The following is a 56,895-nucleotide window of genomic DNA, read 5'->3' as shown; positions in this document are numbered from 1 at the left end:
GATTCCTTCAACGGCGCGCTGGCGGCGCGTCTGGCCGCCGGGGAGCCGCTGGAACAGGCGGCGCTGTTCGCCTCGGCTTACGCTTCGGTATGCGTTGAGCGCGCCGGGGCGGCGAACTCCATGCCACGTTACGACGACGCGGTGATACGTATGCAGCGATACCCGGAACTGGCAATCAGCGAACTGAATCTTTCCGCCGCCGCCACTTCGTAGAACCTGGTTTTAAGCGCAGTACCCTATACAAACAATAACGGAGCACACAATGCAAAAAATAGCAGCAGTTCTTATCTCCCTCGCCCTTAGCGGGCATGCGCTGGCGGCCGAACCGTTGAAGATGGGCGTGGTGGTTAAGGTGGGCGGCAACGCCTGGTTTAACTCCATGGAAGAAGGCATTAAAAAAGAAGCGGCGAAAGAAGGCATCAATGCCTGGCAGGTAGGGCCGACAGCGCAGGACCCGGCCCAACAGGTGAAAGCCATTGAAGATCTGATCGCGCAGAAGGTGGATATCATTGGGGTAGTGCCGGTCGATCCAGCGGCGCTCGAGCCGGTTTTGAAAAAAGCCAAAGACGCGGGCATCAAAGTGATCGTGCATGAATCCCCGGAGCAGAAATATGCCGACTGGGACTTCGAACTGGTAGATGCCAAAACCTTCGGTGAAAGACATATGCAGTTAATGGCCGAATGCATGAAAGAACAGGGCCAGTATTCGATTATTGTCGGCAGCCTGACCATTCCGCTGCATCGCCAGTGGGCACAGTCGGCGATTGATTACCAGAAAGCGCACTACCCGAAAATGCAGCAGGTTGGCGATCTGTTTGGCACCGGTGAGTCGGTGGATGACTCCATGCGGGTGACTAACGAAATGATGAGCAAGTACCCTGATTTCAAAGGCATGATGGCCTTCGGCTCTCCTGGTCCGGTGGGAGCCGGGCGTGCGGTTCAGCGTCGCAATGCCAAAGATAAAGTGTGTGTGGTGGGCGCATACAGCCCCAGCCAGGCTGCGTCCCTGGTGCGTAGCGGTGATATCAAAGGCGGCTATATCTGGAACCCGATGACCGCAGGCGAGCTATTCGTCCGCATCGGTAAAATGGTGGCGGAAAACAAACCCATCACCGAGGGGACCGAAATTGAAGGTATGGGAAAAATACAAGTCGATGCGACGAACCATACAATATACGGCCAGAATCTGGAGAGCCTGGGTAAAGATAATTTGCCGAAACTGATCAAGATGGGTCTGTAAAAGGAGACTACCGTGAGCGCACGTAAAATCATCATTGATACCGACCCGGCGATCGGCATTCCGGGCACCGACGCCGACGATCCCATCGCCATTATTCTGGCGCTGAAAGATCCACGTCTGGAGCTGATGGCGGTCACTACCGTATTTGGCAACTGCCCTCCTCTGCTGGGCGCGCGCTGCGCCACCCATATTTTACAAGTGGCGGGACGTGCCGATATTCCGGTAGCCGTTGGTCAGGGCGTTCCGATGAGCGGCACGCTGCCGGAACTGCTGCAAAAGGCCTATGAAGGGCCTCGCGGACGTGAAGGCAGCATTGTGCTGCCGGATGCGGATGATTCACACTGCGGCCAGCACGCGAGCGAGCTAATTATCGATTTGGTGCGTCAGTATCCTGGTGAGATTAGCCTGGTGTGTATTGGCGCGCAGAGCAACCTGGCGCTGGCGCTGATCAAGGCGCCAGATATTGCCCCGCTAATTAAAGAAGTGGTGATGATGGCGGGGGCTTTGGGGCTTGACGCAACCTGGGGACGCGGCAATATCACGCCGGTGGCAGAGTGCAATATCTGGTTTGACCCACAGGCTGCGGACATCGTTTTCCGCTCAGGTATCCCGCTTACGATGGTGAGTCTCGACGTAACCAATGCGGCGACGGGGCTGGTGCTGACCAGAGAACATCTGCAGGGACTGAGCGATGAAATGCCTCTGACCCTGTTGTTTAAACAGGTATGCGCCTGCTATTTCGATGCGCCGATGTTCGACTGGTCGGAAGGCTGCGTGCTTTACGATCCACTGGCCGTGGCGGTAGCTGCCGACAGGTCGATCGGTGTATTTAAAGAGATGTCTATCGGTATCGAAACCCAGGGAAAACTCACTATCGGGCAAACAGTGCCCCAGCGTGATATGCCAGACAATGTGCGAGTCTGTACCCATATTGACGGACAGAAAATCGTTCAGGATATCGTGCGGATCATAGTCGAATGAAATAAAGGAGCAGAGAGAAATCTGCTCTTTTTTCATTTGTTGGGGCCTGGTACACGGCTTTCAGCCCACTGGCGACGGCTTTGTTAATGACGCTGCCGCGAACTTTTACACAATACAGACAATATAAACAACGCATCCAGAGAACGATTCTGCCACTCAGTGACTTGTTCTTTTACCGCATAGGTAACATTAAAGATCGGCGTGATTGATACGTCGATCACAATAGGTAACTTAAGCAGTATTTTTTAACGTTATTCTCCCATGCTTACCCTGAATATATTTGCAGTACCTTCATATTGGCTGTGTAACTGCGTCTGTACGATTCCCTTAATTTCTCTCAATATCAGGCAAGCTTATTACCGTCCAGCGCCACCTTTACCCGTTAGTTGAGCTAAGCCCATAGAAAAATCCATAAGGCAGCCCTATGTCTGAGCGCTAACGTCTCGCTTTACGCTACGTTAACGCCGTTTATGTTTGACAACCATTCCTCAACGCAATACGGTACTTATTCGGTACCGTATTTAAAAGGCGGTCTGTAGCAAGATTATTGTTTATATGTACAGCAAAACTTCGGCGATAGCTTTGGTCTGAGTATTCATGTGTAACGTATAAAGCAGAAGAAATTTCGGGAAATGAGGAAAACAACATGCCATCACGTCGGGAATTTTTGATCATAAGCGCTGGCTCGCTTCTGGCGATCGGTGCGCCCGGTTTTGCAAAAGACGCTATCACGCCTGCCAGAAACGCCATCGCCGTCACTCAGGTTGCTGGCGATGGTATCCGCCTGGCGGCTGTCGCCGTGGAATATGATACGCCGCTAAAAAATGCTCAGCTCAGTGCCGACAGTTTCCGCGTCGCTGGCCGGACCGTTACGGGAGTCTTTACCAGCACCTCAGCAGATCCTGTTGATAAGGCCGAAGCGGGCCGTTTTGTTATTGTGACATTATCACCAACGGATGATAACGCTCTGCTTGCCGAAAAAGTTCAGTCGGAAAACGCTAACCGGACGCAACCTTCTGCTGGCAGCGGTCCGGGTAACGCCGGTGATGTCCCGCCGTATGACACAGTTTACCGCCGTCCCCAGGCCAGTATTGTGCAATCAAACGCACTGACAATGAGCAATGGCCATACCCTGCCCGCGAGTCAATTTGCTCTGAAAACCACTCAGGTCAAGAATCCCGTCGTTGACGAGTTTCAGAGCCTGGAATTCCATGACCCCAAAACGGGAAAGATGTTGCGCTATAACCTGTTCGTACCAAAAGGTTATGATAAGAAGCAAGCTTGGCCGCTGGTGCTGTTCATGCATGATGCTGGCGCGACCAGCGACGTAACACGCACCACCCTGTATCAGGGACTGGGCGCGGTGGTTTGGGCCAGCCCGCAAGATCAAGCCCGACGCCCGTGCTTTGTCCTTGCGCCCCAATATGCCGAAATTATTGCTGACGACAACTCACAAACCTCCAGCATGCTGGATACCACCATCGACCTTATTCGTGTGCTGTCAGCGCAATACAATATTGATCAGAAACGCCTGTATACCACTGGTCAGTCCGGCGGTTGCATGATGTCCATCGCAATGGACATCAAGTATCCGGATTTCTTCGCCGCATCTTTTTTGGTGGCCGGACAGTGGGATCCAACGCTGGTAAAACCGCTTGCCCATCAAAAATTGTGGATTCTGGTGTCGCAGGACGATAACAAGGCGTGGCCGGGACAAAATGCCATCACCGCCAGGCTGGAAAAAGAAGGGGCGAAGATAAGTCGGGCGACCTGGAACGGAACCTGGTCAGCGGAAGAATTCCGCGCAGCCTTCGATAAAATGGCTGCCGAAGGCAGCCCTATCAACTACGTTACCTTCCGCAAAGGTACCGTCATTCCCCCCGGTCAGACAACGGAAGGTGCCAGTGGGCACCGTAATACCTGGCGTATTGCTTATACCATTGAGCCAGTGCGGGAATGGTTGTTCCGGCAGCACCGATAACCTCCCCCGTTAATCACTATTTAAAACAGAGCGCCGGTCAGGCGCTGTTTAAGGTGGATGATGCGAGTTACAAGGCAACCTATGACCAATGCTCAGCAGGAATCGCCTGATATTCCGCCACGGTCTCGGCTAAAAGTCGCCGTATGCATAAATACGGTGTCTTTTGGGCTCACTGAGACACTTGTCTCGCCAATATTGATTATGCTGTGGGGTTAATGCCTCGCAGGACCATACGTATTCTTTTTTTAATCACTTCCAGTTGATGCCTGCGCCCTTCTGCATCTAGCTGCGGCTTCCCTTCTATTTCTGACACCCATTTGCGCGGGATCAGTGCGCCAAAAACAATATCCATCAGCATGCCCGCACAAATGCCGCTGTCTTCAACGGTAAGTTTGCCTTTTTCGTGCTCGCTTTCAAGCCATTCCATCAACATTTCCCGGGAATGAATAGCCTTGCTTTCATACAGATAGTCAGATAGTTCAGGAAAAAATACCGATTCTCGCGTCATTAATTTGAGAATAGCTTCCCTTGCCAGCGCTTCATTCTCGCTGATATCCAGGCGGAAAATGCGAAACAATGTTTCCTCCAGCGATAATGTTTCGCCTTCCGGACGTGGGAGATCCATAAAAAGGTAACGATACTCTTTGATAACGGTGGCGAAGAGATCCTTCTTATTGGCAAAAACCTCATAAATGGCACGCTTTGACACACTGGCGCGGCGGGCAACTTCAGCTGTAGTGGTCTGCGCGAACCCAAGCTCAAGAAAGGCACTATAAGCTCCCTGGACAATAGCTTTCCGTCGATCTTCATACTCGACGACTTTTGGCCGTCCCCGCCTTACAGTCGGTAAGTTTTCTGCTTTGCTCATAGGGCCTCCTTTTTAAAAGTAACGGTTGATAAATTTAAGGTACTTGACTGGTACCATATAATGGATAAAGATGATTATCTACGTATCCTGACTACCACGCCAGCAACAGCGTGATGTCAACCTCGCTCGATACTGAACAGAAAGGATCACCATGAATCAATCAACCACAGCGCCCTCTCCCATTCGTGACCCACAAATACTGCAGGTGCTGGAACGCATGAATGCGGAGCGTAAACGCCCAACTGCGGAAGCGTTTAGCGGTCCTCATCCCCATGATCCCGAAAAGTTTGCCGATTATGGTTTCTCTATTCACCCCGAACAAGGGGATCTGATTTATCTGCTCTGCCGGGCAATAAATGCCACGCGCGTTGTTGATTTTGCCACATCAATCGGTATGTCTGCCGTCTATTTTGCTGCCGCCATGCGGGACAATGGCGGTGGCCAGGTTATTGGTGCTGAACTGGTTGCCGCCAAGGCGCAAACCGCGCGCCGTAATCTGACAGAAGCCGGGCTGTCAGACTATGTCGACATTCGTATCGGTGACGCAAGGGAGACGCTAAAGGACATCGGCGGACCTGTCGATTTTGTGCTGATTGACGGCTGGCCCCTGGCTGACGGACCGACCCTGGCACGTCAGGTCATTGAGGTTGTTGCTCCTCAGTTACGGATCGGCGGATATGTGCTCAATGACAATGCCGAACCCGATTTCCTTGCGTGGATCCGGGCCCCGGAGAATGGATTTATTTCGGTGACGCTGCCTATCAAGCGCGGGACTGAACTGGCGGTGAAAGTCAGATAACAATATGCAGACACGACGGGCATTCTTATTGACCGCGCTGGGAGCTGCGGCGACGGCGTTTCTCACCCAGCTTAGCTATAGCGCGGAGGGCAACGTTGAGCCTTCATTCAGAGCCGGAGCAGGAAAAGCATGGGTGACCTTCGAGGGTATGAACTGGCCGGTGGATGGTTTTTCCGGCCAGCATGACCTGCTCGGGGTGCGTGCACTGTTGCTGGAGCATGCCCGGACCCGATTCTGCTTCGTAGTGGTTGAACTGACCTCCCTGTCTGATGAAATGATCGATGACATGAAAGTGCTCATTCAGGAGAAGACTCACGCTCCGGTAGAAAATATTCTGGTCTGTGCCAGCCATACCTTCTCTGCTCCGCATGTTTTCCCGTCAGCACATATTCCGCCAGGCACGAGTAAAGTTCAGAATCAGGACATGCTCAACCGCTTTAAAAACGCTCTGTTAACTGCCGTGACGCAGGCGACAGACCACTTACAACCGGCTCGCATCGGCTTTGGTTCAGGATCCTGTCAGGTGAATATCAGTCGCGACCAGCCAGGAGAAAAAGGGTGGTGGCTGGGGATAAATGCCGATGGATTTGCCGATCCTTTTGTGGGCGTTGTCCGGATTGATAATCAGCAAGGCCAACCGCTGGCGGTCCTGTTTAACTATGCCGTACAATCTTCCGTCACTGAGGATTTTCAGCCAACGTCAGAGGGTAAAAAAATTTCTGCCGATCTGGCTGGCTCGACGGCACGTTATATAGAGGAACATGCCGCTGCCGATATGGTGGCATTATTCCTGGTAGGCGCCGCAGGCGATCAGGCGCCGATCTTTCAAGCCATGCAAACTGTAGTGAATGACAACGGAAGCGCGTCACGCATCAGTAATCATGTGGATGCATTTGAATTGTTGCACCAGCTAGCTACCCGCCTTGGTCGTGAAGTAATGAAAGTGCTGGATACCATCACCACTTCAACACCCACCAGATTACAGATGGTCCGCGATCAGATACCCGTTCCGGCTCTCAATTTCTCTCCCGAAAATGCGCCGAAGGGGCCAGTGACAACTTTCCGCTATCAACCTGCGGGAAATATCAAGGTACCGGTGACACTGATGCAAATGGGAAACATCATCTGGATTGGATTACAGCCCGAACTTTCAGCCATAACCGCTACGTACATCCGGGAACATTCACCATTCCAGCATACTTTTGTTTCAACCATGGTGAATGGCTCAGCTAAATATATGCCGGATGCACAAAGTTATGACCGGTTCACTTATGAAGCCAGAAGCTCGCCGTTCGCCCGTGGCGCTGCTGAATTCGTCGCCACGGCTATCATTAAGCAGTTAGAAATCTTGCATGCTAATGCCTGAGGAAAAAGGGAGACGTGGGATCAGGCATTCATGAGCTCAGGCTGTCAATTCTACCGATATAAGCTGCATACCACTGCATCATTTTCTTTCTCCCCTTCAATACTGCGCACGGCTGTAAATCCCACGAATCGCATTCTTATCAAGATGTGTAAGCGGCGTCTCAATCCATGCTGTGTTGAATCCTTCCTCATGCAAGTTCGTACTCATTGTGTGGCGGAAGCCATGCCCTGTTACCTTCTCCTGCATGGAAAGGTGCGCTTAAACGCGCTGGTATAACTAACTTCCGTTTCCATGACCTTCGGCACATATGGGCAAGCTGGTTGGTGCAATCGAGTGTTTCTGTGCTGGCGCTAAAAGAAATGGGTGGATGGGGATGCTTGAGAGGGTCCAACGCTATGCGCATTTGTCAGCCGAACCGCTTACAGAGCACGCGGGCAAAATTGATACGATTCTGAACCGGAATATCACAAATATGGCGCAAGAGGAGAATGTGGTTTACTTGAAAGTGAGGTAATTAATTAAATTAAATGGTGCCGATAATAGGAGTCGAACCTACGACCTTCGCATTACGAATGCGCTGCTCTACCAACTGAGCTATATCGGCTTTTCAGGAAACAGTTACGGACGTAACTGCGGTGTAAAAGGGTAAGAAAATCGGCCTGGCTCGTCAACCGCTGCTTTGTTTAGTTGCCTGTTTTTAGACCGACTTGCGGCAAAAGCCGCACAAAATGCACGCCTTCAATGTGCTGGCCGTTATGCGAAAAGCGGGTGCCAGGCACCCGCTTGCTTCAGGCGATACCGGTGGTGACGGTAAAGGTACGCGTTTGCTGCGGTTCTACCTCAATCAACGAGCCATTACGCTGCGCGGCGAGGAAACCTTCTGGTCGGCAAGTCGCGGGTAGCGCAAACGTGGCAACCTGCTGATCGCCGTTATACAGGATCCAGCGGGTGACGTAGTTCAGCTCCGCACTTGCGAACCGGGTGACGAAAGTAGTGCCATCCGGCGCGACCATGCTGAATTCAGGTTTGTCCGTCCAGGCATCAAGCTTGTCCGCAAAGAAGACGATTTCCGGATCGTAAAAACCGGGCTCGTTAAGCGTCGTCAGCGAGACTTCCCCTTGCAGGACCCGCTGGTTAAACGCCAGCCATTTTTCGGTGGGCTTCACATGCGCCGGAACCGACTCGCGCAGCTTCAGCGCCTCATCCGGAATGTTCTGGCTGAAGGTGGCGTCCGGCACATACGCATAGTTCATGTGGCACATGTACTGCAGCGGCATCGCCACAGAAGCCAGGTTGGTGACCGCCATCTGGATGTCAAACAGCGCGCTGGCTTTGCGCATCACCACCGCAGGCTGCGCCTGGTAGTGGTGGCCGAATCCCATCACATATTCGTAGCGCCCGGTGACGCGCAGGCCGTCGTCCTCCAGCTCCAGCCAGGCCTCATCTATTGCGGCGCAGGCCATCTCTCCGTGCAGCGGATGGCTATCCTCCGGCGACGGGCAGCCATTCGCCAGCAGGCCAGAGTGGAAGGCAAAGCAGCCGTAGGTCGCCACCACTTCCGCTGCGGGTTTCGGCTGGCTGAACATATTGCGCATGGTCAGATCGTGGCCGTCAAAACAGGCGTCCCAAATCATCTGCCCCATCCAGGGCAGAATGACCAGATGGCCGCGGCTGTTTTGTACCCGTAGCGCTTCCACGCCGCTGGCATAGCGGAACGCCGTTACCGTAAAATCATTATTTTCCAGCAGGATACGCGGTTGTTCGCCAAAGAGTTCCCGCCATAAGGCGATACGTGTTGTCATGATTATTCCTCTCAGGATGCGATGGCTTCGGACACGTCGCCGCGCACTTTGCTTTCACGCCAGAAGTAAACGCCGACGTAGATAAAGCACAGCATGGAGACCAGGAACGAAAGCTGCAGCGAGTGGAACATATCCGCTACGTAGCCCTGAATCGCCGGGACAACCGCCGCGCCGACAATCGCCATTACAATCACCGCTCCCGCCATCTCGGTATGTTCGTTATCCACCGTGTCCAGCGTTCCGGCATAAATAGTTGCCCAGCATGGCCCAAACAGCACGCTCACCAGCACCGCGACGTATACCGCGCTAAAGCTTGGCGCCAGCGCCACATAAGCCAGCAGCAGCGCGCCAATGATGGAATAAAGAATCAGGACTTTTTCCGGGTTGAAACGCGTCATCAAAATGTTGGCGATAAACTTGCCGATGAAGAAGCAGGCAAAACTGTAGACCATAAAGTTTGAGGCATCGCGTTCGTTGATGTCGCCCATCTCCAGCGCCAGACGGATGGTGAACGACCAGACCGCCACCTGCATGCCGACGTAGAGGAATTGCGCCACAATACCGCGACGGAAGCGGGCGTTGGTCGCCAGATAGCGCAGCGTATCCATGGCTGACGGGCGTTTATGGCTCGTCTTTTGCGCCACTTTACAGGTCGGGAAGCGGGTCAGCAGGAACAGTACCATGACCACCACCAGCACCATAATCATGTACTTGTAGGGTTCAAGCGTATTTTCCAGCATCAGCACTTTGAAATTATGGATCTGCTCAGCGTTCATGCCCGCCATCTGTTTTTGCAGGCTCTCGCCTTCGGAGAAGACCAGATATTTACCCAGCAGAATGCCGGAAGCGGCACCAATCGGATAAAACGTCTGGCTGATATTCAGGCGTAACGTGGCGTACGCTTTCGGGCCAATCATCGAACTGTAGGTGTTCGCCGCCGTTTCCAGGAAACTCAGGCCAATGGCAATGGCGAAAATAGCCGCGAGGAACATGGTGTAGGTTGCCATGTGCGACGCCGGGAAAAAGAGCGTACAGCCGACGATATACAGCGTCAGGCCGGTTAATATCGCCACTTTATAACTGGTTTTCTTAATAACAAGGGATGCCGGAATCGCTATTAAAAAATAACCGCCGTAAAACGCGCTCTGTACTAATGCCGAGGCGAAATTACTGAGTGAAAATACACTTTTAAATTGTGTAATCAGAATATCATTTAATGCGGCTGCGCATCCCCATAACGGGAATAAACAGGATAACAAAATAAACTGGAACAGAGGGGTTTTATTCAGATACCCATCGGGCATCTGAATTATTTTTTTATCGTTCATAGTGCTACCTTTTACAGTGCAGGGGTGATTATTCGTTTAACGCCAGAAACTCGTTAAATTGTTCAATGCTCGGATAAGATGATTGCGTGCCTTTCCCCGTGACGCTAAAAGCCGCGAAGAGGGCTGCTTTTTTCATGGCGGCTTCAACGCTGCCGCTCTGGACATAATAATGGGTAAAGCAACCAATAAAGGCGTCGCCTGCACCACTGGTATCAACTGCATTCACTTTAAACGCCGGAACGTGTATTTCCTGGTCGCGCGTCATCCACAGCGCCCCTTTTTCGCCCATCGTCACGATAATATTATTCAGACCCTTATCGACCAGGCTGCGGGCGGCGGCACGAATACTTTCGTAATTATCAACTGGCATACCGGTTAATATTTCAAGCTCGGTTTCGTTAGGCACAAAGAAATCACATTTACAGGCATAGGACATATCAAATTCGCGTAAGGCAGGCGCCGGATTTAATAACACTTCAATACCGTGCTTATTGCCAAACTCAATGGCGTGATAAACCGTCTCAAGCTGAACTTCCAGTTGCAGGACGATAAGCCGACATTTTTTTAAATCGTCTGCCGCGCGATCGATATCTTCCGGGGAAAGAAATTTATTCGCCCCTTTAATAATCAGGATGCTATTACTGGAGTTAGCATTAACAAATATTGGCGCCACGCCGCTGCTGGTACAGGGCACTTTTTCCACATAAGTGGTATTGATGCCCCAGGATTCGAGATTACGAATGGTATTATCCGCAAAAATATCGTCCCCGACCTTTGTCAGCATCAGCACTTTCGAATTAAGCTTGGCGGCCGCCACGGCCTGGTTCGCGCCTTTACCGCCGCAGCCGATCTTAAAGGCCGGCGCTTCCAGGGTCTCCCCTTCTTTGGGCATCTGGTTGGTGTAGGTGATGAGATCAACCATATTAGAGCCGATAACCGCGATATCCATTTTACTACCTCTCAGAAACAATCACACAACAATGATATTAAAGTAACATTATCATGTTATTTAAATACCATTTGTGACTAGGATCGCGATTAAAGGATCATTTCATCACTTACATAATCATCAGACATGCGCTTTCCGATCGGCAAATAAAACATAAATCCCGTCACAATATTATGAATTTAAAGTGATTATCATCTTAAAAACGCGAATGATCGTGCTTTTAATTCTCCATGTCCGGCAGTATAGTAATGCAACGATATTGTGTTCCCTGAGAAAAAAATGTTACTTCAGGAACATACGCAACATGAATTGCGGAGAAGGTGAATGGAGACCAAGCAAAAAGAACGTATCCGACGTCTGATGGAGCTACTGAAGAAGACCGATCGGATCCATCTCAAAGAGGCCGCCCGCATGCTGGAAGTCTCTGTGATGACCATTCGCCGGGACCTCAGCCAGGATGATGAACCGCTGCCGCTTACCCTGTTGGGCGGCTACATCGTGATGGTAAATAAACCGGCTTCCTCACCAACCGCCGCAACGGTATCAGGCGAAAAGATCCACCACCGGGATGACTTGCCCGTGGCGATTCTAACGGCAGGCCTGGTGAGTGAAAACGATCTGGTGTTTTTTGATAACGGGCCGGAAATGCCGCTGGTCATCAGCATGATCCCGGATGACATCACCTTTACCGGCATCTGTTACTCGCATCGGGTGTTTTTGGCGCTGAATGAAAAGCCCAACGCCACCGCTGTTCTGTGCGGCGGGACCTATCGGGCAAAAAGCGATGCGTTTTATGATGCCAACAACCCGTCGGCGCTGGATTCGCTCAATCCGCGGAAAGTTTTTATTTCCGCAAGCGGCGTGCATGAGCACTTTGGCGTGAGCTGGTTTAATCCGGACGATCTTGCCATCAAACGCAAAGCTATGGAGCGTGGATTGCGTAAAATCCTGCTGACGCGCCACGCGCTGTTTGATGAGGTCGCCCCCGCCAGTATTGGCCCGCTTTCTGCGTTTGACGTGTTGATTAGCGATCGTCCGTTACCGACAGATTATGCCGCCCACTGCCGGAACGGATTCGTTAAGGTCATCACCCCTGATTCAGAGAGCGAATAACGACAGGCTCCGCAAGCACACCGCAAATAACGAAAAGCGGATGCCAGGCCCAGCCGGACATCCGCCTTTTTATTACTTATCAATCACGCACGAATAGTGTCGTCGCCGAAACCAATCCATTTGTAGGTGGTTAGCGCTTCCAGGCCCATCGGGCCGCGGGCGTGGAGTTTTTGCGTGCTCACCGCCACTTCTGCTCCGAGGCCGAACTGAGCGCCGTCGGTAAAGCGCGTTGAGGCATTTACATACACCGCCGAGGAATCCACTTCGTTCACAAAACGGTTCGCGTTGCGTAGCGTGCGGGTCAAAATCGCATCGGAATGCTGCGTGCCGTGCTCGCGAATGTGGCCAATGGCTTCATCCAGATCCGCCACCACTTTCACGTTCAGATGCAGCGAAAGCCATTCGTCGTCGTACTCTTCCGCTTTTACCGGCACAACCTCTGCCGGACCGTTTTGCAACTGCGGCAGAGATTTTTCGTCCGCGTGCAGCATCACGCCAGATTCCGCCATCTGCTTGCTGAGCGCAGGCAGGAAGGTCTGTGCGATGCCCTGATGAACCAGCAGCGTTTCCACCGTATTACAGGTGCTTGGGCGCTGGGTTTTGGCGTTGACGATGATTTTCAGCGCCGGTTCGATTTCCGCCGTGTCGTCTACAACGATATGGCAAACGCCAATCCCGCCGGTGATAACCGGAATAGTTGACTGTTCGCGGCAGAGTTTGTGCAGCCCTGCGCCGCCGCGTGGGATCAGCATGTCCACGTAGCGATCCATCTTCAGCAGTTCGTTAACCAGCGCGCGATCCGGGCTTTCAATAGCCTGTACCACAGCGGCAGGCAAGCCGCATTCGACGAGCGCCTGCTGAATGACTTTTACGGTTGCCGCGTTGGTGCGCCACGTCTCTTTGCCGCCGCGCAGAATAGCCGCGTTGCCGGTTTTCAGGCACAAAGAGGCAACGTCTACCGTTACGTTAGGACGCGCTTCGTAGATCACGCCAATCACGCCCAGCGGCACGCGACGGCGCTCAAGGCGCAGGCCGCTGTCCAACAGGCCGCCGTCAATTACCTGCCCTACCGGATCGGCAAGATTGCACACCTGACGCACGTCGTCGGCGATGCCTTTCAGGCGCGCGGGCGTAAGCTGCAGGCGGTCAAGCATCGCTTCGCTCAGGCCGTTGCGGCGAGCTTCCAGTACGTCCTGCTCGTTGGCGATGAGAATTTCTTCGGCCTGCTCTTCCAGATAATCCGCAATGCGTTGCAGCACGCGGTTTTTCTCCTGGCTTGAGAGCAACGCCATTTTGTAAGAAGCCGCTTTGGCGTCTTTGCCCATTTGTTCCAGCATTGCCAGCTCCTTAGTTAACAATCATGTCGTCACGATGCACCGCGACCGGGCCGTATTCATAGCCAAGAATGGTGTCGATCTGCTGTGAATGATGGCCTGCGATACGGCGCAACGCATCGCTGTTATAGCGGCTTACGCCGTGGGCCACGTCGCGCCCTTCAAGGCTGCGAATGCGGATGACTTCACCACGGGAGAAGTTGCCGCTCACGCTTTTAATGCCTTTTGGCAGCAGCGAGCTGCCGCGTTCGAGAATGGCGGACAAGGCGCCATCGTCAACGGTAATTTCTCCTGCCGGCGGTGCGCCGAAGATCCAGCGCTTGCGGTTTTCCAGCGGAGAGAGCTGCGCATGAAAACGCGTGCCGACCGGCGTACCGGCCATCACATCGCCGATTACGCCGGGTTTGCTGCCGGCCGCAATAATCACATCGATACCTGCGCGGCAGGCAACGTCTGCGGCCTGCAGTTTGGTGCCCATGCCGCCGGTGCCCAGGCCAGATACGCTGTCGCCCGCAACCGCACGTAACGCATCGTCGATGCCGTGGACTTCTTTAATAAGTTCCGCCGCCGGGTTGTTGCGCGGGTCGGCGGTATACAGCCCTTGCTGATCCGTCAGCAGCAACAGTTTGTCCGCTCCGGCCAGAATCGCGGCCAGCGCGGAAAGGTTATCGTTATCGCCGACTTTGATTTCTGCGGTTGCCACCGCATCGTTTTCATTAATTACCGGCACGATGTTGTTATCAAGCAGCGCTCTGAGCGTATCACGCGCGTTCAGGAAGCGTTCGCGGTCTTCCATATCGGCGCGGGTCAGCAGCATTTGCCCAACGTGAATGCCATAAATAGAAAAGAGCTGTTCCCAAAGCTGAATCAAACGGCTTTGGCCTACGGCTGCAAGCAACTGTTTAGAAGCGATGGTTGCCGGAAGTTCGGGGTAGCCCAGATGCTCACGCCCTGCGGCAATCGCCCCGGAGGTAACAATAACAATGCGATGCCCGTTTGCGTGCAGTTGCGCGCACTGGCGCACGAGTTCAACGATATGGGCGCGGTTCAGGCGGCGTGAGCCACCGGTTAATACGCTGGTGCCAAGTTTTACCACCAGCGTCTGGCTGTCACTCATGATTCTCTGCCGTTTCAACGAAATTAGAAAAATTAAAGGCCAGATGACGTTGTAACAGGACTGGCACGGCTTGCCAACAGGCTCAGAGGGAAAAGCGACAACTTCCCGAAGCAGATCATTAAGCGTAACGGTAAAATTTGACAATTTCGTGACATCAAAACTTTATTACCTTTATTTAAACTTTATCTTAACTTGTCATAAATCTTTCATCTCCAAACGATAAAACTCTCTGCGTTTTTTAACGGGATATCGCCCGATTAAATTTAGCGCGTACACACATTGGGATGAAAAATGAAAAAGACGACTCTGGCATTAATGGTAATGGGCATTGTTGCTTCAGCCTCTACTCAGGCGGCGGAAATTTATAATAAAGACGGCAACAAGCTTAATCTTTACGGCAAAGTCAAAGCGATGCATTACATCAGCGACGACGCCAGTAAAGATGGCGACCAGACCTATGTGCGTTTCGGTTTTAAAGGCGAAACGCAGATTAACGATCAATTGACCGGCTACGGTCAGTGGGAAGCTGAATTCGCAGGTAATAAAGACGAAAGCAATTCCACTACAAAAACACGTTACGCTTTCGCCGGTATTAAATATGCCAATTTCGGTTCTTTTGATTACGGCCGCAGCCTTGGCGCGTTATATGACGTAGAAGCCTGGACCGATATGTTCCCGGAATTTGGCGGCGACTCTTCCGCCAGAACCGATAACTTCATGACCAAGCGCGCATCTGGTCTGGCGACGTTCCGCAGCACCGACTTCTTCGGCGCGGTGGATGGCCTGAACATGACCCTGCAATATCAAGGGAAAAACGAAAGCCGCGAAGTATCCAAACAGAACGGCGACGGCTTCGGTACGGCGTTGACGTATGACTTCGGCGGCAGCGATTTCCAGGTCGGCGGCGCGTATACCACCTCTGACCGTACTGATGCGCAGCAGTTGCAGGCCCGTGGTACAGGCGATAAAGCTGACTCCTGGGCCACCGGTGTGAAATACGATGCAAATAATCTTTACGTTGCATCCATGTATTCTGAAACGCGGAATATGACGCCTGTTTCCGGCGGTTTTGCCAACAAAACGCAAAGTTTTGAGGCCGTCGTGCAATATCAGTTTGATTTCGGTCTGCGTCCGTCACTGGCTTATGTGCAGCAGAAAGGAAAAGAAATTGAAGGTATTGGCGATGCGGACCTGGTGAAATATATTGATGTCGGCGCAACCTACTACTTTAATAAAAATATGTCGGCATTCGTCGATTACAAAATTAACCAACTGGATGACGATAATCCACTGGGCATTAATAACGACGACATTGTTGCGTTAGGTTTGGTTTATCAGTTCTGATTGATTAAAGCTGTAATAACAAAAAGCCCTTCTTTTTAACGAAGGGCTTTTTAAATTTATGCGGAAAGTTTTACTGGCTTATCTGCAAAATCTTTGGCAGGCACTAAACCCATATTTAAGGTTTTTAACAGGTCACGCAAGCGCTCATGGAATCCGCGTAACGTTTGTTCCAGTCGGTCTTCTACTTCTTTATCTTTAGAGGCCGTCGCGGTCCATTTGCCGTCTTTATCGAACAGACCAAAGTGATAGGTGTAGGTAAATTGCTTTTCCTGCGCTTCCAGTTCCATCCACCAGCCCCAGAATTCGCGTATCTCTGGCGCAGGTTTCACGTTGACGCACACTGCCAGGCAGTCGAAGAAGAAACGGTTGTCTTCGCACTGCTCTTCCCGGATATAAGGGCCAAGGGCGGCAAATTTTTTGATCAGTCTACCTTTCGGGTGTCCACTCGGTAACGTCATTGCGATCTCCTGTTGTGAAGCCACTGTTTTACCAAACCGATAAAATTTAGCAAATTTTTAACGTAATCTTTGTTTGATCCAGCCGGTGATTTCTTGCAAAGCATTGTCAAAATTTTTATACACCGGGTTGAACGGGATCGACAGAAGTTTGCCATCCGCCGAGGACGATGTGATTAACCGCGACTCCTCCTCCGGGCTAAAGGGATCGTTGGCCCAGAAGCCTGACAGCATTGGCGTTGGGCAGCGGCGGCCCAGCAGTCCCTGCGTCTTTAGCGAGTAGCGATTAAGCTCCGCGCTCAGCGCGCTTTCTGAGGCATCGTTCATACCAAGCCGGCTTGCGAGGACGTCAATATACATTTCCGGTACCTGCGCCTGGCGCACCGGATCGCTCAGCAGGTTATGCACCACCGGGCCGAGACAGGCGACGGCTTTAAGGCGCGGCGCTTCAAGGTAAGCGAGGCGAACCGCAACGTTTGCGCCAAAGCGGAAACCAAACGCGGCAACGCGCGTGTGATCGACCCAGGGAATGTTCGGCAGGGCTTTCAATACATGCTGGTGCAACAGGCTGGAATCCTGGGTTAGCTTCCATTTCGAAGAGTAGCCCACCGACGGCATATCGATGGTCAGCATCGCGATGCCCTGCGGCGCGAGGTATTTTTCAAACAGGGTGTAATAGTCGCTTTGCAGAGCATCCAGGCCGCCGCACATCAGCACCGTCGGGAACGGCCCTTCCGCGCCTTTTGGCATATGCAGGAAGCCGGTAATCGAGCCACTGCCATTAATAGTAAATTCGAGTTCGCGCAGATTTCCGGAAAGACGCGGCGCGGCTTCTTCAAAAGCTCGGTTAGCAAGTACCTGCGCCTGTTCGGCCAACACATCCCCTTTCAGATGCGGATACGCCGCAATGCTGTAGAGATTCGCCGCCTGGAGCCAGTATTTACCCTTCGTCCCCTCATCGTTTTCCTGGTTGGCTTTTTGCTGCCAGATCATTGCCTGCTTCGACCATTCATAGATCCAGTTTCCTCCGCGATAACCGACAACCGTGTCGTACAGCTCATCGTCCGTGCGTTCTTCTTTACAGCAGGCAATGCGCGCCTGCACATCAAGGATTTCTCGCGGATCGACGCCGCGCCAGACCCACATCAGTCGGTTGACCATGCGATACCAGTGAAGGGCGGTTTTTCCGTCCAGCGCGGATTGAATATTGGGGGCAGCGTGGTGCTGAGAGCGACGAATTAACGTCGATGTCTCCGGATGTTTAAATCGGGGTTTAAACAGAACTTCACTAAGGTTGGCCTGTGACATCGTTTTTCTGCCTCCATGAAACGTCAGGAACGCAGTATTGTACTCTGTCGGCTGCCAAATAACACAAACGCCCGGCGGTGCCGGGCGTAAATGAATGCAAATTATATAGGGGTATTAACGACCAGCCAACGGCGGTACGAATACTACGCCCATATCCCACGGCTGCTCAATCCATGTGTTCTGTGGGATATCAATAACATAATCGTCTACCAGCGGCTGGCCTGCCGGCTTGGCAAAGATAGTGACGAAATGCGCTTTCGGATACATTTCGCGGATAGCAACCGCGGTACCGCCGGTATCAACCAGATCGTCAATAACGATAAAGCCTTCACCGTCGCCTTCAGCACGCTTAATGACGTTCAGCTCGCGCTGATTATCATGGTCATAGCTGGAGATACAAACGGTATCAACATGACGAATACCCAGTTCACGCGCCAGCAGCGCGCCCGGAACCAGACCACCACGGCTAACGGCGATGATGCCTTTCCACTGTTCAGCAGGCAGCAGGCGGCTTGCCAGTTTGCGGGCGTGAATCTGCAACATGTCCCAGGTGACGACGTATTTTTCGCTCATGTGAAGTGTCCCGGCCTATTATTAACGGCTTAAAAATATTCAAAGGGGTTTTGGTTGCGCGAGATTATAGAGATCTGACGCACTAAAAACCAGTGCTGCGGGTGCGCGCCGGTGGTTTTTAAGTGGATTGGGTCGTCATGCCTTGAGAGTTAGTGGTATTCTCAGACCATCGCGCAAGCCCCGCTTGTGGTGTATATCAAACAGGCCAATCAACGGCCTGTGTGCCAAAAAATTCTTCGCCGAGTCGATGTCAAGGAGACCTAACGTGTCTGAATTGTCTCAATTATCTCCGCAGCCGCTGTGGGATATTTTTGCCAAAATCTGTTCTATTCCGCACCCTTCTTATCATGAAGAGCAACTGGCGGAACACATCCTGTCCTGGGCAAAAGAAAAAGGGCTACATGTAGAACGCGACCAGGTCGGTAATATCCTGATTCGCAAACCTGCCACCGCAGGCATGGAAAACCGCAAACCGGTCGTGCTGCAGGCGCACCTTGATATGGTGCCGCAGAAAAACAACGATACCGTGCATGACTTCACCAAAGATCCTATTCAGCCTTATATTGACGGCGAGTGGGTAAAAGCTCGCGGCACTACGCTTGGTGCGGATAACGGCATCGGTATGGCCTCTGCACTGGCGGTACTGGCTGACGAAAACGTGGCCCACGGCCCGCTGGAAGTCTTGCTGACCATGACCGAAGAAGCCGGAATGGACGGCGCGTTTGGTCTGCAGGCAGGCTGGCTACAGGCTGATATTCTGATCAACACCGACTCCGAAGAAGAAGGCGAGATCTATATGGGCTGCGCGGGCGGGATTGATTTTATCACCACGCTGCCTGTACAACGCGAAGCGGTTCCGGCCGGTTTCGAAACCTACAAGCTGACCATCAAGGGCTTGAAAGGCGGCCACTCCGGCGCCGAAATTCACCTTGGTTTAGGTAACGCCAACAAACTTCTGGCTCGTTTCCTGTTCGCCCACGCGGCAGAGCTGGACGCGCGTCTTATCGACCTTAACGGCGGGACGCTGCGCAACGCTATCCCACGTGAAGGTTCGGCCATTCTGGCGGTTCCCGCTGATAAAGCCGCGCTTCTAAAAGAGCTTGCGGACAAATTCCTGGCAATCCTGAAAAACGAACTGGGCGCGGTTGAGAAAAACACTACCGTACTGGTTGAAGCCGCCAGCACAAGCCAGGCGGCGCTGACCGCAAACAGCCGCGATACGTTTATTAAGCTGCTGAACGCCACCCCAAACGGCGTAATCCGTAATTCTGACGCGGTAAAAGGCGTGGTGGAAACCTCGCTGAACGTGGGCGTAGTTACCCTGAGCGAAGACAGCGCTGAAATCATCTGCCTGATCCGTTCTCTTATCGATACCGGTAAAGATTACGTGGTCGGCATGCTGGAAGCGCTGGGCCAGCTTGCTGGCGCGCAAACCGTTGCCAAAGGCAGCTATCCTGGCTGGCAGCCGGATGCCAACTCTCCGGTAATGGGCCTTGTGCGTGAAACCTACCAGAAGCTATTCAACAAGACGCCGAACATCATGGTTATCCACGCGGGTCTGGAATGTGGTCTGTTCAAAAAACCATATCCGGATATGGACATGGTTTCTATCGGGCCAACCATCACCGGTCCTCATTCCCCGGATGAGCAAGTGCATATCGAAAGCGTAGGCCAGTACTGGACTCTGCTGACCGAGCTGCTAAAAGCGATTCCTGCGAAGGAGTAATAAGCGTTTGCGCCGTCCGCTGAAATTGTCGGGTGGCGCTGCGCTTACCCGACCTACGGATTCGGTGTTGTAGGGTGGATAAGTGAATGCGCTATCCACCGAAACTGTCGGGTGGCGCTGCGCTTACCCAACCTACGGGTTCGGTGTTGTAGGGTGGATAAGCGAATGCGCTATCCACCAAAAACTCCTCCCTTCACAAACCTAACAAAAGCTGCCGCTCCAACTGCGGGTCCAGCAGCGTTACATGTAACCCCACCAACCGTACGCCTCGCCCTTCCCGTCTTTCATTCCACGTTTTATGGGCTGTGGCTATCAAATCAGCTTTATTTAGCTGAGGCCAGACGTGCTCCTGAGTCGTTTGCTGGAAGTCGCTGAACTTAAGTTTGACGCCCTGACGAGCTATCAATAAATCGGGCTTCACCTTTTTTAACCGGCGTTCCAGCTCTTCATACAACTGATCAATGATGGCCTCGCACGCTTCCCATTCGTGAATATCTTCCGCCAGCGTTTTTTCAACGCCGACGGATTTCCGCTGCCGATCGTTGCTGATCCGGCGTTCGTCTATGCCCTGGCTGCGCTCCCAGATCACGCGACCAAACTTTCCAAAACGTTTTAATAGAGAGGCCAAATCGGTTTTCTGCACGTCAGCGCAGGTGTGTAAGCCAAGGCTTTCTAACTTCCCTGCGGTCACTTTGCCAACGCCGGGGATTTTGCTCAGCGGCAGGGTTTCCAGAAAGGCTGGCACGGTATCTGGCGTGATCACGTACTGCCCGTTTGGCTTGTTGAGATCGGAGGCGATTTTGGCGAGAAACTTAACCGGAGCAATCCCTGCCGAGGCCGTGAGATTTAGCTCATCGGAAATCGCCTGGCGAATTTCACGCGCCATAAGCGTAGCGGAGCCGTGGCAGTGCGGGCTGTCGGAGACATCCAGATAGGCTTCATCCAGAGAAAGCGGTTCAATTAAAGAGGTGTAGCGCGAGAAAATTTCCCGGATATGGTTAGAGGCTTCTTTATAAGCGTCGAAACGACCGGGCAATAACGTGAGATGCGGACAAAGCTTCAGCGCCATCGCCGTGGACATAGCGCTGTGTACGCCATATTTACGCGCCGGGTAATTCGCGGTGCTGATCACGCCGCGCCGTTGCGCGCTGCCGCCAATCGCCAGCGGAATATCGCGCAGGGCTGGATTATCACGCATCTCAACGGCGGCAAAGAAGCAGTCCATATCGACATGAATGATTTTACGCATACTCATCTGGCTCAGTTATTTAACTGGATAAGTATACAGTTGAAAGTCAGGTTGTGGCAATTCGTCGGGCGGCGCTTTGCTTACCCGGCCTACACGATCATGATGGGATGAGCGTTTTGTAGGGTGGATAAGCGCCAGCGCCATCCACCGCTACCCGTCATAGAATGCGTGACTTCTGCATTTTCTCTTCCCTCGCCATACGCTTTTTACGCTCATCGCAGGGTTCCGGACAATTACACACCTTTTCCATTCCCAGTGCCGCTATTCCACCGCAGCTACCCTGAATAGATTTGCGCTTCACGATAAAACCCAGCGACATGCCAAAAATAACCAGCAAAAAAATGGCAAAGGTGGCGATAAACATGGTCAACATAAGCGCTCCCGTCAGCCGCCGAAGTCATCGAGCATGATGTTTTCATCCTCCACGCCCAGGTCTTTGAGCATTTTAATCACCGCCGCGTTCATCATTGGCGGCCCACACATATAGAACTCGCAATCTTCCGGCGCCGGGTGGTTGCGCAGGTAGTTTTCCAGCAACACGTTATGGATAAAGCCCGTATAGCCTGTCCAGTTATCTTCCGGCTGCGGATCGGAAAGCGCCACGTTGAAGGTAAAGTTAGGGTTTTCACGCGCCAGTTGCTCAAATTCATCTTCATAGAACATTTCACGCAACGAGCGCGCGCCGTACCAGAAGCTGATTTTGCGTTTGCTTTGCAGGCGTTTGAGCTGGTCGAAAATATGTGAGCGCATCGGCGCCATGCCCGCGCCGCCGCCGATAAATACCATTTCAGCATCGGTATCTTTGGCAAAGAACTCGCCAAACGGCCCGGAAATCGTCACCTTATCACCCGCTTTCAGCGACCAGATATAAGAGGACATGATGCCCGGCGGCGCATCCGGCACGTTCGGCGGCGGCGTGGCGATACGGACGTTGAGCATGATAATGCCCTCTTCTTCCGGGTAGTTCGCCATCGAATAAGCGCGCACGCATGGCTCTTTCACCACGGACTGGAAACGGAACAGGTTGAATTTATTCCAGTCGCCGCGATACTCCTCCGGCACGTCAAAATCTGCATAGTTGATCTGATGCGGCGGCGATTCGATTTGAATGTAGCCGCCCGCGCGGAACGGCACCACGTCGCCGTCCGGAATACGCAGCTTCAGCTCTTTGATGAACGTCGCTTTGTTATCGTTAGAAATAACTTCGCATTCCCATTTTTTGACGCCGAAGATTTCTTCGGGCAACTCAATTTTCATGTCCTGCTTAACCGCCACCTGGCAGGCAAGACGACAGCCTTCTTTGGCTTCGCGTTTGGTTATGTGCGAAAGCTCGGTAGGCAGAATATCTCCGCCGCCCTCTTTAATTTTTACGCGACATTGTCCGCATGAACCACCGCCGCCACAGGCCGAGGAGATAAAGATCCCCTGGCTTGAGAGCGTGTTAAGCAGCTTATCGCCGGCTGGCGCGTGGAACCGTTTGTCCGCGTCGTTGTTGACTTCAATCAGCACGTCACCGGAGTTCACCAGTTTTGATTTAGCAAACAAAATCAACAGCGCCAGCGCCAGAACGATCAGCGTGAACATCACCACGCCAAGAATAATTTCCATAACTTTCCGCCCTTATAGCTGCACACCGGAGAAGGACATGAAGCCCAGCGCCATCAAACCGGTGGTGATAAAGGTAATCCCTAAGCCGCGCAGTCCTGCGGGCACGTTGGCGTATTTCATCTTCTCGCGAATACCGGCCATAGCGACAATCGCCAGCATCCAGCCCATGCCGGAGCCGAAACCATAGACGATGGATTCACCAAAGCCGTAGTCGCGCTGCACCATAAACGACACGCCGCCAAAAATGGCGCAGTTAACGGTAATCAAGGGCAGGAAGATGCCCAGCGCGTTGTAGAGCGCCGGGAAGAAACGATCGAGGATCATTTCCAGGATTTGCACCAGGGCGGCGATTACGCCAATGAAGGTGATGAAGTTCAGGAAGCTAAGATCCACCCCTTCCACCAGCGCGCCGTCGCGCAATACCAGGTTATAAACCAGGTTGTTGGCCGGAACTGAAATCCCGAGGACGACCGTAACGGCCACGCCCAGACCAAATGCCGTGGAGACTTTCTTCGACACGGCAAGGAAAGTACACATGCCGAGGAAGAAGGCGAGCGCCATGTTTTCAACAAACACCGCTCGCACAAACAGACTAATCATATGTTCCATCGTCTGTTAATCCTTTTCCTGTTGAGCCGGCTTCCACGTACGCAGCGCCCAAATCAACAATCCGATAATAAAGAACGCGCTTGGGGCCAGCAGGAACAAGCCATTTGGCTGATACCAACCGCCGTTTTGCACGGTTTCCAGAACGGTGACGCCAAACAGTTTGCCGCTGCCGATAAGCTCGCGGATAAAACCAACCAGCAGCAGGATCACGCCATAGCCCAGGCCGTTGCCGATGCCGTCCATAAAGCTCGCCAGCGGCGGCGCTTTCATGGCGTAGGCTTCAGCGCGCCCCATGACGATGCAGTTGGTAATGATCAACCCGACAAATACGGAAAGCTGCTTTGAGATCTCATACGCATAAGCACGCAGGATCTGATCGACCACGATAACCAGAGACGCGATGATCGCCATCTGCACGATGATACGCACGCTGTTTGGTATGTAGTTGCGGATCATTGAGATAAACATGCTGGAGAACGCGGTGACTACCGTCACGGCTATCGTCATCACGAATGCCGTTTCCAGTTTGGTGGTGACCGCCAGCGCCGAGCAAACTCCGAGAATTTGCAGGGCGATGGGGTTGTTATCCACCAGCGGGCTAACCAGTACCCGCTTAACTTCTTTCATGCCTGACATATCAGCCATTGCTAAGCGCTCCTTCACGAACCTGTTTCAGGAATGGGCCAAAACCCAGCTCGCCCATCCAGAAATCGAAAGTGTGTTGTACTCCGGTTGCCGTAAGCGTCGCGCCCGACAAACCATCTACGCCATATTGATCGTCCTGACGCGCGCCGCCTTTTACCACTCGCAGCGCCGGCTGGCCGTTGTCATCAAGCAATTTCTTGCCGATCCACTTTGCACGCCAGTTCGGATTTTCAATTTCTCCGCCCAGCCCCGGGGTCTCGCCCTGGTCGTAATAAGTGATGCCCTTTACGGTGCGCCCATCGGTTTGCAGCGCAACAAAGGCGTACATCATCGACCACAGGCCGTTGCCATAAACCGGCAACACGATTTCCTGCACTTTATTTTGCTCATCGCGCACCAGATAGATTTCTACGATATTGGTGCGGCGTTTAATGCCGGCGCGGTCTTCGCCAGGCGACAGAGCGACGCTTTGCTCCGGGTCGCGCAGCGCGGCGGCATGATCAAATTTGGCCGGATCTTTATCGAGCATTTCGCCCGTTTTTAAATTCAGCAGGCGCGGGGTGATGCGCGATTCAAAGATTGATTTTACCTCTTCACCGCTCATCTTCGGCGTTGCCAGACCGGCAACGTCCAGAATATTGCGCTGCTTATCGAGCGCCTTTTGCTCCTGCTGGCGCGACTTCAGGCCTACGGCGGAACCTGCCACAACGATGGAACACACCAGGCAAAGCACCAGCACCACCAACAGCGTTCTGCCGATGCTATCGTTACTTTTTACGTCAGCCACGCGATTTCCTCCGCTTGATATTGGCCTGCACCACCACGTAATCGAACAGCGGCGCAAAGAGGTTGGCGAACAGGATCGCCAGCATCATCCCTTCTGGATAGGCCGGGTTAGCCACCCGAATCAGCACGCACATCACGCCGATAAGCACGCCGTACCACAACTTGCCTTTATTGGTAAAGGAAGCGGAAACCGGGTCGGTAGCCATAAACATCATGCCGAACGCAAATCCGCCCAGCACCAGATGCCAGTACCACGGCATGGCGAATAGCGGGTTGGTCTCTGAGCCGATAAAGTTAAACAAGGTGGCGGTGGCAATCATGCCGATCATGACCCCTGCGACAATTCGCCAGGAGGCGACACGGCCAAACAGAATAATAGCGCCGCCAATCAGGATCATCAGCGTAGAAACTTCGCCGATTGAGCCAGGAATGTTGCCGAGGAACGCGTCCATCCAGGTGACCGGCTGGCCGGTTACCACATTAACGACAGCCTCACCGCCGCCATGCGACCACTGTGAAAGCGGCGTTGCGCCGGAAAAGCCGTCTGCCGCAGTCCACACCAGGTCGCCCGAGATTTGTGCAGGATAAGCAAAGAAGAGAAACGCACGCCCGGCAAGCGCTGGATTAAGGAAGTTGCGTCCTGTTCCGCCGAAGATCTCTTTAGCGATAACAACGCCAAAGCTAATCCCCAGCGCAGCCTGCCAGAGCGGCAAGGTTGGCGGCACTACCAGCGCAAACAGGATAGAGGTAACAAAGAAGCCTTCGTTGATTTCATGTTTGCGAATGATGGAAAACAGCACTTCCCAGAATCCGCCCACCAGAAAGACGGTGATATAAATTGGCAGGAAGAAAACCGCGCCCAGCGTCATCATGCTTAGCCAGCCCGCGTCCGGTGTGAAGCTGACGCCCAGCCATTGCGCAACGGCATAATGCCAGTCAGCCGCAATAACCTGCTGCAACTGTTCAGGCCCGTAGAGCTTGTGCAATGCAGGAATGGTTTGCAGCCCGACGTTATACATGCCCCAGAACATTGCCGGGAAGACGGCGAACCACACCAGGATCATCATGCGTTTCAGATCGATGGCGTCACGCACGTGAGACGCGCCGGGCGTAACCAAGCCTGGCGTATAGAACACCGTAACCGTGGCTTCATACAGCGGATAGTACTTTTCTAATTTGCCGCCTTTAGTAAAGTGCGGCTCTATTTTTTCAAATAAGTGCTTCAGGCCCATGAGTTATCCTTCCTGCTCAATGCGAGTTAACACTTCGCGTAGCACCGGGCCGTATTCGTATTTCCCCGGGCAAACATAGGTACAAAGCGCCAGATCTTCTTCATCCAGTTCCAGACAGCCCAGCGCCTGCGCGCTGTCGGTGTCTCCCGCCAGCAAATCGCGCAACAGCATGGTTGGCAGGATATCCAGCGGCATGACGCGTTCGTAGTTGCCGATTGGAACCATAGCCCGCTCGCCGCCGTTGGTGTCGGTGGAGAAGTTAAACAGTTTGCGTTTCAGGAAGTGACCGAGCGTAGTGCGCGTAATTGAGAATTTATCAGCGCCTGGCATCACCCAGCCAAACAGCTCTTTCTCGCGTCCTTCTTTTAGGGCCGTTATCTGCAAATGAAAACGCCCAAGCCAGGCACGCGTGCCGGTAGCCTGTACGCCGCTGAGCACAGAACCGGAAATAATACGATTTTCGCCTTCCAGTAATTCATTCTGCGTCAGCGCATCAACAGAAGCGCCCAGGCGTGTGCGAATCAAACGGGGGTTTTTAACCTGCGGGCCGGCCAGGGAGATCACTCGCTCAGCCCACAGTTCTCCTTCAATAAATAATTTGCCGATGGCAATGACATCCTGGTAATTCAGATGCCACACCTGCTTTTGCAGGCTGACCGGTTCGAGGAAATGAATGTGAGTACCCGCCAACCCTGCTGGATGCGGCCCGGCGAATTCATTAAAGGTAATTTGCCCGACAGGGTGTCCGCCCAGCTTGCCGCCGCTTGCCTGGCAGACATGAATTCTGCCTTCTGTCAGACGCGATAATAACGTCAGACCGGCATCGAACATCTGGCGATGCGCGAGGATTATCGGCTGCGGGTCCGCCGCCAGAGGATTGGTGTCCATAGCGGTAACGAAAATGGCGGCCGGCACTGTACCCGGCTGCGGCGTTTTGCTAAAGGGACGCGTACGCAGCGCAGTCCAGAGACCGGATGAAAGCAGTTGGGCCTGGACAATCTCACGCGGCAGCGAGGCTAAGGATTCAGGAGCGTGGCGTTCAAAAACAACCGCTTCGTCACCATGTACGTCAATAACGACGGACTGCAGCACGCGACGTTCGCCGCGATTGACGGCGATGACGGTCCCGCTGGCCGGAGCGGTAAACATCACGCCCGGATTTCTCTTATCTTCAAAAAGGGGCTGCCCTTTTAGTACGCTATCGCCCTCTTTTACCAACATAGAAGGACGCATGCCGACGTACTCTTCTCCGAGCAAAGCCACCTGAGGTAGTGCTGGGCCATCATAAATTTGCTGCTCGGGCAAACCGGCAATAGGCAAATCAAGACCTTTTCTGATTTTTATCATAAGGTTATCACGCATAAAATAGGCTAATAAAAACCGACAAAAACGCTAGCCGACAACGAACGGGCTGAGCCAATGTTCAACCGCAACGACACGCCTGGCAGGTAAGAAAGAGAGGTTGTGCATCCGTTCGTCACGCCTGGTGGGTTAAGTCGCCTGATGGTTCCAGGTAAACTGACTTAGGGAAAGCGTCCTTTCTTATCCGCGGGTCATCATTCGGCCAGGATTTTAGCATTATTGACGGCCGGAAGGGGGAGAAATCCGCGAAGTTAACCTCGGCAATGCGAGCTATTACGCAAAAACAGCAACTCTTTCGCTTTATTGATGATTTCGTTAATATCCATTTTTTGGAAACTCATCAGTCTGCGCTTGCGAAATTTATTGATGGTGATAATGTGAGCGCACCGAATACAGACTAGTCTGATTGCGGGTCTCTTTTGCCGTCCTGGCATTTGGTTACAGGTTTATCAAGGAATCAAGCAGTATGTCTAAGATCGCACTCATTATTGCGATGCTCTCGATGCCGTTCATGTCGTTTGCCAGCTTACTTAATGGCAACGCAACGCCCGCGCCAGTCAGCAAAGAATTCAAGCAGCAGTTGATGGGTTCCCCCGTTTATATTCAGATATTTAAAGAAGAGCGTACCCTTGAGCTGTACGTCAAACTGGGCGAACAATATCAACTGCTCGACAGTTACCGTATCTGTAATTATTCCGGCGGTCTGGGCCCGAAACAGCGTCAGGGCGACTTTAAAAGTCCTGAAGGGTTTTACAGCGTGGAACGTAGCCAGCTAAAGCCTGACAGCCGCTTCTATAAAGCGATTAATATCGGCTTCCCGAACGAATTCGATCGTTCTCATGGCTATCAGGGTCAGTATTTGATGATTCACGGGGCCTGCGTGTCCGTTGGCTGTTACGCCATGACCGACAGCGGCATTGATGAGATTTTCCAGTTTGTGACCGGCGCGCTGGTGTTTGGACAGCCAAAGGTTCAGGTGAGCATTTATCCGTTCCGCATGACGGATGCGAATATGCAGCGCCACAAATACTCTTACTACATCAATTTCTGGAAACAGCTTAAACCCGGCTATGACTATTTTATGGCGAATCATCAGCCGCCGGGCGTGTCTGTTATCAGCGGTAATTACGTGATTAGCAAGCCGGTCACGCCAACGGCGCAACCGCAGCTAGCCTCAAACTATACGCTCACCGAGGCAAAATAGTACCGACTCGCCTGGCGCAATTTTGTGCCAGGTTTCGTTGCCGGTCAGCGGCTGCGTCGCAATAACGGACACCACATCGTTCGGTGTGGTCTCTTCCTGAAAGTCGATTTCCACATCTTGATCCAACAGTTTTGCCACGCCAAACGGAGCCCGACGGGTTATCCAGTAAAGATTGGTGGAGCAAAACGCCATTACGTAGCGCCCATCCGACAGCAGCATATTAAAGACGCCTTTTTCGCGCAGTTGGGCCGCAAGCTCGGTGATGTAGCGGAAAACCGCCTGCATATTGCCGGGCGTACGCGGATAGCGCTGCGTCAGCTTATGCAGCAACCAGCAAAACGCCTGTTCGCTGTCGGTTTCGCCAATCGAACGAAACGGCCCGGTATCAAGCTGGCGATGGCCTTTTAGCTGGCCGTTGTGGGCATAGGTCCAGTTACGGCCCCATAGCTCGCGGGTAAAGGGGTGGGTATTTTCCAGCGCGACTTTGCCGCGGTTAGCCTGACGAATGTGCGCAACGACGGAGCAGGATTTTATGGGATAATCCTGCACCAGTCGGGCAATCGGAGAGTTGAAGCTTGGCTGGGGGTCTTTGAACGTGCGACAGCCTTTACCTTCATAGAAGGTGATGCCCCAGCCATCTTTATGGGGTCCTGTTCCACCGCCACGCTGCACCAGACCGGTAAAACTAAAGCAGATATCCGTTGGTACGTTGGCGCTCATCCCGAGCAATTCGCACATTTTTAACTCCCCCAAATTACCGGCGGATGACGCTTCGCTTATCCGCCCTACGGCCACGATAGCGAAGCGTCAACGCCTTAAGCCTTAACCATCTCTTTTTCGATTAGCTGAATCAGGATATGAATCACTTTGATGTGGATTTCCTGAATGCGATCGGCGTAGCCGAAGTGCGGCACGCGAATTTCGATATCCGCCGTGCCCGCCATTTTGCCGCCGTCTTTACCGGTAAGCGTAATGACTTTCATGCCTTTAGCACGCGCGGCTTCGATGGCTTTAATTACGTTACCAGAATTCCCGGAAGTGGAAATCCCCAGCAGCACATCGCCTTCACGCCCTACCGCTTCGATATAGCGAGAGAAGATGTAGTCATAGCCGAAATCGTTACTCACGCAGGAAATGTGGCTTACGTCTGAAATCGCAATGGCCGGGTAGCCCGGGCGGTTTTCGCGATAGCGGCCCGTCAGCTCTTCAGCGAAATGCATCGCGTCGCAGTGGGAGCCGCCGTTGCCGCAAGAAAGCACTTTGCCGCCTGCTTTAAAGCTATCCGCCAGCAGCACGGCCGCACGCTGAACCGCGTGGATATTAGCGTCATCTTTCAGGAAGTTAGCCAGCGTCTCGGCGGCTTCATTCAATTCGTTACGAATAAGATCCTGGTACATGAGGATGTCCTTCAGCATTTATTGATTGAGTAAACCCCAGCAGTTTACCGGATAGCGCGAGAAGCGCCATCACCTGATGCTTTTATGCATACGTGCGGCAACAATGTGAGCGAGGTTGTAATTATTTTGTAAACACATTGCTAAAAAACAACGCATACACTAAAACCAATACATCACAAGTGGTCAGACCTCCTACAAGCAAGGGAGCTTTCTTTATGTTGATTTTGAGTGTTGTTGCAACCGTTATTCTGCTCGGCGTGCTGTTTTATCACCAGGTCAATTTGCTGCTCAGCAGCGCGATTCTCCTGGCGTGGACGGCAGCGTTAGGTTTTGCCGGTATCTGGTCTATCTGGGTACTTGTCCCCCTGGCCATCATTCTGGTGCCGTTTGTCTTCCCGCCGATGCGTAAATCGCTGATTTCCGCGCCGGTGTTTAAAAGCTTCCGTAAAGTGATGCCGCCGATGTCGCGCACTGAAAAAGAGGCGATTGAAGCAGGCACCACCTGGTGGGAAGGCGATCTGTTCCGCGGTAAGCCTGACTGGGAAAAACTGCATAATTATCCGCAACCTAAGCTGAGCGCTGAAGAACAAGCTTTTATTGACGGCCCGGTTGAAGAAGCCTGCCGCATGGCGAATGATTATCAGATAACCCATGAGCTGGCCGATCTGCCGCCGGAGCTGTGGGCCTATCTGAAAGAACATCGCTTCTTTGCGATGATCATTAAGAAAGAGTACGGCGGACTGGAGTTCTCGGCTTACGCCCAGGCTCGCGTACTGCAAAAACTCTCTGGCGTTTCCGGCATTCTGGCGATTACCGTCGGCGTGCCTAACTCATTAGGCCCGGGCGAACTACTCCAGCATTACGGCACCGACGAGCAAAAAGATCACTATTTGCCGCGCCTGGCTCGCGGACAGGAGATCCCTTGCTTCGCGCTGACCAGCCCGGAAGCCGGCTCTGACGCGGGCGCAATTCCCGATATCGGCGTGGTTTGCATGGGCGAATGGCAGGGTCAGCAGGTGCTGGGCATGCGCCTGACCTGGAACAAGCGTTACATCACGCTTGCCCCTATCGCCACCGTTCTTGGCCTGGCGTTCAAACTGTCTGACCCGGACCATCTGCTCGGTGACGAAGAAGATCTCGGCATCACCTGCGCGCTGATCCCAACGCACACGCCGGGCGTCGAAATCGGCAAACGCCACTTCCCGCTGAACGTTCCATTCCAGAACGGCCCGACGCGCGGTAAAGATATTTTCGTCCCAATCGACTACATCATCGGCGGCCCGAAAATGGCCGGTCAGGGCTGGCGCATGCTGGTGGAATGTCTGTCCGTAGGACGCGGCATTACACTGCCGTCTAACTCAACGGGCAGCCTGAAATCTATTGCAATGGCAACCGGCGCTTATGCCCATATTCGCCGTCAGTTCAGAATTTCTATCGGTAAGATGGAAGGGATTGAAGAACCGCTGGCGCGTATTGCGGGTAATGCTTATGTCATGGATGCCGCTGCGTCACTGATTACTTACGGTATCGTGCTCGGCGAAAAACCGGCGGTGCTGTCAGCGATTGTGAAATATCACTGTACCCACCGCGGCCAGCGCGCCATCCTGGACGCAATGGACATCGTCGGCGGTAAAGGCATCATGCTTGGCGAGTCTAACTTTGTGGCTCGCGCTTACCAGGGCGCGCCTATCGCCATCACGGTTGAAGGGGCGAACATCCTGACCCGCAGCATGATAATCTTCGGCCAGGGGGCGATTCGTTGCCATCCTTATGTTCTGGAAGAGATGGCTGCGGCGCAAAATAACGACGTGGATGCTTTCGATAAGCTGCTGTTCAGGCATATCGGGCACGTCGGCAGCAATAAAATGCGCAGCCTGTGGCTGGGCCTGACCAACGGCTTAACCAGCGCCACGCCAACCCGTGACGCCACCAGACGTTACTACCAGCATCTGAACCGTCTGAGCGCAAACCTGGCGCTGCTGTCCGATGTTTCCATGGCGGTGCTGGGCGGCAGCCTGAAACGTCGCGAGCGTATCTCCGCTCGTCTTGGCGACGTGCTGAGCCAGCTATATCTTGCCTCCGCGGTGCTCAAACGCTACGAAGATGAAGGACGTAACGAGGCGGATCTGCCGCTGGTGCATTGGGGCGTGCAGGATGCGCTCTTCCAGGCCGAGCAGGCGATTGACGATTTACTGCGTAACTTCCCGAATGGCTTTGTAGCAGGTGCGTTGCGCCTGGCCATTTTCCCGCTTGGCCGCCGTTACGATGCGCCTTCTGACAAACTGGATCATAAACTGGCGAAAATCATGCAGGTGCCGTCGGCGACGCGCTCACGCATTGGCCGCGGCCAGTACCTCACGCCAGGCGAGTTTAACCCGGCGGGTCTGCTGGAGCAGGCGCTGCTGGACGTGATGGCCGCTGAGCCAATCCATCTGCGCATCTGCAAAGAAATTGGTCATAATCTGCCGTTCACGCGTCTGGATGAACAGGCGAAACAGTGGCTGGCGGAAGGGAAAATCAATGCCGAAGAAGCCGCCATTCTTACCAAAGCCGAAGCAAGCCGCCTGCGCAGCATCAACGTTGACGAGTTTGAACCGGAGGCGCTGGCAACCCAGCCGGTAAAGCTGCCGGAAAAACACCGCAAGGTTGAAGCCGCATAAGCTTTTGCAAAAATAAGAAGGGAAAAGCGTACTTTTCCCTTCTTTGTTAGCCATTCCAGACCCCGCCTGGCGGGGTTTTTTATTGCCCAACAAAAGCCCGCAAACTCATGCTACAGTGAAAGAAATACTGTTATTCATGGGGTCCATGATTGTGTCTGGTTTAAAAATTTCCCTTCTGCAACAGCCGCTGGTCTGGATGGATGGCGCAGCAAACCTGCGCCATTTTGATGTACTGCTTGATGGCATACACGGTCGCGATCTGATTATTTTGCCTGAGATGTTCACCACCGGTTTTGCGATGGAGGCAGCAAAGCAGTCGTTGGCAGAAGAGGAAGTCATCGACTGGATGCAGTTCAAGGCGCAGCAGACGCAGGCGATGATTGCCGGCAGCGCTGCGCTGCAAACCGAGCGTGGGCCTGTGAATCGTTTCCTGCTGGTGCAGCCGGACGGCAAAGTGCATTTCTACGATAAGCGTCATCTGTTTCGCATGGCGGATGAACATCATCATTACCAGGCAGGAGAAGAGCGCGTCATCGTTGAATGGCGCGGCTGGCGAATTTTGCCCCTGGTCTGCTACGACCTGCGTTTCCCGGTATGGTCGCGCAACCGTAACGATTACGATTTGGCGCTGTATGTCGCCAACTGGCCTGCGCCGCGCTCGCTTCACTGGCAAAGCCTGCTGGTTGCCCGCGCCATTGAAAACCAGGCGTACGTCGCGGGCTGTAACCGCGTCGGCACAGACGGCAACGGGCATCACTATCGCGGCGACAGTAAAATTATCAGCCCGCAAGGGGAGATTCTGGCGGATGCGCAGGCGCACCAGGCCACTCGCCTGGATGCAGATTTATCGTTAATCGCCCTGCAGGAATACCGGGAGAAATTCCCGGCATGGCAGGATGCGGACCCCTTTAGCCTATAAAAAATTCTCCCCCGAGGGGGAGAGAAAAGCTCAGGAAACCTCCGGCACGCGGCGGCGCGAAGACAACAAACGGGTGTTGAACAGAATATTCAGCAGAAAAGCGACCAGACAGGTGGCGCTGATGCCGGAATGCAACAAAGTGTGAACCCAGTCGGGGAATCGATCGTAAAACGTTGGCATCACAATCGGGATCATGCCAAACGCCAGCGCCGTCGCCACCACCACCAGATTCATATTCTCTTTGTAGTCCACCTTCGCCAGCGTGCGAATGCCGCTTGCCGCTACGGAACCAAACAGCACCACGCCCGCGCCGCCCAGCACCGGCATCGGTATGCAGGCAATAATACGCCCCAGCACCGGCAACAATCCGAGCGCCACCAGAATTAACCCGCCCGCGCTGACAACAAAGCGGCTTTTAATGCTGGTTATCGCGACCAGGCCGATATTCTGCGCGAAGGCGCTTTGGGGAAAGGAGTTAAATACCGGGGCGATTGCGCTGGTCAACATATCGGCGCGTAAGCCGTTAGCAATGCGCTTGCCGTTGACGTCGGTACCGACGATTTCGCCAATCGCCATCAGCCCGGCGGTGGTTTCGGTAAGCAGCACCAGGACTATCAAAAACATTGAGAGGATCGCCGCGCCGTCAAAAACGGGCGCGCCAAAAGCAAAGAGCGTTGGCATAGCCACCCAGTCGCCATCGAACACGCCGCTGAAATTCGCCTTCCCGGCCGCCACCGCCGCAAGCGTGCCGATAACCATCGCCGCGAGCACGGCGATTCGCGTAACGCTGCCGCGCCCCATGCGGTTAAGCAGCAAAATCACCCCCAGCGTGAATGCCGCAAGCCCAATATTCGAAGGAGAACCCCAGTCGGATGCCTTTATATTACCGCCCATAGCCCAGCGCGCGGCCACCGGCATCAACGATAGGCCGATAACGGTGATAACGCAGCCGGTCACCACCGGCGGGAAAAAGCGAATAATCTGGGCGAAAAATGGCGTAATAAGCAGGCCAAGCAGGGATGAGGCGATAACCGCGCCAAACACCACCGGCAGCCCGCCGCCGGTAGCAAGCGTGACCATTGTTGCCACGCCTGCAAAAGACACGCCCTGCACCAGCGGCAAACGCGAGCCAAAAAAGGGAACGCCAAGGGACTGGAGCAGGGTCGACAGGCCGCTGATAAATAAGGCGGCGGTCACCAGCAGGCCGATATCAGCCGCGCCCAGTCCCGCCGCGCTGCCGATAATTAACGGCGGGGCGATGATCCCGCCGTACATCGTCAATACGTGTTGTAGCCCCCAGGCAAATGTTTTCACCGCCGGGTAACGCTGGTCTTCCGGGCGCGCGCAGGCGCTATTGTTCTGTTTCATGCTGCCCTTCCGTTTATCAGTGGATTCAACTGCCGCGGTAGGTAGACCACGACCAGGGAGAAATAAGGAACGGCAGATGGTAATGATCGCCGCTTGCCGGAATCGCAAAATCGATCTGCGCCGTGGGATAAAGCGTTTCGCGCTGCGTGGCCGCAAAATAAAGGCCAATTTCTGCCGTCAGACGATAGCGCCCGGCTTTAAGAGAAACGGGAACGAAATTTTTTAAACGCCCGTCGGCATCGGTTTCCCCTTCGCCAATGATTTCCCAGCCGTCGGCAAACTGGTATTCAAGACGAATGGCGACGCCCGCGGCGGGTTTGCCGAGCGCGGTATCTAACACGTGGGTACTGAGCTGGCTCATCAGGCGAACACTCCTTCAAGACGTAGCAAAGTAATCTGGCGCAACTGTTCGAGCGCCTCGGCTTCTTCCTTAGCAGGTGAGTTATGCAGACGGCGTTGCAGCTCTGCGAGAATCTCTTCTCCGCTGCGTCCTTTGGCGCGAATGAGAAAAACGTGTCCAAAACGCGCTTCGTATTCAGCATTTCCCTGAACAAGCGCGAGACTTAACGCGCTGTTTCGGGTATTCACCGCTGATTGTTCGCCCTGAGAAAGCACGGCTTCTTTGCTGCTGCCCTGCGCCTTTTCGCCAATGCGCGGATGCGTGGAAAGCGCCAGCAGAAGATCGTTTCGATTCCAGGCCTGGGTGAGCTGTGCCGCGCTTTCCGTCAGCGCCCTGAGCGAATCATAAGGCCTTTGCGCCACCACGTTTTTTGTCCATTCCGGCAGGGCGACGCATGGGCTAATGAGGTTAAGCGCATCGGCTTCCTCGGCGAGATTAAATGCCCGGAGCGGCGTCTGAGCCAGACGAACAACCGCTTGCGTATAAGCCTGCACGGCGAGCGTCACGTCCTCTTCGATAACAGACTCAGCCGGATGATGGCTGACGCCGCGATCGCAGCGCACAAAAAGCATGCCCACCGGCCAGCGTTCCGCAATGGCGATAGCGTCATGCCCGGCGCCGCTCGGCAGCGACAGGCACCTTCCCTGCACTTCATTGACCGATGTGCCTAACTCTCTTTGCAAAGCAGTATCGCAAGGCGTGGCTGGAATGGAATAGTAGGTTTCGGCGCTAAATGCTATCCCGCGACGCGCCGCTATCTGTTCACCTTCCCGCAGCAGTTGGCCGAGCAGGACTTCAAGACTGGCGTCCTCTGGGCTGCGGATATCCAGCGTAAGATGCACGTCGCCCGGAATAACGTTTACCGCGCCCGGCGCGCATTGCAGCGTACCAACGGTCGCGACCAGATTCGGGCCATGCGCACGCGTGGTGTTCTCAATAAAAATCATCCATTCCGCGGATGCTGCCAGCGCATCTTTACGAATCGACATCGGCACCGTTCCGGCGTGCCCGGCTTCACCGGTAAACCGGCAATTCAAGCGGCGAGCGCCGTTAATGGCTGTCACAACGCCGAGCGCAAGCTCTTCCTGTTCCAGCACCGGCCCCTGCTCGATATGCAGCTCCAGGTAAGCGCTGAATTCCTCCGGCTGGCGGGCTGCATGACCGATACGCGCAGGGTCCAGGCCTGCGTTGACCAGCGCCTGCGCCACGCTGACGCCAGCGGCATCTTCACAGGCAAGCCAGTGTTCCGGCCAGGTGCCGGTCACTCCCCGGCTGCCCAATAACGTGATGCCAAAACGGGTGCCCTCTTCATCGCCAAAACCGATGATTTCAATGGCCTGGTCCAGTTGTATGTCGTGCTGATAAAGAAAGGCAACGACCTCGAGCGCGCTTAGCACGCCTAACATGCCGTCGTAGCGTCCGGCGTTACGCACGGTATCAAGGTGTGAGCCAAGCAAAATGGCGGGCGCGCCTTCGTTTAGCCCTTCATAGCGGCCGCAGATATTGCCCACGGCATCCTGCCAGGTGGTCATGCCGATTTGCTCCATCCAGCCTGCGACCAGATGGTTAGCGCGTAAATGTTCAGGCGAGAGATAAACACGCGTCAAAGCACCTGGCGTTTCGCTTATCGCTGCCAGCTCATCAGCTCGTTGCAACACGCGCCTGGCCGCTTTCGCCGCCTCGCCTTCGTTCATCACAAGTTTGGCCATCAGCGGTTTCCTTTTGCATAAACGTCCCACGCCGCCTGCATCGCTGCGCCCTGAGTCGTTTTAAACCCGAGACGGTTCAGCACCGCTTCAAGCGCGGTCAGCGTTTGCAACACGCAGTCTTTACGGGCGTTATATCCCATGGTGCCAATGCGCCATATTTTGCCCTGCAGCGGACCAAAGGAGGTGCCGATTTCGATATGGAAATCCTCCAGCAGCAGCTTGCGAACCTCTTCGCCCTGCACCGCAGATGGGATCACCACGCCAAGCACGTTATTCATTTTATGTTGCAGGTCGCCGAAGGTTTCCAGCCCCATGCCCTGAATGCCTGTAACCATCGCCCGGCCGTGTAATTCATGACGAGCGATGCCCTTTTCCAGCCCTTCTTCCAGGATCACGCGCGCGCATTCACGGGCGGCGAATAGCATGCTGGTGGCTTCGGTATGATGATTCAGCCGCTCCGGCCCCCAGTAATCCATCACCATGCCGAGATCGAAATAGTTGGAATAGATCATTTCGTCGTCGCCATCCTGATGCGACGCGGTACGGATGCCCTCTTCCACGCATTTTCGGCGGCGAATGACCTCTTCCATTTTCGGACTGAGCGTGACTGGCGAGCTGCCGGACGGGCCGCCAAGACATTTTTGTAACCCGGCGGAAACCGCGTCCAGCCCCCAGGCGTCGGTTTCCAGCGCGTTGCCGCCAAACGAGGCTGTGGCATCGGTGTAAAACAACACGTCGTGGCGACGGCAAATGTCGCCCAGCTCCGCCAGCGGTTGCAGCATAGTCGTTGAAGTATCGCCCTGCACCGTCAGCAGCAGACGCGGTTTAATGGATTTAATCGCATCTTCAATTTGATCCGGCGTAAAGACTTTCCCCCACGGCACTTCAATGGTGTGCACCTCGGCCCGGCAACGACGAGCTATCTCGCACAGCAGATGACCGAAACGACCAAAAACCGGCACCAGAACTTTGTCCCCAGGACGAATAGCAGACAGCAAAATGGCTTCGATACCCGCGCGAGAAGTACCGTCCACCAGCATGGTCCAACGGTTTTGCGTGCGGAATACTTCGCGGTACAACGCCATCACTTCATTCATATAGCCCGTCATGACCGGGTCGTATTGACCGATTAGCTGGCTGGCCATGGCGCGCAGCACGCGCGGATCGGCGTTAATCGGCCCCGGCCCCATTAACAGGCGGTGCGGCGGGTTAATCTGTGAATAATCCTGAATGTCGAACATGGCCGTTCCTTTTACTCTGCGTGAAACAAAAGATTCTTTATAAATGGTTTTGCAACTAATGTGCCATGAGAAGAAAGAAGTTAACCAACCTTAAAAATAAGCGTCTCAGGCCGGATAAGCTTTGACGGCATGCGCCAAAGCCCGGGTTGCAATGAACCAGAATGGTTCACCTGCGGTGTGCAATCGCACCAAAAAGGTGCGCTAGCGCTGCTCTAATTCATCAAGCTCGGAATACAGTTCAGCGATGTGGTGGATACGTTGCCGACCGGTAGTCAGCGCTTCATGCAGGACCGCGTTAGCCAGCAAATTAACCAGGCTCATCGCGCTGCTGTAGCTGTCAAAGGCCGAGACGCTTTCCAGCGGCGCGGCCAGGTGCCAACTGCATTGCGACGCCAGGCCCGACGCCTGAGTCTCGCTCATCACCAGCAGCGGAATGCCGCGCGCATGCAGATTTGCCAGCAGCGGCTTGATGATGCGCGGACGACGGCGAAACGCGATGGCCACGACGCAATCCTGCTCGCTGATATCCACCAGTTCTTCCGCCAGCGTCTGGCCCGGCTGCGGCAGCAGATACACATCGCTACGGCTTTGCAAAAGTTGCTGACGCAGGTGCATCGCCACCGGCCAGGAATTTCGCAAGCCAATAATAAATATGCGTTTTGCTTTCACCAGCGACGAAACGGTGGCAGCGAACTGCTGTGCATCCAGCGCATTTACCCATTGAGTTAAATTGGCCATTTCCTGCTTATAATGGCGCGCCAACAACGTATTGCCCTGCACCGCATGGCGATTTTCCGTCAACGGCATGCCGCTCTGACGCAGGGTACGCAGCTCATCACGCATGTCTTTGTAACGATCGTAGCCCAGCCGTTTGAACAGGCGGCTTACCGTGGCTTTAGACACACCCGAAAGACGCGCCAGCTCAGCGCTGTTGTAGCTAATCAGGTCATCAAAATGATCGACAATAAACGCAGCAACCCTTTGTTCCTGTGGAGAAAGACTATCGTAAGAGGCGCGTAGTCTCTCATCTAACTGCTTCATGATGACTCCTGTAACTTTTGTTTCATTCGAGCCTGACACACAGAAATGATTCTCGTCAACCTGGAACATCTCTTGCTTAGGTTTACGCCAGGCCCTCGAACCGAAGAGATAAAAATGATGATGCAAAGCAATATGGCTCCCTCGGGCATGGCGGTAACACCGCACCACCTCGCCAGTGAAACGGCGCTTTCCGTCTTACGGCACGGCGGCGATGCCATCGAAGCCATGGTGGCCGCCGCCGCGACGATCGCGGTGGTTTATCCCCATATGAACGGGATTGGCGGCGATGGATTCTGGCTTATCGTTCCGCCGGAAGGTGAGCCGATCGCCATTGATGCCAGCGGCGCTGCGGGCTCGCTCGCAACGCTTGATTTTTATGCCGGAGAGCTGGCGATTCCGCACCGTGGGCCAAAGTCTGCATTAACCGTGCCGGGCACTCTTAGCGGCTGGGAAGAAGCGCTGAAAATCTCCGCGCAGTGGGGAGGCGGCCGGTTGCCGCTTTCACGACTGCTGGCCGACGCCATTCGCTACGCCGCCGACGGCATCCCCGTGACTCAATCGCAGGCCGGCGCCACGCACAGCAAATATGACGAACTGGTGAACGTCCCCGGCTTTGCCGAAACTTTTTTATCGCGTGGAGAAATTCCACGCGCGGGCAGCCGTTTTACACAGCCAAAACTGGCAGAGACTTTAACCCGTCTCACCGTCGAAGGGCTTGAGAGCTTTTACCGTGGCCCGCTCGCAGCGCTAATGGCGGAAGAGCTGCGTGAACTGGGCATGCCGATAACCTACCAGGATCTTGCCGCTCAACGCGCAAAACGTCGTATTCCTCTGCGCCTGAACCACCAGCAGGGCGATATTTATAATATGACGCCGCCGACTCAAGGGCTGGTTTCTCTGGCGATTCTGGGCATTACCGATAATTTAGCAATGGCGGATGCCGACGAGGCGCAAACCGTTCACCGCATCGTGGAGGCGACTAAAAAAGCTTTCGCGCTTCGTGACCGGTACATCACCGATCCGCGTCATATCACCACTTCTGTGCAGAGCCTTTTAGAGCCGGACCCCCTCGCGGCGCTGGCTGAACAAATTGATGATAATCAAGCCGCTGCGTGGGGAGCGGGCAAAGGCCCTGGCGACACGGTATGGATGGGCGTTATAGATAACAGCGGCCTGGCGGTATCCTTTATCCAGAGCATTTATCATGAATTTGGCAGCGGCGTGGTGCTGCCGAAAAGCGGCGTGCTGTGGCAAAACCGCGGCGCGGCATTCAGCCTCGATCCCGGGCATCTCCTCGCCCTTGCTCCCGGCAAACAACCTTTCCACACGCTAAACCCGGCAGCAGCGCGCCTTGCCGATGGCCGAACGATGGTTTACGGCTCGATGGGGGGAGACGGACAGCCGCAAACTCAGGCTGCGATTTTCACCCGGCACGTGGTGCAAGGTATGCCGTTGCAGGAAGCGGTGAGCGCGCCGCGCTGGCTGCTCGGCAGAACCTGGGGCCAGGCTTCCGACAGCCTGAAGCTGGAAGGCAGATTCAGCCCGCAAACTTTCGAGACGCTTCGCGCCCTGGGCCACGATGTCGAAGCGCTGCCCGATTTTAGCGAAGCGGTTGGCCACGCCGGAGCCATTGTGCGTCACACCAACGGTATGCTCGAAGGCGCATACGATCCCCGCAGCAACGGCAGCGCCGCAGGTTTCTAAGGAGCAAAATATGACTCAATCCCCCGACTGGCCGACATACATCAGCCTGATGGAACAACTGCTCGACGTTCCTTTAGACGACGAGCGCCGCAAAGAACTGGCCATTCAGCTCGCCCGTATTGCGGCAATGGCTGAACCGCTTCTGGCTTTTGAACTGCCGCAGCGTCAGGAAGTGGCCGGAGTGTATAAGCTATGAAAATGCTCTCAATACGTGAGATTCAGCAGGGGCTTGCCAGGGGGGAGTTTTCTGCCAGCGAACTGGCCCGGCAAACGCTGGGGAACATTGAGCAGAAGAACCCGTCGATAAATGCTTTTACTGAACTGACGCCCAGTCGCATGCAGGAAGAAGCCGCCGCTGTTGACCGTCGGCACTCAGGAGGCGAAACCCTGCCCCCGCTGGCTGGCGTGCCGTATGCGGTAAAAAACCTGTTTGATATTGAAGGCGTGACCACGCTCGCCGGAGCGGAATTATTTAGTGACGCTCCGGCAGCCACAGCGGATGCGTTTGCCATTCGCCAGTTGAACAAGGCTGGCGCAACGTTAGCCGGCGCGCTGAATATGGATGCGTATGCTTATGGTTTCACTACGGAAAATAGCTATTACGGCGCTACCCGCAACCCGCGGGATCTTTCCAGAGTCGCAGGAGGATCTTCTGGCGGATCGGCAGCGGCCGTTGCGGCGGGCCTGGTTAATTTTACGCTGGGCACCGATACCAACGGTTCAATTCGTGTTCCCGCCTCGCTGTGCGGCGTGCTGGGTTTAAAACCTACCTTCGGCCGTCTTTCACGCAGCGGCAGCCAGCCGTTTGTGGCAAGCCTCGATCATATTGGCCCGCTGGCACGCAGCGCAGACGACCTCGCGCTGGTGTACGATATGCTTCAGGGTGCCGATAACACCGACCGTTTTCAGTCTGCCCGTCCTGTGGAACCGGTAGCTAACAAATTGACGAACCCGGGTGGATTGCGTTGCGCAGTGCTCGGCGGCTTTTTTGAAACATGGTGCGATAGTGCCGCAAAAAACGCCGTTGCGACGGCTGCGCGAGCGCTTGAAGCCGAAGAAAGCATTACGCTGCCGGAAGCGGAATTAGCGCGCTCCGCGGCATTCCTGCTGACCGCAGCCGAGGGAGGAAATCATTATCTGCCCGCCCTGCGCGCTCAGGCCAGCCGCTTTGAGCTCAATTCTCGCGAGCGTCTGTTAGCAGGGGCTATGACCCCCTCGGCATGGTACACTCAGGCACAGCGTTTCCGCGCGTGGTTCCGCGACCAGACTCTGCCGCTGTTTGATCAGTTTGATGTGTTAATCGCACCCGCAACCCCAGGCTGCGCTTCGCTTATCGGACAACAAACGATGAAAATCAACGGTACAGACCTGCCAGTGAAAGCAAGTATGGGAATGCTTACCCAGCCGATCTCATTTCTGGGTTTACCGGTGGTGACGGTGCCTTTGCCGACCACCAGCGGCCTGCCGATTGGCGTACAGTTAATCGCCGCCCCGTGGCGCGAAGACCACTGTTTACAGGCTGCCCGACTGCTCGAATTGCAGGGAATCGTTGATGTGAAGGTGAATTAAATGATGCGTGACAATATTGACCGCCCGGCCATTCTTAACGAGGTTCGCGCGGCGTTTTATCGCTATGAGCAGGCGCTTATCAGCAATGATATCGCCGTGCTGGATGAGCTTTTCTGGGACGACGCCCGCACCGTACGCTACGGCGTGACGGAGAATCTTTACGGCATTGAACAGATTCGTGCCTTCCGCACAACTCGTTCGTCACAGGGGCTGGAGAGGCTGCTGGATAATACCACCATCACCACCTACGGCGATGACATGGCGGTGGCGAGCACCGAGTTTACCCGCGATGGCAGCGAGAGAGTCGGCCGCCAGATGCAGACGTGGGTGAAATTCCCCTATGGCTGGCGCATCGTGGCGGCGCATGTGAGTTTGATGGGGTAATCATTCTCCGTAGGATGTCGGATGGCGCAGCGCTTATCCGGCCTACAAATCTTCCCAAAATCTACCTGTGACTGAAAGGGTGCATCCGTACCCAATGTTCCGCGATATCCTGCCGACGGCAAATCCATGCGTCATCAAACTGCTGCACATAATCCAGAAAACGCTGCAGGGCGCGAAAACGACCCGGACGTCCAAGCAGTCGGCAGTGCATGCCAATCGACATCATTTTCGGCGCAGTTTCCCCTTCTTCATACAGCACATCAAAACTGTCTTTCAGATAGGTATAAAACTGCTCGGCGGTGTTAAAACCCTGCGCGGTAGCGAAACGCATGTCGTTGGCATCCAGCGTATAAGGCACGATGAGATGCGGCTTGATCGTACCGTCTTCGCAGGTGACTTCGTTCCAGAAAGGTAAGTCATCACCGTAATAATCGCTGTCATAAAGAAAACCGCCGTTTTCAGCCACCAGCCTGCGGGTATTAGGGCTGTCGCGCCCCGTGTACCAGCCCAGCGGTTTGCTGCCGAACAAATCTTCAAGGATTTCGATGGCCTGATGCATATGCTGGCGTTCGGTGGCGGCATCCAGGTTTTGATAGTGAATCCAGCGCCAGCCGTGGCTGACGACGTCATAATCCGCAGCTTTGATAGCCTCGACGATATCGGGATTGCGCGCCAGCGCCATAGCCACGCCGAATATCGTCATGGTCAGTCCGCGCTTTTGGAATTCGTTGTGGATGCGCCAGAATCCGGCGCGAGAGCCATATTCGTAAAGGGAATCCATCGACATATGGCGATCCGGATAGCTTGCAGCGCCGATGATGTCGGAAAGAAACTGTTCGGAGCCGCTGTCACCGTGCAGCACATGGTTTTCAGCACCCTCTTCAAAGTTAAGAACAAACTGCACGGCGATGCGGGCGTTGCCGGGCCACTGCGCGCGTGGTGGATTACCGGCGTAGCCTTTCATGTCACGCGGATAGTTTTCGGTAAAGTTATACTTTTTTTTCGGTACGGCTTGCATGGTTCGATCCTTTCTCAGGGCCGAGCCTGATATCAACTCAGCATGTCAAAACAGCCTGATAGCGGCTTTTTATTCGGATACGCGAGATCGCCGTATTTACTGGTTCCGAGGCCAAGCGCGATAAGGGATTCCACCATTTTTACCGCAGCAGTGACGCCATCAATCACCGGGATACCCAGTTCCGCCGTCAGCTCCCGCGCCAGGTTAGCCATTCCCCCACAACCGAGCACGATGGCCCCGCTGTTATCTTCTTTCATGGCCTGGATACAACGCTCGCGTACCTTTTGCTGAGCAAGACCCGTGCCATCTTCTAAAGCCAGCACCGGTAAGTCGATCGCATGCAGGGCTGCGCAGTGGTGTTCAAAGCCATACTGGCGCAACAGATGGCGGGCGATAATAACCGTGCGCGGTAAAGTGGTGACGACGGAGAAACGTGTGGCGACCAGCGTGGCGACATGCATGGCGGCCTCCGCAATGCCGATAACCGGCCCGCCTGCCAGCTCACGCGCCGCCAGCAAGCCCGGATCGCCAAAGCAGGCGATCACATGTCCGCTCACGCCCTGCTCTTTACCTCGCTTGATTTGTTCCAGCACGCCAACGGCGGCAATGGCTTCATCAAAATGACCTTCAATGGACTCCACGCCCTGAGTCGGGCAAACGGCGATAATTTCACTGGTCGGCGCGGCCACGCCGCGTGCCGCTTCGGCAATGGTCTGGGTCATCGCCACGCTGGTATTGGGATTAATCACCTGAATCAAATGTTTCGCCATGCTGCTTTTTCCTCGATCTTTTGTCCCGTCGTGGAGCACCACGTCTGGGCATAAACAAAATTATTTGCACTGTAATAATGCACGTTTTGCGGGCACAGTCCTTCTTTAACGCGCTATTCCTTCTAAAAAGCCCGAAAATAAAACCTGGCCTGGTTCATGCAACGAAAGTTGCAGACATTCCGTCAGCGTCTGTTTTCTAAGGAGCAGATATCATGCCAAACATTGAACACAACTCGACAATCATGAACGACAGCGCCAACGCCGGGTACAGCCCACGTCTTTGTAATGACGATCTGGCGCCGACCCGCAATCAAACCTGGTCCTGGTACAATATTTTTTCTTTCTGGATGTCCGACGTCCACAGCATGGGCGGCTATGTGGTTGCCGCAAGCTTTTTCACGCTGGGACTGGCGAGCTGGCAGGTGCTGCTCTGCTTGCTGGCAGGAATTTGCATCGTGCAACTGTGCGCCAATCTGGTCGCCAGGCCAAGCCAGATGGCAGGCGTGCCCTATGCGGTAATCTGCCGCCAGGCATTTGGCGTATTCGGCGCCAACATTCCGGCGGTGATTCGCGGCCTTATCGCCTTTGCCTGGTACGGTATCCAGACTTATCTGGCGGCCAACGCCCTGATGCTGGTGATGCTGAAGTTCTGGCCCTCGCTTGCGCCGATGACCTCCGGCCATTTTCTTGGGCTTTCGCATCTGGGCTGGGTCTGCTTTGGCATTATGTGGGTGCTGCAGGCGATGGTGTTCTGGCACGGTATGAACGCCATTAAGCGCTTTATTGATATCGCCGGCCCTGCGGTTTACGTGGTTATGATGGCGCTGGCAGGTTGGATTCTGTATCAGACTGGTTTTGACGGCATATCGTTTACCCTTGCCAGCAAGCAGCTCACTTCCGGCGAACAGGCATGGCAAATGCTGACCGCCACCGCGCTGGTGGTTTCTTACTTCTCCGGCCCGCTGCTTAACTTCGGCGATTTCTCCCGCTACGGCAAAAGTATGAAAGAAATTCGCCGGGGTAACCGCTGGGGGCTGCCGTTTAACTTCCTGCTGTTCTCGATTGTGACGGTGGTGATTGTCTCCGGCACGCAGTCGCTGTTTGGCAAAATGATTACCGATCCTATCGAAACGGTGAGCCATGTGGGCAATAGCCTCGCGATGGCGATTGGCCTGCTGACCATGATCACTGCGACCATCGGCATTAATATCGTCGCGAACTTTGTCTCGCCGGCTTTCGATTTCTCTAACTGTTCACCGCAGAGAATTAGTTTCCGTACCGGCGGGATGATCGCCGCCGTGGGTTCGGTGCTGCTCACGCCGTGGAATCTGTTCCAGTCACCTGAGCTTATTCATTACACTCTGGATGTGCTGGGATCCTTTATCGGGCCGCTGTTTGGCATCCTGCTGACCGATTTCTATGTCATTAAGCGCAGCAAAATATATGTCGATGATTTATTTGATGACACCTCGAAAGGACGCTACTGGTACAAAAGCGGCTTTAACCCAAAAGCCATTATTGCGCTGGCGCCTTCCGTCGCGGTTTGTCTGACGATTAGCTTTATCCCCTCGCTGCATGAGATAGCGAATTTTAGCTGGTTTATTGGGGCATTCCTGAGCGCAGGCTGCTACCGCTGGCTGGCGCGCGGTGAGCAAGAAAGTGAAGCAATGGGGTATAGCGGGCAGGTTGCCGTGTCGAAAGAGTAGTTTGTCACAAGCAGAAACGACAAAGGCCTGAATCATTGCTGATTCAGGCCTTTTGAATTGTGGCGGAACGGACGGGACTCGAACCCGCGACCCCCTGCGTGACAGGCAGGTATTCTAACCGACTGAACTACCGCTCCGCATTGTCCCCCGTCGGGAACGAAGCGGATATTACGGATTGCCCTGCATGCCGTCAACGGTTTTTCTTACAAAGTTAATCGTTTGCCGCAAAAATCATCTGAATGCTGTTTTTTAAGCCGTTAACTCAACTTTCTGCTCGCCACAGGCAGCTACCGCCTTTTTTCATCACTAAATCCAGACGCGATTCGTGCGCTGCAATTTCTTCATCGCTTGCCTGAATTACGCGTAATCCCGTAGCGCCGCGCACTACGCGCTGAATGCCGTCACCGCCCTGCTTCTGCTGGATGTCGCCTTCCATCGAAAACTTCAGCGAGGTCTGGCCGCCTGTCATCATCAGATAGACATCAGCCAGAATCTGGGCATCGAGTAATGCCCCGTGCAGCGTACGTTTGCTGTTATCTATTTCGTAGCGCGAGCAAAGCGCATCAAGGCTGTTGCGTTTGCCCGGGAACATCTTACGCGCCAGCGCCAGGCTATCGGTGACTTTGCAAAACGTGTCGGTTTTCGGAATATCGCGTTTGAGCTTGCTGAACTCATAGTCCATAAAGCCGATATCAAACGATGCGTTATGGATAACAAGTTCCGCACCGCGAATGTATTCCATAAACGAATCGGCGACCTGGTCGAACGTCGGCTTATCCGCAAGGAACTCATCGGCAATTCCATGCACGCCAAACGCTTCCGGGTCCACCAGCCTGTCGGGCTTTAAGTAAACATGGAAGTTATTGCCGGTCAGACGTCGGTTAATCACCTCAACCGCACCGATTTCAATAATACGATGGCCTTCGTAGTGAGCACCGATTTGGTTCATACCGGTGGTTTCTGTATCGAGGACTATCTGTCTGGTGGTTGTAGAAATCATATAGCTGTGCTCATAGCGCTCGTTTATGTCAGACTTGGCTTTTTAATCACAGGAAGTCTACCAGAGATGCGTAAACAGGTAGAAATTTTCACCGATGGATCTTGCCTCGGTAATCCCGGTCCGGGTGGATATGGTGCCATTTTACGGTACAAACAGCATGAAAAAATCTTCAGCGTTGGCTACCGCCTGACCACCAACAACCGCATGGAAATGATGGCGGCTATAGCCGCGCTTGAGGCGCTGATCGAGCCTTGCGACGTTGTGCTCAGCACTGACAGCCAGTATGTGCGTCAGGGGATCACGCAGTGGATCCACAACTGGAAAAAACGCGGCTGGAAAACCGCAGATAAAAAACCGGTGAAAAATGTCGATTTATGGCAGCGCCTGGACGCCGCCCTTAGTGAGCATAAAATCAGTTGGGAATGGGTTAAAGGCCACGCCGGTCATCCTGAAAACGAACGCTGCGACGAACTGGCTCGCGAGGCGGCGGCGAATCCTACTCTTGAGGATGTTGGCTACCTGCCGGATGCGAAGGCTTAATCTCTTCACGATACTGACGAGTAGCCCCCACCGCCGAGCGAATTTGCGATTTAGCTTTGCGGTTTTTCATCGGGTTTAACGTCAGCGGCAAAGTACGTTTGCGCGCCACAATCACATGCATGCACCCTAAAGCCGGAAGATGGGTGCTTAACATTTTCCCGCCTTGTTTATGCCACGGCAAAACCTGAAAGCCTCGCTGATAGACGACTTCGAAATTAAGCAGCGACAGCCAGTCGAACTGGCGCATCGGCGTGAACATTCGGCTGCTGTAAGGGATTCGCTTACGCAGGAACGGAACCGTTTTCCCTAAGCCCAGCAAACTGACCGGATTAAAGCTGCTGATGATGAGCCAGCCATCGTCAATTAACACGCGATCGGCCTCACGCAGCAAACCATGCGGGTCCGGACTCCATGGGAGCGTGTGGGCCAGCAGGCAGGCATCAACAGACTTCGACGCAAAGGGCAAATGAAGCGGGTCGGCATTAACCTGTAGCTGAGAACCTTGCAAGGCGACGTTCACCTGATGTGAAATAGCGCAGGCGCTGGTATCGATTTCAGCGCTCAGGTTGCCTATTTTTAACAGGTGAAAGCCAAACATTTTGCCTAGCCACGGACGCAACTGGTTTTCAAGCGCCTCGCGGTAGTATTCCCCCCAAGGCAATTGTCCCCAATGATGCGGTGAAGTGAAATTGTCAGGTATCCTTGCCGGTTTCATCACTACCTTCTAATCGCTTGGCCGAGAGGTTGAATTATGAATCTTAACAGTATTCCCGCCTTCCAGGATAACTACATCTGGGTTCTCAACGATGAACAGGGCAAATGTATCATTGTCGATCCTGGCGAAGCGGCGCCGGTGCTTAAAGCCATCGCTGAGAATCAATGGCAGCCTGAAGCTATTTTGCTTACTCACCACCACAACGACCACGTTGGCGGCGTGAAAGAACTGGTCAAAAACTTCCCCGGCCTTGTGGTATACGGCCCGCAAGAGACACAAGATAAGGGAACGAACCGGGTAGTCGGCGAAGGAGATAAGATCAATATTTTAAAGTATGAATTTAGTGTTATTGCCTCCCCCGGTCACACTTTAGGCCATTTGTGCTATTTCAGTTTTCCTTATCTTTTTTGTGGCGACACGATGTTTTCTGGCGGCTGCGGCAGGCTTTTTGAAGGTACAGCAGAACAAATGTATCAGTCTTTTCAAAAAATTAACTCATTACCAGCAGAAACGTTAATTTGTTGTGCACATGAGTACACTGAATCAAATATCAAATTTGCCTTAAGCATTTTGCCGGAGGATCGGGCATTAATCCGATATTATCGAAAAGTTAATGAGTTACGTGCAAAAAACCAATCAACTTTGCCTGGTTTGTTACAAAACGAGCGCAAAATTAATGTTTTTTTAAGAACAGAAGATCCTGATTTAAAAGAAGTAATAGCTAAAGAAACAAACTTGCAACAGCCACAGCAGATATTCGCCTGGTTGCGTGCAAAGAAAGACAGGTTCTGAATTTTCTGGTTGTGTTGTATTGCAGGTACCGGTATTCTTGCTCGTCTTTTAAGCAACCATTGACACACACATGAAGGCAAAAGCGATTTTACTCGCCACTGTCTTGCTTGTAGGGTGCCAGGCGTCAAAGCATGACGCTAACATCCAACAGCATGCGCAGAGTCTGTCTGCAGCTGGTCAAGGTGAAGCAGGAAAGTACACTGGTCGAGCGACCTCGGCGCGATGGATGGACGATGGAACATTCCTCGCGCAAGATCAGAACCTGTGGAACTTCATTGGCGACGAGCTAAAGATGGGGATACCGGAGAATACCCGGATCCGCGAACAGAAGCAGAAGTACCTTAGAAATAAGAGCTATCTCCACGATGTAACATTACGGGCAGAGCCGTATATGTACTGGATTGCCGGGCAGGTTAAGAAACGTAACATGCCAATGGAATTAGTACTGCTACCCATAGTGGAGAGCGCTTTTGACCCCCACGCGACGTCTGGCGCAAATGCAGCTGGCATTTGGCAGATTATTCCAAGTACGGGGCGTAATTATGGTCTTAAGCAGACCAAAGCATACGATGCACGCCGTGATGTAGTGGCTTCCACCACCGCAGCACTGGATATGATGCAGCGTTTGAACAAAATGTTTGACGGCGACTGGTTACTCACCGTAGCAGCGTACAACAGCGGCGAAGGCCGTGTAATGAACGCAATTAAAGCGAACAAAGCCCGTGGTAAGCCGACGGACTTCTGGTCACTTTCACTGCCGCGAGAAACCAAAATTTACGTGCCGAAAATGCTGGCCCTGAGCGATATTCTCAAGAACAGCCAAAAGTACGGCGTACGTTTACCGACAACGGACGAAAGCCGCGCTCTGGCGCGAGTGGAAGTGAATAACCCGGTACAGCTATCCCAGGTTGCCGAGATGGCGGGTATACCGCTCACCGCGCTGAAAACGTTTAACGCAGGGGTGAAAACCTCGACCGTTGGCAAAAATCAGCGCTATGTGATGGTGCCGAAGAAGCATGCCGCTCAGCTAAAAGCTTCACTGGCATCGGGTGAAATCGCTGCGGTGCAGCCGACGTTGATGGCAAGTAATCGCAGCAACGCGGGCAGCAACAAATCTTATAAGGTTCGTTCGGGCGATACCCTTTCGAGCATTGCTTCACGCTTAGGCGTGAGCACCAAAGATCTGCAAAGCTGGAACGGCATACGCGGCGCGCATATCAAAGTTGGCCAAACTTTGAGCGTCAAGAATGACGGCGAACGTTTAGCCAAAAACGATAGCATCACCTACAAGGTGCGCAAGGGTGACTCCTTGTCGAGTATCGCGAAACGTCACGGCGTAAACATCAAAGATGTTCTGCGCTGGAACGAAGATACGGACAACCTGAAACCCGGCGATCGGTTGACGCTTTTTGTGAGCAACAACTCAACGCCTGAGGCGTAGTTGTTCAGTAAAGAAAAGGCACCTTAAGGTGCCTTTTTTATTGTCATTTTAATGACTTATCGCTTCCAGCATAACGATATCGCTGGTAAAAGAACCATCGTCCTGCAGTTCAAAATAGCGCTGTACTTCATCAGATGCACTTTGCTGATAAGCGCGAATCGCGTCCGCTAATACTGCGGGTGTCCGCATCCTCGCAATCCAGCTCGAAAACTCCAGATTTAACCGGTCGCACATCAGATTTTGTGAGATAAGTCCCGCCTCGTTAAACAGGCTCAGCCATTCACCGCTGGAATAATTACGTACGTGCGAAGTATCGCGCAGGGCTTCAACCGTTTGCAGCCAGATATCCAGCACCGGATGCCCTGGAGACATCACGTCCATAAAAATGACAACTCCGCCCGGCTTCAGTACGCGCTTAACTTCACGCAGCGCTTTACCGACGTCATGCCAGTGATGAGCGGAATAGCGGCTAATGACAACGTCAAACGAGCTATCTGCAAACGGTAAGGCCTCTGCGTATCCTTGCCGGGTGGTAAGGTTTGCAATACCGCGCGTTTGCGCCGCATCATTCACTACCGCCAGCATCTGCTCAGAAAGATCGTAGGCAACCACTTCTTTCACCTTTGCGGCCGCAATAAAACTAGCGTGCCCAGCCCCACAGCCCATATCGAGCAGCTTCGCATGAGGAAATGTAGCCAGACGAGCGCTAAGACGCTCTAAATCCCGCCCGGAGGCGTGTACGGCGCTACTCAGGTAGGCGCTGGCCTGAGAACCAAACTGCCTTTCAACTTTATCGTGGTGGGATTGTGTTGCCATCGTATTGTCCTTGCGTTTGAGTGATAGAAAGGGCAGCACACAGGTCTGCCCAACGGCAGACCTGACTAACCTTACTTCAGCTCAGGCTTGCCGGGACGGAATTCGACTAGTAGAGGATTGTGGTCGGAAGCACGGGTAACCAGCACGGAAGCTTCTGTGACATTCAAACCACGATAGAAAACGAAATCCAGCGGACGACCGAAAGCTTTGCGGCGATGATCGTCGGTAAAACGGACTTCGCGCAGCGTCATTTCGCGGGCGAAACGATAAAGCGCGTTCATACGCGGACGGCTCCATGCGTTGAAATCGCCGGCCATAATCACAGGGCCGTTGTGATGACCAATCTGATCGCCAATGGGACCGAGCTGTTTGCTGTACACATCCACGCCCAGACTAAAATTCACTGCATGAATGTTGACGACCATTAACAGCCGTCCATCCGGCAACGGATAGACGGTAACTAAAGCCGATTTGGACAAACGCAGAATGGGTTCCCGCTCCCGCAGCGGACAACAATAAACGGGATGCGCGGCAGAGAGAGTCATTACGCCAGAAGGATGCTGCGGCAAAACAAAAGCAGGAACCTGATCGGCGGCCAGATAGTTGCTGGTTGCGAATGCCACCAGTTCAGGGGTGGTCTGAGCTTCCTGCAGCAGAACAAGATGGGCATCTTTGCCAAAGTTCTGCAGCACTGAAAGCCACTCGGCACGCTGCTGTTTGAAGATGTTCCACACCAGAACACGTAAGGCCCCTTCGCCTGGCAACGGTTCTCCGGGTGGTAATGCCTTGCCAATGGTCGCAAAGGAGCCTGGCGGCAGAATACGCTCTGCAGGCTGACCGGCGACATATCGCATGGCATAAGTATTTTTGCGCACGTTTGACTAACGACCTCTGTAACCAAAGAGCCCTCTGGTAGAGGGCGGTCTTTCAGTTATAGGGGCTTTATTGCAGAGTTTCAATGACCATTACAAACCGTTGACGGATCAGAACGTAACAAAGCTTCACACCCTTACCCTTTCAACTAACCCAGAGCCACTTCAGTTCGCTTATCGAGACGGCCACTCAAAGCAATCAGCAGCAAAGCTCCTGCGACTATAACTGCGCCAATCCAGGGTGTTTGCGCAAGGCCAAAACTTTGTACAGTTTGACCACCAATAACGGAACCTAACGCGATGCCAATATTAAAAGCAGCAATATTCAGGCCAGATGCGACATCAACAGCATTCGGCGTGTATTCTTCCGCTTTCTGCACAACATAAACCTGCAAACCCGGAACGTTACCAAAAGCAAATATTCCCATAACCAGAACCGTCGCCAGGGCAGCGATATGCGAGCTGGCGGTGAACTGGAAAACCAGCAGCAATGCGGCCAGGGCTGCAAAAATAAATGTTAACGCAGGTACCGCGCCATGTCGGTCGGCAAGCTTCCCGCCCCAGATATTACCGATGGCAACGGAGACGCCGTAACCCAGCAGAATCCAGCTAACCGCCGCAGATGAATATCCAGCAAGATCCTGCATCATCGGAGCCAGGAAGGTAAAAGCGGTGAACACGCCGCCATAACCAAGAGCCGTAATAGCATAGATAATCAGCAAACGAGGATGCGTCAGGACTTTAAGCTGGTCTCTTAAGCTCGCAACGGCGCGGGTCGGGATATTTTTCGGCACCAGAATCATGCTGCTGATTAACGCAATAACGCCGATGAAAGAAACGGCCAGGAAGGTTTCACGCCATCCGAAATGCTGACCGATAAATGTTCCTAACGGCACGCCGGTTACCAGCGCAACGGTCAGGCCACCAAACATAATCGCAATCGCTGAGGCTGCTTTTTCTTTTGGTACAAGGCTTGTCGCGATAGTAGAACCAATAGAGAAGAACACACCGTGCACCAGGCCGGTCAGCAAGCGGGCGATAACCAGCGTTTCATAGTTTGGCGACAGCCAGGCTAGCAGGTTGCCTGCGGTAAATAACCCCATCAGGCCCATCAGCAACTGTTTACGCGGTAGTTTTGCCGTCAATGCGGTCAATACCGGCGCGCCAACGGCTACGCCCATAGCATAAATAGAAACTAACAGCCCGGCAGAGGGCAGCGAGATGGAAAGCTGGTCGGCGATGGTCGGAACCAGGCCAACAATAACAAATTCAGTAGTGCCGATTGCGAACGCACTGATAGTCAGTGCCAGTAGCGCCAGAGGCATAATTTACTCCATAGCAGGTGTCTTTTGATGACACGCAGTATGGCCGGATGGTTAAATAACAAAAATATGCAAAATCTCAATATAATTTTGCTTCAGGAGCAATAATGAAAGCGACCTCTGAAGAACTGACGATCTTCGTCGCCGTTGTCGAAAGCGGAAGTTTTAGCCGGGCGGCGGAACAATTAGGCCAGGCGAACTCGGCGATAAGCCGTGCGGTGAAGAAGCTTGAAATGAAGCTGGGCGTAAGTTTGCTCAACCGCACAACCCGGCAATTGAGCCTGACGGAAGAAGGAGAACGCTATTTCCGCCGCGTACAGCAGATCCTGCAGGAAATGGCGGCAGCAGAAAATGAACTGATGGAAACCCGTCAGACCCCGCGCGGACTATTGCGTATTGATGCCGCAACACCGGTAATGCTGCATCTGCTAATGCCTCTGGTTAAGCCTTTCCGGGAGCGTTATCCCGAGATGACGCTATCCCTCGTCTCCTCTGAAACATTCATCAACCTGATAGAGCGCAAAGTGGATGTCGCCATCCGGGCAGGGACTTTGACGGATTCCAGCCTAAGAGCCAGACCGCTATTTGCCAGCTATCGTAAGATCATTGCCTCACCTGACTATCTTGCTCAAAATGGGATTCCGCAATCTGCTGAAGATCTTAAGGATCATTTGTGTCTGGGGTTCTCTGAAACATCAAGCCTGAATCGTTGGCCTGTAGCGCAATCCGATGGGCAGCTCTATGACATTACCGCAGGGATTTCATCTAACAGCGGCGAAACGATAAAGCAGCTTTGCCTGAGGGGAAATGGAATTGCCTGTCTTTCTGACTATATGATTAATCAGGAAATTGCTGAGGGGAAATTTGTTGAATTACTGGCAGACAAGCTTTTACCGGTAGAGATGCCTTTCAGTGCGGTGTATTACAGTGACCGGGCGGTCAGCACACGAATCAGGGCGTTTATCGATTTTCTGAGTGAGCATGTGCAACAGCCTCCGCAGAGGCTGTAATCGCAGATTAGTCCCAGTGAGGCGCCAGGCCTTCCGGGCTGACCAGGCGGCCATTGCAATCCAACGCGGCAATGGCTGTCATATCTTCAGCATCCAGCTTTAACGTTTGTGCCTGCAGGTTGCTTTGCAGGTTCTCACGCCTGGTTGAAGATGGGATCACTGCGTAGCCCAACTGCATCGCCCATGCCAGAATCACCTGGGCAGATGTCGCGTTATGCTTTTCGGCAATACGAGTAATCACCGCATCTGCCAGCGCTTTGCCATAGGCGAGCGTCATATAAGAAGTGATGTGAATATCATGCTGCTGCGCCCACTCCACCACTTTACGGTTCTGCAGATAGGGAGAAAGCTCGATTTGGTTAGTCGCGATATTTTCCGCGCCCACAGCGTCGATGGCCTGCTGCATCAGATCTATCGTGAAGTTAGAAACACCAATCTGACGCGTCAGACCTATTTTCTTCGCTTCCAGTAGCGCCTGCATAAATTCAGCGACGGGCACTGCATCGCTCGGCGATGGCCAGTGGATCAATGTCAGATCGACATAATCCGTGCGCAGTTTACCCAGGCTTTCTTTCAGGCTGAGGATCAACTTATCTTTGCTAAGGTTTTCGATCCAGATTTTAGTGGTAATAAACAGATCGCTGCGTGCTACGCCGCTTTCTTCAATCGCCTGCCCTACCGCAGCTTCATTTTCATAGATCTGCGCCGTATCAATGGCGCGATAGCCCAGCTCCAGCGCTGTTTTTACAGATGCGATAACGACGTCATCTTTTAAGCGGAAAGTACCTAAACCAAATGCAGGAATTGTCATTACTTACCTCGTTAGGGGATATGTGTTTGTAATACGAGGATTATGCGGGGAATGACTATGTTGAAAAAGAGAGGTAGATGCAGAAGATATTTGCTGATAGAGCAACAATCAGTGAATTACAGACAAGAAAAAAGCCCTGAGTCTAAGACTCAGGGCTTAATAAGTGGCGGAACGGACGGGACTCGAACCCGCGACCCCCTGCGTGACAGGCAGGTATTCTAACCGACTGAACTACCGCTCCACCGAATTTCTTACAGCATCAGGGTTCACCCTGATTTTACTTCTGAATTTGGAGCCTGGCAGTTCCCTACTCTCGCATGGGGAGACCCCACACTACCATCGGCGCTACGGCGTTTCACTTCTGAGTTCGGCATGGGATCAGGTGGGACCACCGCGCTGTTGCCGCCAGGCATATTCTTTGTGCTCTGAAACGCTTATTTTCCACTGATACTGCGTTGGCCGCTCTTGAAAAATCAGTCACATACTTAAGTATGCTCCTTCATTTCCTGCGTTTGCCGCCTTGTCTCAGCGCAAAATTCATCGTTTCCGCAAATTCTTTATCCGGAAACTAAGCTGAAAATCAATCTCTCTCACCAAAACACCTTCGGTGTTGTAAGGTTAAGCCTCACGGATCATTAGTACTGGTTAGCTCAATGCATCGCTGCACTTACACACCCAGCCTATCAACGTCGTCGTCTTCAACGTTCCTTC

General features: G+C 53.5%; 53 protein-coding genes, 3 tRNA genes, 2 rRNA genes and 4 pseudogenes (1 of these 62 only partly in view). 22 read left to right on the top strand and 40 right to left on the bottom strand.

Going from position 1 to position 56,895, the window contains the following annotated elements; translation table 11 throughout:
* The 3 genes in view from MUA00_RS04345 to MUA00_RS04335 are tightly spaced (at most 49 nt apart) and all read left to right on the top strand, a layout consistent with a single transcriptional unit that may run on beyond the window.
* Positions 1-213, top strand: partial view of a ribokinase gene (locus MUA00_RS04345; protein ID WP_271121769.1) — the 3' portion only. The gene continues 759 nt to the left of window position 1, outside the view; the window shows 213 of its 972 coding nt (coding positions 760-972); the start codon falls outside the window, past its left edge; its stop codon occupies positions 211-213.
* Between the two features lie 49 nt (positions 214-262).
* Positions 263-1,240, top strand: a complete 978-nt coding sequence (locus MUA00_RS04340) for a substrate-binding domain-containing protein (RefSeq protein ID WP_271121768.1) — start codon at positions 263-265, stop codon at positions 1,238-1,240.
* Between the two features lie 12 nt (positions 1,241-1,252).
* A complete protein-coding gene (locus MUA00_RS04335; protein WP_271121767.1) occupies positions 1,253-2,221 on the top strand; it encodes a nucleoside hydrolase in 969 nt (322 codons plus the stop codon).
* A gap of 73 nt (positions 2,222-2,294) precedes the next feature.
* On the opposite strand, the pseudogene MUA00_RS21275 reads toward MUA00_RS04335, so the two are convergent.
* Positions 2,295-2,436 (bottom strand): annotated as a pseudogene (locus MUA00_RS21275) (IS256 family transposase); the annotation flags it as partial.
* Positions 2,437-2,867: 431 nt separating this feature from the next.
* On the opposite strand from MUA00_RS21275, the gene MUA00_RS04330 reads away from it, so the two are divergent.
* Entirely contained in the window at positions 2,868-4,202 is a 1,335-nt protein-coding gene (locus tag MUA00_RS04330) for a carboxylesterase family protein (protein WP_271121766.1), read from the top strand.
* 199 nt (positions 4,203-4,401) lie between these two features.
* On the opposite strand, the gene MUA00_RS04325 is transcribed toward MUA00_RS04330, so the two are convergent.
* Positions 4,402-5,070 carry a TetR/AcrR family transcriptional regulator gene (locus MUA00_RS04325; protein ID WP_271121765.1) on the bottom strand — a complete coding sequence of 223 codons (669 nt, stop codon included), beginning with the start codon at positions 5,068-5,070 and terminating at the stop codon, positions 4,402-4,404.
* 151 nt (positions 5,071-5,221) lie between these two features.
* Here MUA00_RS04325 and MUA00_RS04320 point away from each other — a divergent pair, with 151 nt between their 5' ends.
* Both MUA00_RS04320 and MUA00_RS04315 read left to right on the top strand, forming a co-directional pair.
* Positions 5,222-5,869, top strand: a complete 648-nt coding sequence (locus MUA00_RS04320) for an O-methyltransferase (protein WP_271121764.1) — start codon at positions 5,222-5,224, stop codon at positions 5,867-5,869.
* Between the two features lie 4 nt (positions 5,870-5,873).
* Positions 5,874-7,235, top strand: coding sequence for a hypothetical protein (locus MUA00_RS04315; protein ID WP_271125619.1), 1,362 nt, complete (start codon positions 5,874-5,876; stop codon positions 7,233-7,235).
* 28 nt (positions 7,236-7,263) lie between these two features.
* Here MUA00_RS04315 and MUA00_RS04310 read toward each other — a convergent pair.
* Positions 7,264-7,472 (bottom strand): annotated as a pseudogene (locus MUA00_RS04310) (integrase); the annotation flags it as partial.
* A gap of 5 nt (positions 7,473-7,477) precedes the next feature.
* Between MUA00_RS04310 and MUA00_RS04305 the strand changes: the two are divergent.
* Positions 7,478-7,749: pseudogene (locus MUA00_RS04305) on the top strand (tyrosine-type recombinase/integrase); the annotation flags it as partial.
* Positions 7,750-7,763: 14 nt separating this feature from the next.
* Here MUA00_RS04305 and MUA00_RS04300 read toward each other — a convergent pair.
* The 4 genes from MUA00_RS04300 to rbsK form a co-directional block, all read right to left on the bottom strand.
* A tRNA-Thr gene (locus tag MUA00_RS04300) sits at positions 7,764-7,839 on the bottom strand.
* A 184-nt stretch (positions 7,840-8,023) separates the two neighbouring features.
* Positions 8,024-9,037, bottom strand: coding sequence for an aldose 1-epimerase family protein (locus MUA00_RS04295; protein ID WP_271121762.1), 1,014 nt, complete (start codon positions 9,035-9,037; stop codon positions 8,024-8,026).
* Positions 9,038-9,048: 11 nt separating this feature from the next.
* Complete coding sequence (gene fucP / locus MUA00_RS04290; RefSeq protein WP_271121761.1) at positions 9,049-10,365, bottom strand: L-fucose:H+ symporter permease; 1,317 nt, start codon at positions 10,363-10,365, stop codon at positions 9,049-9,051.
* A 28-nt stretch (positions 10,366-10,393) separates the two neighbouring features.
* Positions 10,394-11,314, bottom strand: coding sequence for a ribokinase (gene rbsK / locus MUA00_RS04285; RefSeq protein ID WP_271121760.1), 921 nt, complete (start codon positions 11,312-11,314; stop codon positions 10,394-10,396).
* A 324-nt stretch (positions 11,315-11,638) separates the two neighbouring features.
* On the opposite strand from rbsK, the gene MUA00_RS04280 reads away from it, so the two are divergent.
* Positions 11,639-12,427 carry a DeoR family transcriptional regulator gene (locus MUA00_RS04280; RefSeq protein WP_271121759.1) on the top strand — a complete coding sequence of 263 codons (789 nt, stop codon included), beginning with the start codon at positions 11,639-11,641 and terminating at the stop codon, positions 12,425-12,427.
* A gap of 83 nt (positions 12,428-12,510) precedes the next feature.
* On the opposite strand, the gene proA is transcribed toward MUA00_RS04280, so the two are convergent.
* Both proA and proB read right to left on the bottom strand, forming a co-directional pair.
* The gene (proA, locus tag MUA00_RS04275) at positions 12,511-13,764 is read right to left on the bottom strand and encodes a glutamate-5-semialdehyde dehydrogenase (protein ID WP_271121758.1); all 1,254 of its coding nucleotides are present in this window, start codon (positions 13,762-13,764) and stop codon (positions 12,511-12,513) included.
* A 10-nt stretch (positions 13,765-13,774) separates the two neighbouring features.
* Positions 13,775-14,878: a glutamate 5-kinase gene (gene proB, locus MUA00_RS04270; RefSeq protein WP_271121757.1), complete on the bottom strand. Its 1,104-nt coding sequence runs from the start codon at positions 14,876-14,878 to the stop codon at positions 13,775-13,777.
* 291 nt (positions 14,879-15,169) lie between these two features.
* Here proB and phoE point away from each other — a divergent pair, with 291 nt between their 5' ends.
* Positions 15,170-16,222 carry a phosphoporin PhoE gene (gene phoE, locus MUA00_RS04265; protein WP_271121756.1) on the top strand — a complete coding sequence of 351 codons (1,053 nt, stop codon included), beginning with the start codon at positions 15,170-15,172 and terminating at the stop codon, positions 16,220-16,222.
* A gap of 56 nt (positions 16,223-16,278) precedes the next feature.
* On the opposite strand, the gene crl is transcribed toward phoE, so the two are convergent.
* From crl to gpt, 3 genes are all read right to left on the bottom strand, one after another.
* Positions 16,279-16,680: a sigma factor-binding protein Crl gene (crl, locus tag MUA00_RS04260; protein WP_271121755.1), complete on the bottom strand. Its 402-nt coding sequence runs from the start codon at positions 16,678-16,680 to the stop codon at positions 16,279-16,281.
* 57 nt (positions 16,681-16,737) lie between these two features.
* Positions 16,738-17,985 (bottom strand): esterase FrsA, encoded by a 1,248-nt coding sequence (gene frsA / locus MUA00_RS04255; protein ID WP_271121754.1) that lies wholly within the window; start codon positions 17,983-17,985, stop codon positions 16,738-16,740.
* A gap of 114 nt (positions 17,986-18,099) precedes the next feature.
* The gene (gene gpt, locus MUA00_RS04250) at positions 18,100-18,558 is read right to left on the bottom strand and encodes a xanthine phosphoribosyltransferase (RefSeq protein ID WP_167611768.1); all 459 of its coding nucleotides are present in this window, start codon (positions 18,556-18,558) and stop codon (positions 18,100-18,102) included.
* A gap of 265 nt (positions 18,559-18,823) precedes the next feature.
* On the opposite strand from gpt, the gene pepD reads away from it, so the two are divergent.
* Positions 18,824-20,284, top strand: coding sequence for a beta-Ala-His dipeptidase (gene pepD / locus MUA00_RS04245; protein WP_271121753.1), 1,461 nt, complete (start codon positions 18,824-18,826; stop codon positions 20,282-20,284).
* A 193-nt stretch (positions 20,285-20,477) separates the two neighbouring features.
* Here pepD and dinB read toward each other — a convergent pair whose 3' ends face one another.
* The 8 genes from dinB to MUA00_RS04205 form a co-directional block, all read right to left on the bottom strand.
* On the bottom strand, positions 20,478-21,533 hold the full coding sequence (gene dinB, locus MUA00_RS04240; RefSeq protein WP_271121832.1) for a DNA polymerase IV: 1,056 nt from the start codon (positions 21,531-21,533) through the stop codon (positions 20,478-20,480).
* Between the two features lie 157 nt (positions 21,534-21,690).
* On the bottom strand, positions 21,691-21,906 hold the full coding sequence (gene nqrM, locus MUA00_RS04235; RefSeq protein ID WP_271121752.1) for a (Na+)-NQR maturation NqrM: 216 nt from the start codon (positions 21,904-21,906) through the stop codon (positions 21,691-21,693).
* 11 nt (positions 21,907-21,917) lie between these two features.
* A complete protein-coding gene (gene nqrF / locus MUA00_RS04230) occupies positions 21,918-23,141 on the bottom strand; it encodes an NADH:ubiquinone reductase (Na(+)-transporting) subunit F (protein ID WP_271121751.1) in 1,224 nt (407 codons plus the stop codon).
* 12 nt (positions 23,142-23,153) lie between these two features.
* Positions 23,154-23,750, bottom strand: a complete 597-nt coding sequence (nqrE, locus tag MUA00_RS04225; protein ID WP_271121750.1) for an NADH:ubiquinone reductase (Na(+)-transporting) subunit E — start codon at positions 23,748-23,750, stop codon at positions 23,154-23,156.
* Positions 23,751-23,756: 6 nt separating this feature from the next.
* Positions 23,757-24,395 carry an NADH:ubiquinone reductase (Na(+)-transporting) subunit D gene (locus MUA00_RS04220; protein WP_271121749.1) on the bottom strand — a complete coding sequence of 213 codons (639 nt, stop codon included), beginning with the start codon at positions 24,393-24,395 and terminating at the stop codon, positions 23,757-23,759.
* Positions 24,388-25,182, bottom strand: a complete 795-nt coding sequence (locus MUA00_RS04215) for a Na(+)-translocating NADH-quinone reductase subunit C (RefSeq protein WP_271121748.1) — start codon at positions 25,180-25,182, stop codon at positions 24,388-24,390. The genes MUA00_RS04220 and MUA00_RS04215 overlap by 8 nt, the downstream gene beginning before the upstream one ends.
* Entirely contained in the window at positions 25,175-26,413 is a 1,239-nt protein-coding gene (locus MUA00_RS04210) for an NADH:ubiquinone reductase (Na(+)-transporting) subunit B (RefSeq protein ID WP_271121747.1), read from the bottom strand. The genes MUA00_RS04215 and MUA00_RS04210 overlap by 8 nt, the downstream gene beginning before the upstream one ends.
* A gap of 3 nt (positions 26,414-26,416) precedes the next feature.
* On the bottom strand, positions 26,417-27,760 hold the full coding sequence (locus tag MUA00_RS04205; protein ID WP_271121746.1) for a Na(+)-translocating NADH-quinone reductase subunit A: 1,344 nt from the start codon (positions 27,758-27,760) through the stop codon (positions 26,417-26,419).
* 481 nt (positions 27,761-28,241) lie between these two features.
* On the opposite strand from MUA00_RS04205, the gene dpaA reads away from it, so the two are divergent.
* Complete coding sequence (gene dpaA / locus MUA00_RS04200; protein WP_271121745.1) at positions 28,242-28,979, top strand: peptidoglycan meso-diaminopimelic acid protein amidase; 738 nt, start codon at positions 28,242-28,244, stop codon at positions 28,977-28,979.
* Here dpaA and MUA00_RS04195 read toward each other — a convergent pair.
* Together MUA00_RS04195 and lpcA are read right to left on the bottom strand one after the other, a co-directional pair.
* Positions 28,950-29,717, bottom strand: a complete 768-nt coding sequence (locus MUA00_RS04195; protein WP_271121744.1) for a class II glutamine amidotransferase — start codon at positions 29,715-29,717, stop codon at positions 28,950-28,952. The two genes, dpaA and MUA00_RS04195, sit on opposite strands and share 30 nt — an antisense overlap.
* A 77-nt stretch (positions 29,718-29,794) precedes the next feature.
* A complete protein-coding gene (lpcA, locus tag MUA00_RS04190) occupies positions 29,795-30,376 on the bottom strand; it encodes a D-sedoheptulose 7-phosphate isomerase (protein WP_271121743.1) in 582 nt (193 codons plus the stop codon).
* A gap of 215 nt (positions 30,377-30,591) precedes the next feature.
* Here lpcA and fadE point away from each other — a divergent pair, with 215 nt between their 5' ends.
* Together fadE and MUA00_RS04180 are read left to right on the top strand one after the other, a co-directional pair.
* Positions 30,592-33,036: an acyl-CoA dehydrogenase FadE gene (gene fadE, locus MUA00_RS04185; protein ID WP_271121742.1), complete on the top strand. Its 2,445-nt coding sequence runs from the start codon at positions 30,592-30,594 to the stop codon at positions 33,034-33,036.
* 151 nt (positions 33,037-33,187) lie between these two features.
* Entirely contained in the window at positions 33,188-33,955 is a 768-nt protein-coding gene (locus MUA00_RS04180; RefSeq protein ID WP_271121741.1) for an amidohydrolase, read from the top strand.
* Positions 33,956-33,985: 30 nt separating this feature from the next.
* Here the strand turns inward: MUA00_RS04180 and MUA00_RS04175 are convergent, their stop codons facing one another.
* The 6 genes and pseudogenes from MUA00_RS04175 to MUA00_RS04150 form a co-directional block, all read right to left on the bottom strand.
* Complete coding sequence (locus MUA00_RS04175; protein ID WP_271121740.1) at positions 33,986-35,323, bottom strand: nucleobase:cation symporter-2 family protein; 1,338 nt, start codon at positions 35,321-35,323, stop codon at positions 33,986-33,988.
* A 25-nt stretch (positions 35,324-35,348) separates the two neighbouring features.
* Positions 35,349-35,684, bottom strand: a complete 336-nt coding sequence (uraH, locus tag MUA00_RS04170; protein ID WP_271121739.1) for a hydroxyisourate hydrolase — start codon at positions 35,682-35,684, stop codon at positions 35,349-35,351.
* Positions 35,684-36,187, bottom strand: a complete 504-nt coding sequence (uraD, locus tag MUA00_RS04165; RefSeq protein ID WP_271121831.1) for a 2-oxo-4-hydroxy-4-carboxy-5-ureidoimidazoline decarboxylase — start codon at positions 36,185-36,187, stop codon at positions 35,684-35,686. The genes uraH and uraD overlap by 1 nt, the downstream gene beginning before the upstream one ends.
* Positions 36,182-37,432, bottom strand: a pseudogene (gene hpxK, locus MUA00_RS04160) (allantoate amidohydrolase); the annotation flags it as partial. The pseudogene hpxK and the gene uraD, both read right to left, overlap by 6 nt.
* Positions 37,432-38,673, bottom strand: a complete 1,242-nt coding sequence (locus tag MUA00_RS04155; protein ID WP_271121738.1) for a pyridoxal-phosphate-dependent aminotransferase family protein — start codon at positions 38,671-38,673, stop codon at positions 37,432-37,434. The pseudogene hpxK and the gene MUA00_RS04155, both read right to left, overlap by 1 nt.
* Positions 38,674-38,874: 201 nt before the next feature.
* Complete coding sequence (locus MUA00_RS04150; protein ID WP_271121737.1) at positions 38,875-39,714, bottom strand: MurR/RpiR family transcriptional regulator; 840 nt, start codon at positions 39,712-39,714, stop codon at positions 38,875-38,877.
* A gap of 117 nt (positions 39,715-39,831) precedes the next feature.
* Here MUA00_RS04150 and MUA00_RS04145 point away from each other — a divergent pair, with 117 nt between their 5' ends.
* From MUA00_RS04145 to hpxZ, 4 genes are read left to right on the top strand one after another with little or no spacing between them, the layout of a single operon-like run.
* The gene (locus MUA00_RS04145) at positions 39,832-41,418 is read left to right on the top strand and encodes a gamma-glutamyltransferase family protein (RefSeq protein WP_271121830.1); all 1,587 of its coding nucleotides are present in this window, start codon (positions 39,832-39,834) and stop codon (positions 41,416-41,418) included.
* A 10-nt stretch (positions 41,419-41,428) separates the two neighbouring features.
* The gene (gene hpxX / locus MUA00_RS04140; RefSeq protein WP_271121736.1) at positions 41,429-41,614 is read left to right on the top strand and encodes an oxalurate catabolism protein HpxX; all 186 of its coding nucleotides are present in this window, start codon (positions 41,429-41,431) and stop codon (positions 41,612-41,614) included.
* On the top strand, positions 41,611-42,987 hold the full coding sequence (locus MUA00_RS04135) for an AtzE family amidohydrolase (RefSeq protein ID WP_271121735.1): 1,377 nt from the start codon (positions 41,611-41,613) through the stop codon (positions 42,985-42,987). The genes hpxX and MUA00_RS04135 overlap by 4 nt, the downstream gene beginning before the upstream one ends.
* Entirely contained in the window at positions 42,988-43,371 is a 384-nt protein-coding gene (gene hpxZ, locus MUA00_RS04130) for an oxalurate catabolism protein HpxZ (protein ID WP_271121734.1), read from the top strand.
* Between the two features lie 61 nt (positions 43,372-43,432).
* Here hpxZ and puuE read toward each other — a convergent pair whose 3' ends face one another.
* Together puuE and hpxA are read right to left on the bottom strand one after the other, a co-directional pair.
* Positions 43,433-44,389 carry an allantoinase PuuE gene (puuE, locus tag MUA00_RS04125; protein ID WP_271121733.1) on the bottom strand — a complete coding sequence of 319 codons (957 nt, stop codon included), beginning with the start codon at positions 44,387-44,389 and terminating at the stop codon, positions 43,433-43,435.
* A gap of 32 nt (positions 44,390-44,421) precedes the next feature.
* Entirely contained in the window at positions 44,422-45,159 is a 738-nt protein-coding gene (hpxA, locus tag MUA00_RS04120) for an allantoin racemase (protein ID WP_271121732.1), read from the bottom strand.
* Between the two features lie 212 nt (positions 45,160-45,371).
* Between hpxA and MUA00_RS04115 the strand changes: the two genes are divergently transcribed.
* Positions 45,372-46,865, top strand: coding sequence for an NCS1 family nucleobase:cation symporter-1 (locus tag MUA00_RS04115; protein WP_271121731.1), 1,494 nt, complete (start codon positions 45,372-45,374; stop codon positions 46,863-46,865).
* Between the two features lie 60 nt (positions 46,866-46,925).
* Here the strand turns inward: MUA00_RS04115 and MUA00_RS04110 are convergent.
* Together MUA00_RS04110 and dnaQ are read right to left on the bottom strand one after the other, a co-directional pair.
* Positions 46,926-47,002, bottom strand: a tRNA-Asp gene (locus MUA00_RS04110).
* Positions 47,003-47,127: 125 nt separating this feature from the next.
* Positions 47,128-47,865 carry a DNA polymerase III subunit epsilon gene (dnaQ, locus tag MUA00_RS04105; protein ID WP_333780859.1) on the bottom strand — a complete coding sequence of 246 codons (738 nt, stop codon included), beginning with the start codon at positions 47,863-47,865 and terminating at the stop codon, positions 47,128-47,130.
* Between the two features lie 66 nt (positions 47,866-47,931).
* Here dnaQ and rnhA point away from each other — a divergent pair, with 66 nt between their 5' ends.
* On the top strand, positions 47,932-48,405 hold the full coding sequence (rnhA, locus tag MUA00_RS04100; RefSeq protein WP_333780858.1) for a ribonuclease HI: 474 nt from the start codon (positions 47,932-47,934) through the stop codon (positions 48,403-48,405).
* Here rnhA and MUA00_RS04095 read toward each other — a convergent pair.
* Positions 48,362-49,120, bottom strand: coding sequence for a class I SAM-dependent methyltransferase (locus MUA00_RS04095; protein WP_271121729.1), 759 nt, complete (start codon positions 49,118-49,120; stop codon positions 48,362-48,364). The two genes, rnhA and MUA00_RS04095, sit on opposite strands and share 44 nt — an antisense overlap.
* A gap of 36 nt (positions 49,121-49,156) precedes the next feature.
* Here MUA00_RS04095 and gloB point away from each other — a divergent pair, with 36 nt between their 5' ends.
* The gene (gene gloB / locus MUA00_RS04090; RefSeq protein WP_271121728.1) at positions 49,157-49,912 is read left to right on the top strand and encodes a hydroxyacylglutathione hydrolase; all 756 of its coding nucleotides are present in this window, start codon (positions 49,157-49,159) and stop codon (positions 49,910-49,912) included.
* Between the two features lie 70 nt (positions 49,913-49,982).
* A complete protein-coding gene (gene mltD, locus MUA00_RS04085) occupies positions 49,983-51,353 on the top strand; it encodes a murein transglycosylase D (RefSeq protein WP_271121727.1) in 1,371 nt (456 codons plus the stop codon).
* A gap of 48 nt (positions 51,354-51,401) precedes the next feature.
* On the opposite strand, the gene MUA00_RS04080 is transcribed toward mltD, so the two are convergent.
* The 3 genes from MUA00_RS04080 to MUA00_RS04070 form a co-directional block, all read right to left on the bottom strand.
* The gene (locus tag MUA00_RS04080) at positions 51,402-52,169 is read right to left on the bottom strand and encodes a class I SAM-dependent methyltransferase (protein ID WP_271121726.1); all 768 of its coding nucleotides are present in this window, start codon (positions 52,167-52,169) and stop codon (positions 51,402-51,404) included.
* Between the two features lie 71 nt (positions 52,170-52,240).
* Positions 52,241-53,044, bottom strand: coding sequence for an endonuclease/exonuclease/phosphatase family protein (locus MUA00_RS04075; RefSeq protein WP_271121725.1), 804 nt, complete (start codon positions 53,042-53,044; stop codon positions 52,241-52,243).
* Between the two features lie 146 nt (positions 53,045-53,190).
* Positions 53,191-54,366, bottom strand: a complete 1,176-nt coding sequence (locus MUA00_RS04070) for an MFS transporter (RefSeq protein ID WP_271121724.1) — start codon at positions 54,364-54,366, stop codon at positions 53,191-53,193.
* A 104-nt stretch (positions 54,367-54,470) separates the two neighbouring features.
* On the opposite strand from MUA00_RS04070, the gene yafC reads away from it, so the two are divergent.
* Positions 54,471-55,373 (top strand): DNA-binding transcriptional regulator YafC, encoded by a 903-nt coding sequence (gene yafC, locus MUA00_RS04065; protein WP_271121723.1) that lies wholly within the window; start codon positions 54,471-54,473, stop codon positions 55,371-55,373.
* 7 nt (positions 55,374-55,380) lie between these two features.
* Here yafC and dkgB read toward each other — a convergent pair whose 3' ends face one another.
* From dkgB to MUA00_RS04045, 4 genes are all read right to left on the bottom strand, one after another.
* Positions 55,381-56,184, bottom strand: a complete 804-nt coding sequence (gene dkgB / locus MUA00_RS04060) for a 2,5-didehydrogluconate reductase DkgB (protein ID WP_271121722.1) — start codon at positions 56,182-56,184, stop codon at positions 55,381-55,383.
* A gap of 164 nt (positions 56,185-56,348) precedes the next feature.
* Positions 56,349-56,425 (bottom strand) — tRNA-Asp (locus tag MUA00_RS04055).
* 53 nt (positions 56,426-56,478) lie between these two features.
* Positions 56,479-56,594, bottom strand: a 5S ribosomal RNA gene (rrf, locus tag MUA00_RS04050).
* Between the two features lie 204 nt (positions 56,595-56,798).
* A 23S ribosomal RNA gene (locus tag MUA00_RS04045) occupies positions 56,799-56,895 on the bottom strand; the annotation flags it as partial.

The organism is Dryocola boscaweniae (genome assembly GCF_025215095.1).
Classification (GTDB): domain Bacteria; phylum Pseudomonadota; class Gammaproteobacteria; order Enterobacterales; family Enterobacteriaceae; genus Dryocola; species Dryocola boscaweniae.
The sequence above is the reverse complement of the archived record's forward strand: the minus strand, read 5'-3'. Positions and strand labels throughout refer to the sequence as shown.

Coding starts and splice junctions, on each gene's coding strand:
- gpt (WP_167611768.1), bottom strand. CDS start 18,558: ATGAGCGAAAAATACGTCGTCACCTGGGACATGTTGCAGATTCACGCC.
- MUA00_RS04195 (WP_271121744.1), bottom strand. CDS start 29,717: ATGTGCGAATTGCTCGGGATGAGCGCCAACGTACCAACGGATATCTGC.
- rnhA (WP_333780858.1), top strand. CDS start 47,932: ATGCGTAAACAGGTAGAAATTTTCACCGATGGATCTTGCCTCGGTAAT.
- nqrE (WP_271121750.1), bottom strand. CDS start 23,750: ATGGAACATATGATTAGTCTGTTTGTGCGAGCGGTGTTTGTTGAAAAC.
- yafC (WP_271121723.1), top strand. CDS start 54,471: ATGAAAGCGACCTCTGAAGAACTGACGATCTTCGTCGCCGTTGTCGAA.
- MUA00_RS04280 (WP_271121759.1), top strand. CDS start 11,639: ATGGAGACCAAGCAAAAAGAACGTATCCGACGTCTGATGGAGCTACTG.
- MUA00_RS04220 (WP_271121749.1), bottom strand. CDS start 24,395: ATGGCTGATATGTCAGGCATGAAAGAAGTTAAGCGGGTACTGGTTAGC.
- MUA00_RS04145 (WP_271121830.1), top strand. CDS start 39,832: ATGATGCAAAGCAATATGGCTCCCTCGGGCATGGCGGTAACACCGCAC.
- nqrF (WP_271121751.1), bottom strand. CDS start 23,141: ATGGAAATTATTCTTGGCGTGGTGATGTTCACGCTGATCGTTCTGGCG.
- MUA00_RS04320 (WP_271121764.1), top strand. CDS start 5,222: ATGAATCAATCAACCACAGCGCCCTCTCCCATTCGTGACCCACAAATA.
- MUA00_RS04135 (WP_271121735.1), top strand. CDS start 41,611: ATGAAAATGCTCTCAATACGTGAGATTCAGCAGGGGCTTGCCAGGGGG.
- hpxZ (WP_271121734.1), top strand. CDS start 42,988: ATGATGCGTGACAATATTGACCGCCCGGCCATTCTTAACGAGGTTCGC.
- fucP (WP_271121761.1), bottom strand. CDS start 10,365: ATGAACGATAAAAAAATAATTCAGATGCCCGATGGGTATCTGAATAAA.
- dkgB (WP_271121722.1), bottom strand. CDS start 56,184: ATGACAATTCCTGCATTTGGTTTAGGTACTTTCCGCTTAAAAGATGAC.
- MUA00_RS04155 (WP_271121738.1), bottom strand. CDS start 38,673: ATGTTCGACATTCAGGATTATTCACAGATTAACCCGCCGCACCGCCTG.
- MUA00_RS04115 (WP_271121731.1), top strand. CDS start 45,372: ATGCCAAACATTGAACACAACTCGACAATCATGAACGACAGCGCCAAC.
- MUA00_RS04070 (WP_271121724.1), bottom strand. CDS start 54,366: ATGCCTCTGGCGCTACTGGCACTGACTATCAGTGCGTTCGCAATCGGC.
- dpaA (WP_271121745.1), top strand. CDS start 28,242: ATGTCTAAGATCGCACTCATTATTGCGATGCTCTCGATGCCGTTCATG.
- dnaQ (WP_333780859.1), bottom strand. CDS start 47,865: ATGATTTCTACAACCACCAGACAGATAGTCCTCGATACAGAAACCACC.
- fadE (WP_271121742.1), top strand. CDS start 30,592: ATGTTGATTTTGAGTGTTGTTGCAACCGTTATTCTGCTCGGCGTGCTG.
- MUA00_RS04205 (WP_271121746.1), bottom strand. CDS start 27,760: ATGATAAAAATCAGAAAAGGTCTTGATTTGCCTATTGCCGGTTTGCCC.
- mltD (WP_271121727.1), top strand. CDS start 49,983: ATGAAGGCAAAAGCGATTTTACTCGCCACTGTCTTGCTTGTAGGGTGC.
- uraH (WP_271121739.1), bottom strand. CDS start 35,684: ATGAGCCAGCTCAGTACCCACGTGTTAGATACCGCGCTCGGCAAACCC.
- MUA00_RS04175 (WP_271121740.1), bottom strand. CDS start 35,323: ATGAAACAGAACAATAGCGCCTGCGCGCGCCCGGAAGACCAGCGTTAC.
- MUA00_RS04295 (WP_271121762.1), bottom strand. CDS start 9,037: ATGACAACACGTATCGCCTTATGGCGGGAACTCTTTGGCGAACAACCG.
- hpxX (WP_271121736.1), top strand. CDS start 41,429: ATGACTCAATCCCCCGACTGGCCGACATACATCAGCCTGATGGAACAA.
- MUA00_RS04210 (WP_271121747.1), bottom strand. CDS start 26,413: ATGGGCCTGAAGCACTTATTTGAAAAAATAGAGCCGCACTTTACTAAA.
- hpxA (WP_271121732.1), bottom strand. CDS start 45,159: ATGGCGAAACATTTGATTCAGGTGATTAATCCCAATACCAGCGTGGCG.
- rbsK (WP_271121760.1), bottom strand. CDS start 11,314: ATGGATATCGCGGTTATCGGCTCTAATATGGTTGATCTCATCACCTAC.
- nqrM (WP_271121752.1), bottom strand. CDS start 21,906: ATGTTGACCATGTTTATCGCCACCTTTGCCATTTTTTTGCTGGTTATT.
- MUA00_RS04340 (WP_271121768.1), top strand. CDS start 263: ATGCAAAAAATAGCAGCAGTTCTTATCTCCCTCGCCCTTAGCGGGCAT.
- MUA00_RS04315 (WP_271125619.1), top strand. CDS start 5,874: ATGCAGACACGACGGGCATTCTTATTGACCGCGCTGGGAGCTGCGGCG.
- frsA (WP_271121754.1), bottom strand. CDS start 17,985: ATGTCACAGGCCAACCTTAGTGAAGTTCTGTTTAAACCCCGATTTAAA.
- phoE (WP_271121756.1), top strand. CDS start 15,170: ATGAAAAAGACGACTCTGGCATTAATGGTAATGGGCATTGTTGCTTCA.
- MUA00_RS04325 (WP_271121765.1), bottom strand. CDS start 5,070: ATGAGCAAAGCAGAAAACTTACCGACTGTAAGGCGGGGACGGCCAAAA.
- proB (WP_271121757.1), bottom strand. CDS start 14,878: ATGAGTGACAGCCAGACGCTGGTGGTAAAACTTGGCACCAGCGTATTA.
- MUA00_RS04080 (WP_271121726.1), bottom strand. CDS start 52,169: ATGGCAACACAATCCCACCACGATAAAGTTGAAAGGCAGTTTGGTTCT.
- proA (WP_271121758.1), bottom strand. CDS start 13,764: ATGCTGGAACAAATGGGCAAAGACGCCAAAGCGGCTTCTTACAAAATG.
- MUA00_RS04150 (WP_271121737.1), bottom strand. CDS start 39,714: ATGAAGCAGTTAGATGAGAGACTACGCGCCTCTTACGATAGTCTTTCT.
- crl (WP_271121755.1), bottom strand. CDS start 16,680: ATGACGTTACCGAGTGGACACCCGAAAGGTAGACTGATCAAAAAATTT.
- gloB (WP_271121728.1), top strand. CDS start 49,157: ATGAATCTTAACAGTATTCCCGCCTTCCAGGATAACTACATCTGGGTT.
- puuE (WP_271121733.1), bottom strand. CDS start 44,389: ATGCAAGCCGTACCGAAAAAAAAGTATAACTTTACCGAAAACTATCCG.
- lpcA (WP_271121743.1), bottom strand. CDS start 30,376: ATGTACCAGGATCTTATTCGTAACGAATTGAATGAAGCCGCCGAGACG.
- dinB (WP_271121832.1), bottom strand. CDS start 21,533: ATGCGTAAAATCATTCATGTCGATATGGACTGCTTCTTTGCCGCCGTT.
- MUA00_RS04095 (WP_271121729.1), bottom strand. CDS start 49,120: ATGAAACCGGCAAGGATACCTGACAATTTCACTTCACCGCATCATTGG.
- MUA00_RS04330 (WP_271121766.1), top strand. CDS start 2,868: ATGCCATCACGTCGGGAATTTTTGATCATAAGCGCTGGCTCGCTTCTG.